This is a genomic window from Succinivibrio dextrinosolvens DSM 3072, assembly GCF_900167015.1.
GTDB lineage: Bacteria > Pseudomonadota > Gammaproteobacteria > Enterobacterales > Succinivibrionaceae > Succinivibrio > Succinivibrio dextrinosolvens.
This window is the reverse complement of record NZ_FUXX01000009.1, coordinates 1-57,671: the sequence shown is the minus strand read 5'-3', so window position 1 is coordinate 57,671 and position 57,671 is coordinate 1. Positions and strand designations below refer to the sequence as shown.

Below are 57,671 nucleotides of genomic sequence, written 5' to 3'. Positions count from 1 at the left end.
AAGACGGTTATCGATGCTTAAAACAAGACTTCCTCCCTGAGTTCCCTTTTTTACGGTACCCAGATTCTCAACAATATGGTTGAACTTATCCTTTTTTGCCAGTCTTGTTGAAGAAGTTGAGGTTAAGAATGTGTTAAAGCTCTGTTCCACACCATATACACCGGCACCTTCACCGTTTAGAATACCGATAAGAGTGGCATTCATTGCTCCTGTTGGATAATGACGACGATAGCTGTCACCTAAAATAATACCGTTCTTTCCAAGAGATTTAAGCTTCTTAGCCTTATCAACCTCAAGGTAACGTTTCAGATGAACAAAGCGTCTGGTCTGATCTGCTGTTCTCTTGTAAAGGGTGTTCAGATCGATTTCCAGAATCTTGGCAATCTCTGCCATTCTGGCCTTATCAGAATAAACACCTTCCTCATGAAGGAATTTTGGATCAGCATCGACTGTTTTGACAGGAACAGAAATAGCCAGAATTCGACCATTTCTGTCTGTAATTAGTCCGCGTGGAGGCTCATAGTTATAGTTTCTAACTACACGAGCATTACCTTCTGCGATAAGTTTTTCAGGATATAGGATCTGAATCCACAGTAGCCTTCCAATTAAGGCTGCCATAAATAAAAAAGCAACAGTCCACACAGAAAAAATGCGGAATTTGCTTATTTGTAGGCGACTGCTCCCTTGTTCGTGGATGAGGGCCATTTTATCTTAAATCAATTACAACTTCGTCTTCTGTTTTTGGCTGAACCATGGCTAGTTTGTTAATAGCAGACTTTCTGACTACAGAATACTCTGTCAGAACTTCTCTCTCAGAAAGCAGTGAAAGCCATTCCCTATGCATCAGTTCATTCTTCTGGGTGACTTCATTCAGCTCAATTGTTATATCACGAGTCTGCTGAACGATATGTACCTTATAAACTGATAAACATGTCGCTACTAAGATTAACACAAAAGATAAAGAATGTGCGAAAACGTCTTTCAGTATTGTAGGAACCAAAGCCGACTTTTTTGCGGATTCAAGCTCTGCTGTATATAAAGGTATAGCCAGAATCTCTGGAGATAATCCATCATTCTGGTTGTCTGCATTGGCTATACGAAGAATCCTCTGCTCTGTAACTTCAGTTACAACAGTTTTTTCTTCTTTCTTTTCCTCCTTAGGTGAAGAGATCTGAATCTTTGTAACCTCAGGAGTCTGTAAAGTGCTGTTTGCTTTATGTTTATGAGTCGATCTGTCACCAAATTGGGGTTCTTTTTCTTCCTCAACAGGTAAATTATCTTCTAGTTTTCGTAATGCTGATGACTCTTGCATTTAAGGTTGCCTCTTAAGTCGTCTGCAGACTCTCAGTGTTGCACTTCGAGATCTTACATTTGACTCTATTTCTTCTGCGGTTGCCTTTATGGCACCACCAACGGGCTCCACCTTTGCTGTAGCTAGTCTCATTTTTTCTGTTTCTTCGAAAGTCAGAGGTAATCCGTTAGGAACCTTCTGGCCCTGAGACTTATCTTTTATAAATGTTTTTACTATTCTGTCTTCTAATGAATGGAAGCTGATTACACACAGTCTTCCATTGTCTGCTAATACATCAAGGCTGCTATCTAAAGCTTTCTTAAGCTCATCCAGCTCTCCATTTACCGCGATTCTCAATGCTTGGAAACAGCGGGTTGCCTTGTGTTTAGGAGTTGGCTTGCCACCAATAACTCTCTTAATAAACTCTGAAAGTTCCAAAGTGGTTTCAAAAGGTTTCTTTTCTCGGTCTCTTACAATTGCAGCTGCAACTTTAGAGGCAAAGTTCTCCTCGCCGTAAACCTTGAATATATAAGCCAGATCCTGTTTTGAATAGGTATTAACAATTGTCTTTGCATCAAGCTTTGCACTCTGATCCATTCTCATATCCAAAGGACCATCCTTGTCAAAGGAGAATCCACGTGAAGGATCATCAATCTGAGGAGAAGACACACCAATGTCCATAAGAATGCCGTCAACTTTTCCGGCAATTCCCAGATTCTCACAGACTTCAAGAATATTTGAAAAAGCACTGTGAGTGATGCAGAAACGTTCGTCCTTAATTTCTTTTGCAGCTTCAACTGCAGTTAAATCTCTGTCAAGGCCGTAAAGTCTTCCTGAAGGTCCTAGTCTCTCCAGAATCTTTCTTGAATGCCCTCCCCTACCGAAAGTAGCATCCACATATATCCCGTCCTCTTTGATATCAAGACCATCTAAAACTTCGTTTAGTAAAACAGGAATATGAGAAAAAGCCATCTACAACCTTCAATTAGTTAAGTTAAAGCTTGAGATTTGCAAGCAGACTATGGGATTCCATTGACTTGCATGCATCCATAAGCAGATTATTATCAATCTCACGCTGAGCTTTAAAGTTCTCTTCGGACCAAAGCTCAAATTTATTGTTAAAGCCAATCAGAAATGCTTTTTTCTCTAGTGAAGCTTCAGTTCTTAATTCCTGTGGGATAAGAATTCTTCCCTGAGCATCAAGACTACAGAAAACGGCACTTCCAAGTACAATACGCTGAATTGTTCGACAAAGCGGGTCGGTGATAGTAGGAAGAGCGCCAAGAGATTCGACCACATTCTCCCACTCGGAGGTTGGATAAATCCATAGGCATTTATCAAAAAGAGATCTGGTGACTATCAGCTGACCATCAGATTCATCCTTGATAAGCTCCTTATAACGGGCAGGAATAGCCATTCTGCCTTTAAGATCAAGGCTGACATCATTGGTGCCGCTTAAGAGGAGACCAGTAAACATCACTATTCCCTTGGGTTAGAAACAATTCACCCACAAATTCCCACTTTCACCCATTAAGTTTATCAAAAGATTGCAGTTTTTCAAGGAAAAATAAATTAGGAGAGAATTAGATTTCAGATATAAAACAGCAAGTTAAATATATTTTACAGATAAGAATTATTCAAGATCTTTGTGTAAATGCAGGGTAAGTCACAAGATTGGCTTATTTATGCCATTTACTAGAAACATAAATAACAAAAAAAGAGTGGTATAAAAGTGGGGATTTTTTTCAGGCACCAGAGAATTCAGATGCCTGAACTAGATAATATTAAAGAACACCGATTTCTTTATAGTATTTCTCAGCACCGCTGTGTAAAGGAAGATTTGCAATATCCTTTACAGCATTCTTAGGCTCCAGACCTTTAAGGTTAGACTGAGCTGCACCTAACTCTTTAATATTGGTCCAGAAGGTCTTGGTCAGATCATAAACAGTCTGCTCATCAAGATCTCCTCGGCAGAACATAACCATCTTGATGGCGGTGGTCTTAACATCCTTATCCTGTCCAGGATAGGTTCCTGCAGGAATCGTGTATGAGGCATACCAAGGGAACTTCTCTTTTAAAGTATTAAGAATCTTATCCTCTATTGGGATCAGTTTACTGCCTGAGCTTAATGCCTGGGTTACAGCTGATGCAGGAACACCTGACATAATCCATGCGCCGTCAATGGTGTTATTCTGAAGCATATCAGCTGCATCGGTAAAGGTAATGTACTCTGCATTCAGGTCATCAGGGAAATTTAAACCTGCAGCAACAAAGTGATTCTCACACTCGCCATAAACACTTGAGCCAGCTGATGCTACAGCAAAATGTTTACCTTTAACTTCTTCTAAAGTATTGATACCTGATTTACCTGTTACTACAACCTGATTTGGGTTGAAGTAAAGACCAGCAATAACCTTCAGATCTGGATAAGCATATCCTTCAAAACTATCTGTACCGTTTAAAGCCTGATAGCAGTTGCTTGAGATTGCGATTGATACCTGAGCCTCGCCTTCAGCAACCTGATTAAGGTTATCAATACCGCCAGCTGAAGCCTGGCTTGAAGCACTTACGTAATCGATTTTGCTATCCCATAGATGAGTGATAGCTGCACCAACAGCATATAGGGCACCTGAAGCAGATGCGGTTGGGAAGTTAATGGAAACCTTTTCATGGTTTGCCAGAGCATTTGATGCAATCATTAAGCCTGCTACTGCAGAAACAAGCTTTAACATTTTTTTCATAGACGATACTCCTTAGTCAGTTTGTTTAATATTGTTACCAAAAAACGACAACAGCAAGAATAATCGAAGGAATTTCTTCAAAATTCTGAGGAAATTCCAAAAATTGAGAAGGTTACAGGAGAACTGCCCAAGAAAAGGACAGATATATTATCTTGAAACTGAAAGGAGTGAATTGGCAATCTCATCAATTCTTGATTAAGCGAGCTCCTACTGCTTCTATCGCTTTATTAGCCAGCACCTGTGAAGAATCAATAAAATTTCCTTCCAGATTATACATCTGCACTGCAATCGGAGTTTCAGTACATCCCAGTATAAATGCCTGTGCCCCTCTTTTTGTCATATTTGAAATTACGGTCTTAACATCAGAAGTATCATAATCAAAATTATTAGCCTTAACTCCAGAATAAATCATATCCTGAATTGCTTTAATCTCCTCATCATTAGGAACTATAAGTTTAAGATTAAACTTGTCACAGGCTTTCTGGTAAAGACCTGTATTTTTAGTACCTATAGTACACAGTAAACCGACTTCTGAATAACCTGAATCCACACAATATTTAACTGTCTCATCTACCATATTGATGATTGGAACATTGACCTTATCTTTAAATTCATCAAGAAAATAATGTGCAGTATTGCAGGCAATTACAATGACATCTGCTCCTTGTGATTCAAGGAGTTTTGCTGACTTTAACATCTCCTTAACAGGAGATTCTCCTCTTCCTTCAATTGCGGCTGTTCTGTCTGGAACCTCTGTATTGCAATCCACAAGCATATGAATATGCTCCTGATCTCTTTTTGCATCTGTAGACAGGATTATTTTACGCATTAAATCGACAGTTGCCATAGGGTCCATGCCGCCTATAATACCAAGAGTTTTCATACAGACACCTCTTTGTTTGCTTTATTTTAGCTAAACAGTTGTATTCAACATCTGAAGGAAGTCATAAAAGAACAGTCTCTACTTTGTTTATAGAACAAAAAGAAAAAAATACAAAAGTGAAGAATTAAGGAAAGGATTAGACAATTGTGAGAGGTTTAACATGACAAAATAGGATTAACGCTTTTCATTATTTCTAATATCGCTAAAATAACTATAGATAACTTGAAAGGTTGCAGAGAATGGAAAAAGATCCTTTTGAAGAATATATAAAAAACGCAGAAGCTACAAAACAGGAAAAAGGATATGCTTGGCAGACTGCTATAGGTCTACAAGCTGTTGACGGGTTAAAAACATCAGACTATCTGAAAAATACAGCCATTCGAAATATCGAAGGAGAGATTTCTTTTAAGGATGCAAATGATCTGATCCAGAGTTATTACGCAAAGAAACCTTCAACCTCAGATGAAGAACGCACAGAGGAAGCAGATAAGGTTTCTGCAAGAATAGCGGCATTAATATCAGAAAAAACCTTTAATTTCTCTGTAAACGAATATCTTTCTATCCACAGAAAATTATTCACAGGCATATTTAAACATGCTGGACAGATTAGAGATTACAACATCACAAAAAAAGAGTGGGTCTTGGATGGACAAACAGTCCTTTATGGTTCAGCAACAGAACTAAAGGCAACTCTAGAGTATGACATTGCTGAAGAGAAAAGATTCTCTTATCAGAACCTTTCCATAGATAAAATAATTCATCATTATGCTGTTTTTGTATCTAATTTATGGCAAAACCATGTATTTGGAGAGGGAAATACAAGAACAACAGCCGTTTTTTTTATAAAATATCTTAGAAAACATGGATTTAATGTAACAAACGATATTTTTGCAAAGAACGCCTGGTACTTCAGAAACGCTTTGGTTAGAGCAAATTACACAGATATTCAGAACGGAATTCATGAAACAACAGAATTTCTCGAATTGTTTCTAAGAAATCTGCTCCTTAATGAAAAAAATCCTTTAAATAATAGGATGTTACATATCAAATGGAAATTTAATCAAGAATTTGCAAAACCGGACATTGGAGACTCAAAACCGGACATTGGGGACTCGAAACCGGACATTGAGAACAACTTAAATATAAAAACTGAAAGGAATATACAGGCAATTAGAGAAGCATTTTCAGACAAAAAAATCTTTGGACGATCTGATCTTATGAATGTTATCGGTTTAAAGGCATCAAGGGCCTCCGAGCTTATAAAAATTATGTTGAACTTCAACATAATAGAACCAGTATCAGGTTTCGGAAAAGGAAAATACAAATTCAAAAAATAGTTACTACCTCACCGAATTTCGGTACTCTTTAGGACTCATGCCACGGGATTCCTTAAAAGCTCTTGCAAAATAGCTCATATCTGAAAAACCACAGGCAAGAGCGATATCGATAATCTTGTCGTCGGATGAACCTAAAAGCAGAGCCGCTTTCTGAATTCTCAGCTTCTTTAGATACTGAATCGGAGGCATTCCCACTGTTTTGTTAAAACAGCGAAGACATTCAGTAGTACTGATTTTGGCAACCTTTGCAATATCCTCTATCTCAATTTTCTCGGATAGATTCTGAGTAAGATAAGCCAGCATTTTTTTTACTCGAAGGATTGATTTATCAGGCACATTATAGTTGTTCTCAGAAGTATGGATAACCTGATAAGCAAGACACTGAACTGCCTTAGCCAATGAATTAGTAACATCTATCTCATAACCGAAATCACCTTTTATATAACTTTCAAAAGCAGATCTGGTATACGAAAGAAGCTCTCTGTGAAAAGGTATATCCTCGGTTAAATGAAGTCCAGCAAAGCTGTCACCGTTTATAAGAGGCTCAAGATATTTTCTGCAGATATCACTTTCTGGATTTGAAGAAATAACTGATGGGTGGAATACCACTGTATGAGAAATATAGTCTTTATCAGGAAAAACCGCATGAAGTCTTGCAGAATTTACAAAGAATCCTTCACCTTTTCTTACGGTAAAAACCATCGACTCAATAGTGATCTTGGCCTCCCCAGCCTCAACATACTCAAGCTCAAGATGATCATGCCAGTGCCATGGAACTTCAGATGAATTTGTAACCTTTGAGTAAAAGCCAACAGGAAAATTTTTCGTACCGTGTTTTACAAGCTCAAGACCGGATGCGTCAGTCGCACACATACAGTCAGTGATTTTTGATTGAGAATTTTCCATATATCACTATTCCGATATTTTTGTACTTTGGTGATTTTGTCATATATTTTTGGCTATTTTAGCATATCCATTATTTAAAACTGCTGATATAGTCATATTACATAAAGAGGTATATATGACTAAAAAAGAAAACAGAAGATTAAAAATTTCAAACCTGAGCTCATTTATTGTGCTAGGTTTTCTTGAGGCTGCATGGGCTCCTATGGTTCCATACATCAAGGCAAGATTCAGTCTTGACGAAGGAGCACTTGGACTACTGCTTTTATGTACTGGAATTGGAGCATTTATCGCCCTTCCTGTCGTTTCATCATTAACCAACCGTTTTGGCTGCAAGAAAGTAATGCAGATATGTGCAGTGTTCTTTGCCTTAACCCTGATTATGCTATCGGTATCCCCTACTCTGGCTCTGACAGCAATACTGCTTTTGATATTCGGTGCTCTGACAGTTGGTCTTGATGTGGCATCCAACATTAATGCCGTAATTGTAGAATCAGAACTTAAAAAGCCTTTAATGTCAGGCTTCCACGGGGGCTATTCTGTTGGAACCCTGGCTGGTTCTGCCTTTATGTCCGCCATGCTGTCAGTGGGTATTTCCCTGTTCTTTGGAACATCTGCAGTATTCGCTCTGATGATGTTCATAACCTTTACGTACTGTGGACACCTTATCAATGATGTTAAGGCTTATGAAAGCAAGAAAAAGGAAGCAGATGCAGAAGGCTCCAAGGAAGAGACATCAGAGAAGAAACAGCGCAGAATTCCTATGCTTGTAATTATCATAGGCTGCATGTGCTTTATCATGTATGCACTTGAAGGTGCTGTTATGAGCTGGTCTGGCGTGTTTGCAAATCAGGAGAGAGGAATTGATATCAGCAGTGCAGGCTTTATCTATTCATTCTTTGCAATCTCCATGACTATCATGAGACTAGTAGGTAACAGGATCGTAGTAAATCTTGGTCGAAAGATTACCGTTGTTACAGGCTCTCTTTTAGTTGCTGCAGGATGGATTATCACCGTAATCGTACCTAATATCTACGGAACCTGTATCGGATTCCTGCTGGTAGGTTTTGGCGCCGCCAACATCGTACCTCAGCTTGTATCCTTTGCAGGAACAATCAAAAACTTCCCTGTTCACGACACAATCGCCTTTATCAATGCCTTAGGTTACTCTGGAATTCTGTTAGGCCCTGTAGTCATCGGTTTTACATCAAAAATGTACTCACTACCAGCAACCTTCGTAGGTATCGGAGTATCTGCTCTGATAGTAGGACTGATAGCCTTTAAGGTAGTAACTGATGAAGGTCTTGAGACAAAAAAGAAGCTAAAGCTTTTGGAAAGAGAAAAACACAACCAGTAATATTTATAGCTTATCACCTTTATTAATCCTGTCATCTGGAGGCAAATATGAGAATAGAGCATGTAGCGGTATATGTATCTGATCTTGATAAGACCAGAGAGTTTTTTGAGTCCTTTTTTGAAGGCACTTCAGGAGAGAGATACCACAACAGAAATACTGGATTCATGTCCTATTTTTTAAGTTTCCAGAATGGCTCCCGCCTTGAGATTATGACAAGACCGGACAGATATACAGAAGACAGAAATGAGAACCGTTTAGGTTTTGTTCATCTTGCCTTCTCTGTCGGCTCAAAGGATAAAGTCGATGCTCTTACCTTAAAGCTTAAAGAAGCCGGCTTTGAGACTGTCAGTGGACCAAGAACCACTGGCGATGGATATTATGAAAGCTGTATTCAAGGACCAGATGCAATTCAGATTGAAATCACTGCTTAGGCAACTCCTCAAAAACCAAAAAACTACGATATAATCAGATGACGTAGAAAAAAGGAGTCACCTGATGAAACTTGCATTTATAGGAACAGGAAAGATAATTGAAGATGCGCTTTATGCTACTCAATTCAGTGAAAATACTCAGGCAAAAGCTATATTTGCAAGACCTCACAGTAAAGAAAAAGCAGAAATACTTGCTGGTAAATACAATATAGAGGAAGTATTTACAGACTACGCAAAACTCCTTGAAGAATCATCATCTGACACTGTATATATCGGACTTGTTAACAGTGCTCATTACCAGTATGCAAAAGAAGCTGTTCTTGCAGGAAAGAACGTAATACTGGAAAAACCTTTAACCGGATTCTACAGTCAGGCAAAAGAACTGTTTGAGCTTGCCCAGCAGAACGGAGTATTCGTATTTGAAGCAATCACCATTCTTCATACTCCAGCATTTTCCACTCTAAAAAATCAGCTTAAAAAAATCGGAAAAATAAAAATCTTCAATAGCAATTATTCCCAGTATTCAAGCCGCTATGACAGTTACAGAAACGGTATTGAGGAGCATGCTTTTGACAGAAAGTACTACGGAGGAGCGCTGTTTGACATCAACATTTACAATGTCCATTACTGCGTATCTTTATTTGGCCGACCTGATGATGTTGACTATTTTCCTAATATAGGATTTAACGGAATAGATACTTCAGGAATACTGATTCTTAAGTACAGGGATTTTAATGCAGTATGTATTGGAGCAAAAGACTCTGACAGTCGATGCTATCTCTCAATACAGGGTGAGGATGGAGACATTCTTGTCGAAAACAAACCAAACAATATAGAAAAAATAAAGGTAAAATTTGTCGACAAAACAAATACCGCTACTACACGAGATGCATCTGGAGCATCAGTCCGCGCAACGATAACAGAAGAATTCGAAACTCCCAAGTGTAATCATCGTATGAGTCAGGAATTCACTGATTTTGCCAATATTATCGATTCTGGTGATACGAAAAAAGCACAGGAGCTTTCAGAAGAGAGCTTAACAGTAATAGAAACATTGGAAAGAGCCAGACTCAAGGCAGATATCTCATTCGAGTAGCTTTTTTCCACCGACCTGACCTGGATAGTGAAAATCAGGAGCGTTTCAATAGAGAGCTACCAATATTGAAACGCTGAAGAATAATTACAGCTCCAAGTAAAGCAATTCCCATAAAATCTGAGCTCAATCCTGGATAAAGCATCAGAGGACAGGTCATAAGCAGAAGTATTCTTTCAATAAAATTACATTCCTTTAAAAGATAATTCTGAAGTCCGCCTGCAAGAGCTACGGTTCCAGCTGATGCGGTAAATGCAATCCACAGATACTCATAAATCTTCACATCAGGAACAACACCAATCAGAAGCTCAGGATTGGTTAAAAAGAAAAATGGAATCAGAAAGCCTACAAGTCCAAGTCTTACAGCAAGCAAACCAGTCTTAAGCTGATTACCTCCAGAGATACCTGCTGCAACATAGCAGCTCATGGCAACAGGAGGTGTTATGTTTGATAAACATGCATACACAAGACAGAACAGATGAGCGCAGATTGGTACAATTCCAACCTTTATCAGTACAGGAACAGCCACTGCCTGAACAATAACATAGGCTGCAACTCCTGGAACTCCCATGCCTAGAACAACAGACATCAGCATGGTTAGAAAACCGGTCAGAAGAATATTGGTATTATCTACTACAGAGAGGATTACATAGCCCATATTAAGACCAAGACTTGTCAGGGTTACTGTTCCAATGATAATACCGATAATCACGCAGCAGACACCAACTGATATTGCTCCTTTAGAGCCTTCAACCACTGCAAGAATAATCTTATCGAAGCTCATACGGGTATCTGCTCTAAGATAGCTTGATAACACAGTTGCCACAATTGAAATTACGGCTGAATACAAAGGTGTATAGCCACAGCACATCATAGTAATAAGAATAAACAGAGGTAAAGACAGGTGTCCCTGCTCTTTAATTACAGTCAGAGCATTAGGAATATTCTCCTTTGAAAAGCCTGAAAGACCTCTCTTTTTGGCCTCAAAGTGAACAGCAAAGAGTAATCCAAGATAATATAGAAAAGCAGGAATAACCGCTGCAATCATGACTGAAACATAGCTTACATTCAGAAACTCAGCCATGACAAAACCTACAGCTCCCATGATAGGAGGACAGAACTGACCACCTGTCGAGGCTACAGCTTCAACAGCTCCGGCAAAGTTTTTAGAATAGCCGGTCTGTTTCATCAGAGGGATGGTGATTGTTCCTGTGGTTGCAACATTGGCAATGGCTGAACCGTTAATCATACCCATGGCGGCGGAAGCCATAACCGCAACCTTGGCTGGACCACCAGGAGTCTGACCTACAAGAGCCAGAGAAAAGTCATTTATGAACTTTGAAAAGCCACTATACTTTAGAAAAGCTCCAAAAAGCACAAAGAGGAATATATAGGTGGCACTTACGCCAATACCGATGCCGAATATGCCCTGAGTTCCCCAGAACTGGGTTGAAAGAATTCTCTTTAATGTAAGACCGTTATGACCTAAAGCACCTGGAATATAGGCACCAAACCAGTTATAGGCAAGGAAGATAGCTGCCAGAATTCCAAGATTACCGCAGGCACGTCTTGAGGCTTCAAATACCAAAAGGATACCTATACCTGCTACATAGAGATCGGTTGTGTTAAGTCTTCCTCCACTGCGGGCCACTCTCGGGAAATAGATTACTAGGTAGAGAATACAGAAGATGCTAAGACCAATCAGGATCAGATTCAGAACAGAGGGGAAACGTCTGTCCTTTATAGTTTTTTGGGTTACAGGAAAAAGCAGAAATGTAAACAGCAGCAGGAACAGACAGTGGAAAGCTCTTAGATTTATCGCACTGATAGCACCAAAGGTTGTGAAATAAATCTGAAAGACTGCCCAGATAATCAGAAGAGATACTATGGCTTTAGAGGTTATACCGCCATAGTTCATGTACTTTGAATGAACCTTAACCTGATTATCCAGTGATGATTCCTGCAGTGAAACACTAGCCATACAATTAACCTTATATCTGTTTAATTGTATTTAGCTTACAAATTCACACCGACAAATAAAAGAGCAAGTAAATATATTTAGAAAAAAAATCAAAAATATTTACCTGCCCCGCACCAAAAAGGACCTACTGAATCAGCCAAATTCAATAAGATTCTTATTTTGCAATCTTATTGCCGCCATAAACCAGATTTAAATCGAACTGGGCATCTAAACGTTTCTGCATACGAGCTGCATGACGCATTTCTGAACGAGTGATAGCAGAGCCAAGCTTTCCCTGATTAATAGTAATATTGCCATTCTCGTCCTTGCGGTTCTTAATCTCATTTTTAATGTCACCAAATCTTCCTTCCAGACTGTTTCCGTTGTAATCGGCGAACTGGAACATGACAGGCTTATTCTGCTCTTGGAAAAATTCAAGTCCAAGTTTACTGGTCTGTCTGAATGTTGCGTATACAAACACGTTATTCAGCATTAAGAATCTTCTGGTTGTTCCTACATGGTTAGATGAGAGCGCAAACGAGATTATTTCCTCTTCAGGACTATCAGGATATTCTTCTTTAAGAGTTTTGACTTCCTGTTCATATTTTTCCTGTTCTTTTTTATTTCTCCAGCCATTGTTTACATCAAAGAACTCTTCTAGTTTTCTGTCACGTTCTGTCCGATCAGGAATGTTCATGATATCAAGGTAACGCTTTACATCCTTTACCAGAACAGAAAGCTCTTCTGGTGTTATATCCTTGAAATCATGGGAAAGATTCTTAATAACAAAGTTTTTCAGAGCCTTATCAGGATCAGCCTTAAATTCAGCCTTCCATCCAGTCTGCTTTTCAACAACCGAATCAGCAGGCTGATGCAGATATTCATTAAGTTTTGCAGGAATATTGATTTTCTTCATATTCTCTGGACGCTGGAGAAATTTAACCCAATCTTCAGTCTTTTCCTTAGGAATGCCCTGATATTTATCATAATTTTCAATAATAGAACTGTTCATGATGGCATTCATTGTATCTTCGTAGTTACCTTCCATGCCTGCTGCATCTGGTTTTGGAAGTATACACAGCGTAGCTGGTGTTATTTTGCAGGCAGAATTATATGAATCAATCTGATTAAAGGAAATTGTTACACCTTTATCTGCATATTCATTTCTAATCTTATCCAGAAGATTATTATTTTTGACAAGATTACGGTTTGGGGATAGACCATAATCCGCAATCTCAATGTTTTTATTGTTAGCAGAAAGATTTCGGTTAACAATCGCTCTGAACTGCAGCAGATTGTTGGTAAGCTGAGCATACTTGTTGTCACTGATAATTGAAGCTATTTTCTGGGTTATTGCATTGGCAACATTCATTCTTTGAGCCCGCTCCTCAGCGTTAACTCCACAGAAAAATCTTTTCAGCGCCGCAAAAAATCCCTTATCATCCAGAGCATTGGTTGTACCGTAGAGCTTTCCGTTGGTTTCATCCCGACGTACAGAAAACTCATATCTGTGGCCATTCACCTCAACCGTGGTACTGGTTTTCAGTGTTCCGTCAGTTTTCTGCATGTTGTTGATGACATCCATTGCAGAAATAGAGTTAATATCATTATTTTTGATATTGAAAATATCTGACATAGCTCGCTCCTATGGTTTAGGCAGTTACAATCCATGCAGGTTTATCAGAAGATTCTTTTGCTGCATTTTTTTCTAAATGCTGACTAATGGATAACTTGAATTTGAAAAAATCCATAAAAATATCAGGAAGGAAGCCATTATCAATAAAGGCCTCTGTACATACCTGATAAAGAACCAGCATTCCATTTTCTGGATCACGTCCAACTACAGGGCAGTTACCGCCGCGTGTCAGAACAGGACCTAAAGCCAGATCCAGAATATCAATGATTACTGAGTAACTTACCGGATCAGGCAGATCTGGAGCAATTACGGATGACAGGATCAGATTATGATCGTCAGGATTAGCCACAATATCTACTACGTCATTGCTGTTTACAAGAATTTCGCAGACATTATTCTCATCAAAAGATAAATCCAGTCCAAGATTTTTTCCTAGTAACTGTAGGTATTCCTGATATTTTAAGTTTTCCATAATTACTCCTTTTTTTTTATACATTAAGGAGTATAGTTTATTTTATAAAGTAGTGAAAAATATATATCGATTTATTTTAAATAGATCACAGAATCGCAATAATCCACAAAAGACATAGGAAAAAGAGAGAAAAAAGCGATAGATACAGAAAGAATACAGGATGGATGTTAGAAAACAGGATTACAGGATAAAGATGAGTGAGTCGACCTGTAAGCCGAGTTCTGTTCTGCATAGCAGCGACAATCATTCCTCTAGGCTAGAAATCGCTCTCTAGCTCAAGCAATCAACCCGCTCTCAATCCGGACCAGATTATAGAGAGCCTATTTGATCTTGCTCCAAGTGGAGTTTACCGTGCCTTTCATATTACTATGAAAGCGGTGAGCTCTTACCTCGCCGTTTCACCCTTACCATTAAAAATGGCGGTCTGTTCTCTGTTGCACTAGTCATGGGCTCACGCCCTCCAGGCGTTACCTGGCACTTCGTCCTTCGGAGCTCGGACTTTCCTCCCCCACGACCGTATGAATAAAGATCTTAAACACGCGTGCGTGGCAGCGATTGTCTGGTCGACTCAATATATATTATATATCTTTTAGTTCGACTTGTCTTTAAGTTCTAGAGCCAGATTGTACAAGTCGTTCTTTTTAATACCTGTTATTGAAGCTAAAACATTGGCTACGGTTTTTACCGGAGAGGTTTTAATAAGCTCTTCAATAGCAGATACAATCTTAGGATCAACCTCAGATGATTCCTGTTTTACTGCACCGATGGCAACAACAAATTCGCCCTTGGTTCTGTCGGGATCAGCCTTTAAAAACTCTGGAGCATCCTTAGCCTTTAGTCTGTAGAAAGACTCAAAGGTCTTGGTCATCTCACGGCACAGAGTTACATCGTGCTCGGGCAGGATTTTTGCCATCAGCTCCATGGTATCAACAATACGTCTTGGAGCCTCATAGAAAACCGCTGTATAGTCAGCGCTTTTTAAGGACTCTAAAACACCTGTCAGCTCCTTCTCCTTTACAGGGAAGAAACCACAGAACATGAACTTGTCAGTAGGAAGTGCTGATGCCTCTAAAGCAGTAATAAGAGCACAAGGTCCAGGCAGAGGAACAACCTTTACCCCCTGCTCTGCACAGATGGTAACTACTCTGTAACCAGGATCATTGATCAGAGGAGATCCTGCATCAGAGATTAAAGCAACTACGCCACCAGCTCTTACCTCTGAAATAATAAGTTCAGCTCTCTCTCCTTCATTATGATCGTGACAGCTGATCATCTTTTTTCCACTGATACCAAGCTTGTCTAAAAGAATTTTTGAGTGTCTGGTATCCTCAGCTGCAATCAGGGTAGCATTCTTTAAAACCTCAATTGCTCTTAGAGTAATATCATCAAGATTTCCTATAGGAGTAGGAACAATATATAAAGCACTTTCCATCTTTTATATCCAAAATAAAAAAGCTCCGGACTTTAGATCAGAGCTTTTTACGAATTTATTCTTTCCAATCTTGTGACTATTTTACCTTGATTGAGTCAGAACTTACAGGGAAAGTGAAATATGTATTTGGATAAGGCTCATCCTTCAGAGTAAAGTGCCACCACTCTTCAACAAGAGGCTTGAACCCATGCTTTAACATGGCATCTCTTAGAATCATGCGGTTATTAAACTGCTGTTTGGTGATCTTTGTATAGTCAGGATGACTGAGCTCTCCAAAATAATCAAAGGTTCCGCCCATATCCACTTTCTTTTCAAGATTCATATCAAACAGAGTCAGATCAACTGTACTTCCGCGACTGTGACCTGAATGCTCGGCTATGTAGCCTAAAGGGAAAAGAGTATTCTTCTCAAGCTTTGGATAGAAATACTTCTTCATGAGGACATCATTAGGATCAAGCGCCCAGGACATAAAGTGAGATACAGCCATCTGAGGACGGTAGGCATCAAAAATCTTTAGGCGATAGCCTTTTGTCTTAAGCTCATCACTTACATTTTTCAAAGCGGCAGCTGCCTCTTTGGTAAGGATTGCAACGGGCTGTTCATAGCCTTTGATTCTGTCGCCAACAAAGTTGTAGGTTGAATAATATCTGATTTCCAGAATTGCATCAGGAACAGCTTCAGCCAGGAGAACAAAATCAGAAGAATCATCAGAAAACAGCATTCCCTGATCTGTCATAGTTTTCTGCTGTAGTGCAGGAGCTGTAGTACAGCCAAGAACAAAACAGCAGGAAAAAAGAACACAGAGTAAAAGACTGGTTAACCTTCTTTGCTTAATCATAATCTCAACCTTCTTTTTGCAACTGAATCTAACCTTTATGGTGAAACACCTCAGAACAAGCATAGTTCGAAATACAAAATATATACAGAAAAACCTCAAAATCGCCATTAAAAACAAAATCAATATCAAATTCTAAGTCTGTGTAAGGTTCTGTATGATAAAATATAAGACATTGAGGCCAGTGCAAGGCTTACAAAACCGAGTCTGCGTTTCAGACTCTACAGGTCACAGGTTGCGTTTTTCCTTGAGACTAAGCGTTATCCCTTTCTGACCATGAATTTATATATAAAGTAGGAAGTCATCGTGAAAGCTAAAAGATCAGCTTTAAATGTATATTTATGCACTTTACTTACAGCAGCAACTTTAACTTTAAGCGCATGTACAAGTTCTTCTGTAAAAAAAATCGAATCAGTAAATGCATTTGGTCCACTAAATTTAACCGCTCAGGAATACAGACAGGCATTTGAAGATGCATCTTCAGATGAAAGCTTCAAGGCGCTTATCCTATATACAAGATCACAGATTGTTGAAAACAAGCTTGATCAGGCATCCGCAAGCATAAGCCAGTTATATGCAAGCGCAGCAACTCCAGTCCAGAAAGATGAAGCAGCCATGGTTGATGCAATGCTGCTGTCAAAGAAGAATCAGTTTGACGAGGCTCAGCAGAAACTTTCTGCAATCAACTACAAGGCTTTACCTAAGCAGGATATTTCATATTTCCTAGTTTTAAATTCAAATGTAAATTCAAATCTTTACAACAAGACTCATGATCCAAAGTATCAGATCACAGCATTCAAGAGCGAATCTGCTTTAGAAAGATACGTAACCCGTGATTCTGATAAGAGAAAGGTTTTATTAAAGTCTGTTGATTTACTAAAACAGCTTGACGATCAGACTCTATCAGCCGCATACACCAATGTTAAGAACGATACTGACAAAGGATTCTATGAGTATGCAATCATTGATAAGTCATCAAATACTCAGCTAAAAGATCAGATGATGGAAACTTTTGCTAAAAAGTATCCAAATCATCCTCTAATGCTGTTATCTGCTCCAGAAAAGGCAGAGCCTGTTGCACAGCAAGAGGTTAGCGATGTTACTCCTAAGGGAGGCAAAGCTGTTGCTGTAGATTCTCAGGCACTATTCAGTATTCAGGATGGCGACCAGATTGCGGTTTTACTTCCTCTTTCAGGAAGATTCGCCTCAGCAGTTGGTGAGCCAGCAAAACTTGGTATTCTTACCGCACTGAAGGATAGAGGTTCAAAGGCTAAGGTTACCTTCTACGATACCAACAAGACCAATATCTCTCAGATTGTTGCCACCGTATCTGCAAACGGAACCAAGCTTGTAATCGGACCAATTCTGAAGCCAGAAGTTAATGCAATGAATGCTGCTGGTATCAAGATCCCATCAATTACCCTGAACTCACCTGAGGGCAACCGTCCTGTAAATCAGTGGTACTTTGATTTAGGTCCTAACTATGAAGGCGCAATTGCAGCATCAAAGATTTACGCTGATGGCTACAAGAGTCCAGTTGTAATCGGTCTAAGCTCAGACAAGGCTTCACAGCGTTCAGTTAACAGCTTTATGAATACCTTCGGCAAGGTTAACAACAATGCTGTTGTATGTAACTACAGCAATCCAGCAAATGTAGGTTCTGAGATTGCCAAGTGCCCATTCGGTTCAGCTGATTCTGCATACGTAAGCGCATCTGTTATTGATGCAGTTCAGATCAAGGCTGCTATTCCATCAAATATAGCAGTTTACCTGACTGACAAGAGCTACATGGGTGTAAACAACTCATCTCAGGAGCTGGCTCTAAAGGGAGCAATCTTAGGTGATATGCCATGGGTTCTAACTGACAGCTCATTAAAGGAAAGCTTCATGAAGTCAATGCCAAAGGCAAATTCTCAGGTTCAGAGAATCTTTGCTGCATCTTATGATGCTGTTAACTTTGCATTCAACATCAAGCAGCTGGCCTCAAATCAGAATGACGTTCTACACGGTCTGTCAGGAGATATTTCTCTTGGTCGCGACGGTCTGATTGAGTCAACTCCAATGTGGGTTGAGCTGGGTTCAGTAAGATAAGCAAATAAGGGATATGAGGAAACTTTTTTTAAGTTTCCTCTAACGCGAAGGGATGCCAGATGGCATCCCTTCTTGTATTTTGGAGATTTGTATTTATTAGTTCTTTGCAAGGCCCTGCAGGATCTGATTTGCATTCTTGATCTGATCACTTGCACCGCTTACAAAGCTGTTGTACTGTCCCATGAAGTCCTGCAGTTTAACCATCTGAGTCTGGTTGTCAGAGTTGCAGTTCTCAGCCATGTGCTGAATAGTTGATGAAATGGCGCGAACCTGGTCAGATGATTTCGAACTTGTCCAATTGCTAACATCAATTCCTAAATTTTTAGCTTCCTGCATATGTGTTGTCAGAACAGCTAATCTTCCAGCCTTATCCTTATCCTCATCCTTTGTATACTTACCAAGCTCACCATTCAATTTGTCCAGAAAACTGTTTAAAGCCTTTGCTCTGTCGTTCTGGCCCTTCATCTCGGCAATCTTGTTTTCAGCTTCCTTCTTCTTGGTTGCGCCAACCTCAATCATAACCATAGCAGCCATCATCTGGATTGACATGCCCTCGAACTCAGTACCCTTGATTGCATTTACATTTGAAGTTGAAATTGCACCTACTGACATAATCGTATCCTCTCGAAGAAATTCTTTAACGGAAGCTGATTTAAATCAAATTCAGATTCCAATCTTTAACCTTTGACTTAAGTATAATACAAAAATTCTTAAAAAATGCATCTACTTTTATAAATAGCCTGTTTTTGTTAAAATTTGGAATAACCATCACATTTTTATAGTATTTTTCCACTACATTATATATAATGTAGCTCCATAAAAATCGATTTTCTGACTATTGTTAAGTGTAAATTAAGTTGTGAACAAGACTAATTCTTTTATTCTTATTTGAGGATCTGTTTCTCAAAAAAACTTTAATTAGAGAAGAATGGATTTTGAAAAAAATAAGAGAAACATACGGTTCACCACGAACCGTATCTTATTGTACTGTCTATTCGTCAACAAAGCTGAAGCCTGGTTCTTTTGATGGATCAGAATTACTCTTTGTCTCAGTTTTTTCAGAATTCTGTTCTTCAGATGAATCATCCTTTGACTCAGTTGAATCTTCACCTTCATCAAGCTCAAAATCAGGACCTTCTGAATCAATACCCTCATCAGGATAGATATCGCCATCTTCAGGTTCTGGTGAAAGATCCAGCTGCTCTAAAGCTTTTCCAATTGGAAGAGCGGATCCTGTCTCAAGAGCAATCAGCTGTTCCATTGCAATGTATGGAACAAAGATATCTTCAGCAACGCCCTTAAATCTTGCTTTAAAGGAAATACCACGAGGAAGAGTCTGAAAATCACCGATAGCGGTAGGAGATAAGGAAAGGATAATGTTTCCGTTCTTTACGTAATCCATTGGCACCTTAACCTTAGGAATAGTTGCATCAATAAGCAGATGTGGAGTAATGTCATTATCAAGAAGCCAACTGTAATAAGCATTAAATAAAAATGGTTTTAAGCTGGATAATCTCTGCATAATGAATCTCTCCTCTGATGTCTATTCATTTCCATTATATCTATATAGTTATTAGTGCTCAAATTATTATTATTAATTTGAAAAACTGTATATAAATTTTTTAGATTTTATGTATAATTATTATTAGTGTTATTTATTTCAGATATTTTTTTAGTTCGTGATTTTGCAATGAATGGTTTTGATATCGAACAGACTCTATTAAAGTATGGAGACATCATCAAACTTAAAAGACCTCCTTCAAAGTACGTTAAGGCTACGGCAGAACAGAGAGCCAGTCAGTTTATGCCCTTTGATGCGCTGACAGGATACTCTGATGCTATTGACGAGGTAGACAGAGTTACAGATGATGCCCCTGATTTTGATGAGAATTCACTTCAGTACCAGGAAATAAATGAAAAAATTGCAAAACTTAAAACAATAATAGATACAAAGCCAAAGGTTACTTTCAGAGTCTTTGTACCAGACCTTAATAAAGAAGGAGGAATCTACCAGAACATAACAGGACACCTGCGACGCATTGATGAGACTAATCGTATTTTCAGCTTTACTGACGCTAAAGATATAAGCTTCGAGTCTGTAGTCAAGATAACCATAGGATGACTGACTTTATATGGAAAAGAACACACCTGACACTCCTATATATATAGCTATAGATCTTAAGTCCTTCTATGCATCTGTTGAATGCGTTGATAAGGGACTTGATCCTATAGCAGTCAACCTGGTTGTTGCAGATGCGGCAAGATCGCAGAATACCATCTGTCTTGCTGTATCCCCTTCTCTTAAAGCATTAGGAGTTCCTGGCAGACCTCGTCTGTTTGAGGTTATTCAGAAGGTTGATGAGATAAACCGTAAAAGACTGAATGAAAATAACCTAAAAAGATTTGAAGGAAAATCATATTACCAGAAAGAGCTTGAAGACAATCCTTCACTTGCTGTCGACTATATAATCGCTCCACCAAGAATGCAGCGATATATGGATTACTCTACAAAAATCTATGATATCTACTGCAGTTTTATAGCTCCAGATGACATAGATGTATATTCAATCGATGAAGTATTCATGGAGGTTTCAACCTACCTTCATGCTTACCAGTGTTCTCCTGAAGAGCTTTGCATCAGGATTCTAAGAGAGGTATACAATCAGACCGGTCTTACCGCTACAGCAGGAATCGGAACAAATATGTTTCTTGCCAAGATTGCCATGGATGTTGTGGCAAAAAAGGCAACTCCAAATGAATTTGGTGTACGCATGGCTTCTCTGACCGAAGAAAGCTACAGATACACCATGTGGAATCATCAGCCACTATCTGATTTCTGGAGTATCGGTCCTGGAATTGAGAAAAGACTTAAGAGTATAGGAATCGATACCATGGGTGATCTTGCCAGATGCTCACTTGAAAATGAGGATCTGCTGTATAGAGTTTTCGGTGTAAGAGCAGAATTTCTTATTGACCATGCCTGGGGATTTGAGACAGCGAAAATATCCGATATCAAAAAGATCGTTCGCAGAAGAAAAAGCATGAGTCAGGGTCAGGTACTGCCTCGTTCATATACAAATGCTGAAGGTAAGATTGTTATTCAGGAAATGGCAGAACAGCTGTGTCTTGATCTTATGAAGGAAGGACTGGTCTGCTCAAAGATTGTTCTTGATATCGGTTACGATAAGAACAACCATCCAAACAAGTCAAACTCACAGCTTAATAACAACTTCTATACAGATCAGTACGGACGAATTATCCCAAAGCCAGCTCATGGTACGGTATCTCTTCCCTTCCCCACAGTTACCTTTTCTGTGGTTAATCATGCTGTTCTGGAACTTTACTCAAAGATTACTGTTCCCTACTACAACGTCAGAAGACTCAGAGTATGTGCAATCGAACTTTTAGACAGGGACCAGCTTGAAGGGCTCAGAAATAAGACTCCTGAACCTTATCAGACAGATCTTTTTGCCATGATCGATCCAAGACCACAGATTGAAGAGCCTAAAATCGACAAGAAAAAGGAAGAAAAAGAAATCAAGGCTCAGAAAGCCATGATTAAGATTAAGGAAAAATACGGCAAGAATGCCATCCTTAAAGGAAACAACTTTGAGAAATCGGCGACCGCCATTGAAAGAAACAGGCAGATTGGAGGTCACAAGGCCTGACAATCTGCTCTAGGAATTATTTCTTGCTATCAACTATACCCTTAGCAATTTTAAGGAACAGATCTGAAGGATCGTGTTTATATTCCTTTGGATCATATTCTGCATCAGGCTGCATCGAAATCATCGCTATTCTGCTGATAAGATGTCTCTCCAGCTTTTCAATTGCACTCATATTACTTTCGCTGTCAAAAAGCTTTAGCTGTTCATCAATAGTATAAACAGGATGAGCCTTCAGATCGTACAGACAGAAATCATCAGAGAAATCCTTACCAGAGTAAATCTTTAAGAAATTCTTGTATGGCTCTACAAGTGATTTTGGATCATTTTTCTGGATCTTAACAGCCTTGTCATACATTGCGAGGAATCTTGCCAGAGTCTGATGATTATTTTTAGCAAACTCTCCACTTGCAATAAATAACACAGGAACAATAGCATCAACCTGAGCTGCTGTAGCTACTGATTTATAACCATCTTTCTGGGCTTCATAGGTTGATGGAGACCATAGAATCATGGCATCACCGTTACCATCATTCATATATTTGACAAAGTCAGAAAGCTTACCATCTACAACCTTTACATCGTTATATGTTAAGTCAAAAATCTCAAGATAATTCGACAGAATATAAGATGCTGATGTCAGCTTACGAATGAAGAAGGTCTTATTATGAATTGTTTCCTTTGAACCATAAACCTCAGGATAATCAGGATTTGCCCCTTTAACCTTAAGAATATCACTATCAGGTCTTACCATTATCTCGGTAGAGGTTGCCTCATTGTTACCTACACCAATATAGGTAATATCAATATCTTTACTGCCGATTACTGCAGGTACACAGCCCACACCAGCCACATCCCAGGCGCCAGAGTTAACCTTCAAGTCATTCATGAGATCAATTCCGGCGACATCCTTAACACTCAAGTCAATTTCAAGACCAAATTCCTTGTCCCATCCCTGCTCAATTCCATACCAGACCAGAAATGCTTCATGCTCAAGTAGCAAAGAGACCTTTAATTTTCTGAGAGAATCAGATGCATTTACAGAAAAACAGCATAGAAGTGAAGCAATAAACAGATATCTTAAAAATCTGAAGAGTCTCATCGAAATTACCTTTTGCAAATAAACAGCGTCTAAGATAATTTTAGTACAGAAATTTTTTGAACAACTCAAAGAAACTTAAGAATAGGTCACAAACAAAGTTTTTAGATACATATTACAAACCTAAACCATGTATTAAATCTCATTTTTTATATGACTTTTGTAACAAAACACAAAAAATAACATGAAATTTAAGGCATTATTCAGATTATCACACATAATTATCTATGAAGTGGTATCGAATCTTATGGGATTTTTATTGCCATAAGAAAATAACAACATTAGGATAATCATTATGAGTATGCTGAGTAAATTAAGTGTAAAAGCAAAGTTATTACTGGCTTTTGCAATAATCATTGTATTTACAATCTTAATTTCTGTAATTTCACTAAGGCAGTTGTTTGCAACCAACGATGTCATCGTTGATGTTGATAATATTCTGGGCACCCGCCATGCCAGAACACATAACGTGTCTAAAGCCATGATCGCAGCAGATGCAATCAGCTTTGCTCTACAGAAGAATGTAGAATCCTATGATCCGGCAGTTCATGATGAACAGATTAAGGCTGCAGCACAAAGGCTGGTAGAGGTTACCTCTGTACTGAAGGGCCAGAGTGACCCTCAAGCTTCTGCTAATATGAAGGAAGGCTCAAAAGTGTATATTGAGCACTCAACCGGAGATTTTTTAGCTGCATTAAAGGCGAAAGACGCAGAAAAAGCTAGAGACATTTATGACCAATATCTGGCCCCTAACTTTGATAAAGTAACTCAGAATGCCGATAAGATTTCAACAAAACAGATTGAACTTGCAAAGAATGCTGTCGAATCCATTGCAAGTACAACTCCTATTATTATCATTCTGGTTACCGCCTGCGTTGCCATCGGTATTGCAATTATTATTGCCCTAACTCTATCAGGCTCGATTACAAAAGCACTTAAGGTTGCAATGGAAGGTGCGGATGTAATGGCATCTGGAGACTTGACACATGAATTCAGACCTACCACTTCAGATGAATTCGGTGTACTGCTACGCAGACTTGAATCAATGCGTTCAAAGTGGCAGGGTCTTGTTGGTACCATCAAGCAGGCTGCTGAAGATGTTGAGAACAACATGAATGTAATCAACACCATTACCGCAGATATCAACGACAGCGCTCAAAGTACACAGAACAGAGCATTAACAGTGGCAGCAGCATCAGATGAGATGGTATCAACCACAGGTGATATTGCAAAGAACTGTGAAAGCGCTGCAGCTTCCGCAAATACTTCTAATCAGACCACAACTCAGGGTGTATCTGAAGTTGAATCAACAATCCAAGCAATTCATGATCAGGTAGAAAGAAGCCGTACTGATGCTGAACACATTAAGGCTCTGGTAGATCAGTCACAGAAGATTGGAACCATCGTTCAGACTATTGAGGACATCGCCTCACAGACCAATCTGCTGGCTCTTAATGCAGCTATTGAGGCTGCACGTGCAGGTGAAGCTGGTAAGGGATTCGCAGTGGTAGCTGATGAAGTTCGTTCTCTGGCTTCACGTACCGGAAGTTCTACTCAGGAAATTATTAAGATGGTCGGTCAGATTCAGAATGACGCTAATACCGCAAATGAATCAATGATTGCATCATTGGAAAACATGAATACATTGGCAACAAGAACTGGTGCGGTATCAGATCTGCTTAACAATGTATCCGCTCAGGTATCAGACGTTAACAGTCAGATTACCCAGATTGCAACCGCTGCAGAACAGCAGACAACGGCTACAGCTGAAATCTCCACCAATATGCAGGATATTACAGCTTCAGCTCAGAGTCTGGCAGCCAAGGTTCAGGAAGCAAGAGATAACGTTACCAAGTCTGTTTCTGAACTGCATAACCTGGTAACTCAGGTTCGTGATCTGAAAGTATAAACAGAGTTCTCTTCTCCAAAAGGCTCATTTCTACGAAGTGAGCCTTTTTTTATGTTCGAAGAAAAAGTAATTAGGCCCAATCTGCATTGACGAGCTCAGCTTAACAGAATAGTGTTTTACTCAGAATATATAAGGATGATACGGATAGAAAAGAAGAAAGAGATTAGGAGAAATTGAAATCAGGTAGGATCAAAAAACCTCTGACGAAGCAGAGGTTTTGAAATTCGAAACGTATTAACGCTTTGAGTACTGTGGACGTTTACGAGCCTTGTGAAGACCAACCTTCTTACGCTCTACAGAACGTGCATCACGAGTTACGAAACCAGCCTTACGTAATGCAGGGCGGAATGACTCGTCGTACTGAATTAAAGCACGAGTAATACCGTGACGGATTGCACCAGCCTGACCAGTGATACCACCACCTGAAACAGTGATGTATAAATCAACCTTGTCAGTTAACTCTAATAGCTCTAGAGGCTGTGAAACAACCATACGAGAAGTTGGACGACCGAAGTACTGCTCTAAAGTCTTGCCGTTGATCTCTAATTTACCTGTACCCTGAGTTAAGAATACACGTGCAGTTGAGTCCTTACGACGACCGGTACCATAATACTGATTTGCTGCCATTTGCTAGTGCTCCTATAACTTGATAACCTGAGGCTGTTGAGCAGCATGATTATGTGACTCACCAGCATATACCTTTAGCTTACGGAACATAGCACGACCTAATGGTCCCTTTGGAAGCATACCGCGAACAGCATTCTCGATAACATCTTCTGGCTTACGTGCTAAAAGCTTCTCGAAAGACTCTGACTTGATTCCACCTGGGAAACCAGTGTGGTGATAGTACATCTTGTCAGTAGCCTTGTTGCCGGTAACCTTAACCTTAGAAGCGTTGATTACGATAACGTAATCACCAGTATCTAAGAATGGAGTGTACTCTGGCTTGTGCTTACCGCGTAGGCGAGTAGCAATCTCAGAAGCTAGGCGACCTAAAGTCTGACCCTCAGCATCAATAACTAACCAATCACGCTTAATAGTTGATGGTGTTGCAACGAAAGTTTTCATTAAAAAACCCTTTTTTTTAAGGAATATTTCCTTATAAAACCTTACAGATAAATACTTATCTGCTCTCTTTCCAAACAGGCTAATTTCTTAGTCTGCACCAAGTAACACGGGTGGGAAACCGGTTCCTCGGTTAGAGGGGCAATGGCATATTTTAAACCAAAAACAGATAATGATCAAATAAATTTTTGTCTTGTTTTTCTTATTTTTATTTATTTTTTAGCCATAAAAATCGTGATATAGAAACTTCTGTATTTTCAGCAGGTTATTTCATAGTTCAACTATGACACGACTGTTGTTGATAGACAGTTTTTCTTCTGTAACATCGCAGCCTAGAAACCAGATTCTGACACCGGCTTTTAAGGCATCATTCCAGGCAGTCCCGAATTCAGGCTGAATCTGAATGTTTGGTCTTACCTCGTTTACCTGCGGCATCTGAATAACAAAGGCCAGAGCGCACTCATCCCCTTTCTCTCTAGCGTCTATAAGCTCATATATATGTCTAACTCCGCGCTCAGTCGGAGCATCAGGGAAATAGCCTATCCCCTCTTTTTCAAGAGTACAGCCTTTAACTTCCACAAGATACCTTTTATTCCCCTTTTCAAGGTAGAAATCTATTCTTGATTTTCCATACCTGTATTCAGGACGAACAAAGTCAAAATACTTAGTGAGCCACTCCTTCATAACAGTATTAGGAGCCTGACTGTCTATATTTACAAGGCCAAGCCCTTTCTTATATACGGCAATCAGATCATACTGAGTTTTTCTCTCTTTACTGTCTGATTTAGAAAGAATTACCTGAGAATCCGGCAGCAGAAGCTCTCTGCATCTGCCGGTATTTTTGACATGAACTGTTTCAACTTTATCGCCAGCAAATACCCTGGCAATAAAACGGTTTGGACGTTCTAGAAAAGTGGCTTTATATATATTCGAGTACTGCATGACTTAATTTTAACATGCAGTTAGATGGTCTAATACTACTTAATTCTGTTGTACTGATACAGAAATATTCCAAGAACAGTAACAATAAATATAGGCAGGAAATAACCTTTATCTGCGGCAAATTTCCATAGGACAATTAAAAAAGCCAGCTCAAGAAGCCACATAATACGTAATGGGATCTTTCTGGTTACTGAAACATTGCCTGCAGTTTCACTGGCTCTATTCTTTTCTGAGGCTGGCATTACTCACTCCTTGTTTTGTTTTTATATGGACAGTTGTTATTTTTCTGATGTCCTTTTTTTTTGATTATGATCCTATTTTTTTCTAATAAATACCCTGTGTTTTCTCAAAAAACATAAAAAAAAACTGATAAAAAAGCTCGTTTTTTGAATAAGTTCAAAAAAGTGCAAAGCATAATCGAGGAAAAAGCTTCCCCCCAAAAAAATCGTAAAGAAAACGCTTACAAAACTGTGACTTTCATTCTCTGAATTAAACCAGATTTAACTTTAATAGAAATAGATGGTAGCTACTCCAGAATTTTAGAAGAATTTTGATGGCAGGCTAGAACAGACAGGAAAGTAAAAGAAAGACCTCGCGAACAAAAAAAAACTCTCTTCCCCTTATATTAAAGGAAGAGAGAGTAACCATGTTAGGATAACAAACATAAGGAGTTTTATGAAAATTTATTAGCCAAGGTATTTCTTTAAAGTATTACGAACTGCTCCAACAGAGGCAATTTCTTCACGGAAGAGATTCTCTATCTTCAGCCCTACTCCAGCCTCATACAGATCAACTCCGAAAATAACCTTATTAGAAAGAATTGGATGCACTTTTGAGCTGATGTCAGTGTCAGAACCCAGGGTTATACCTTCAAGATATTTCCTGAGTGTCTCAAGCTGTGGATCATCAGATAACACAAACTCTTTACCGTTATCATCAACCCCCAGAAGATAACGCAGCCATCCTGCTATTGCTAAAGGAAGTGCAATCATCTTTGAGGTATCAAGGCCGAGACGTCTGTAACTCTTTAAAGTCTCACCAAAACGAACAGGAACCTTCTGTGAGGTATCTGTTGCAATACGCTGTGGAGTATCAGGAAGAGCTCTGTTTACAAGACGCTGTTCAATTACCTCTGAGAGGAAAGATTCTGGATTTAGAATCTTTGGATCTTCTACAACCTTAAGCCCCTCATCATAGCCAAGCTTCTTAACTAGTGAAACCAGCTCTCGGTCATCCATTTCATCTGCAATCTTTTTATAGCCAAGTACACAGCCATATACAGCCAGTGCAGTATGCAGAGGGTTCAGACAGGTTGTAACCTTCATGCGTTCACACAGTTCAACTCCTTTTTTGGTTGTAAACAGGACACCGGCCTTCTCCAAAGGAGGTCTGCCATTTGGGAAACGGTCCTCTATTACCAGATACTGAGGCTTTTCTGCATTTACAAATGGAGCAATATAGGTACCCTTGGTGGTTTTAATGCTCTCCATATCCTCAACCCCCAAATCCTTTAACATTTTTTCGATATCAGGATCTGGTCTTGGAGTAATCTTATCAATCATTGAACAAGGGAATGCTACAATGTTTTCATCCTTGAGATAATCTAAAAATCCTTTCTCACAGAATCCGTTCTCAACCCATTTCTCAGCAACGGTTACTACGGAACGCTGCAGAATAGTTCCATTGTTGGAGCAGTTATCCATTGAAACCAGAGAGATAGGATACTTTCCTGCAAGATAACGCTCATATAAAAGAGCACAGGTTATGGACATACCATGTTTTGCTCTCTTTGGACCGTTTTTAAAATCTTCAAGGACTACTGGAGTAAAAGAGCCGTCAATACCCTTAAGAGAATAACCTTTTTCTGTAATGGTAAATGACATAAGCTGCAGAGACTTATCTTTAAACATCTCAACTGCACGGGATTCATCCGCCTTATCCTCACCATTTAAAAGAAGATCGCAGACTGTTGCTCCGATGATCTGCATCTTTGTTGAAGAATCTGGAAGAAGAGTTACTCCGAGTACCAGATTATCATGAGGCTTTTCGATTTTTTCTCTGGTCTCGCCGCTTCTTGTAGATAAAGTTACAATGCCTCTGTCAGACAATTTTCTGTTCAGAAGCTCCTGCTGAACAGAAGCGATAAATGCATGGTAAATATTTCCTGCCCCCATATGCACCCATACAGGATGCTCACAGGTTCTGCGGCGAACTTCTGAAACAGAATACATAGGAAGAGCAATCGAAGCTTTCTCAAATGCACTCTTGTCCAGCTCAATTCCTTTTTCAGTAACTTTCATATTAAAGCGTAATCCTTATTCGTTATATCACTGCCCTGTTGTTCAGGGCAGCAGTGAAAGACTTTGTTATTACCAGATTAAAGACTGTTCTGTTGAATAGATGTTGTCAGGGTAATTCATTCCCTTATCCTTACGGATTGCCTCTTCCAGTCCCTGCAGATAGGTTGCACCTAAAGCTCTGTCATATAGACCGTATCCAGGACGGGCTTTCTCTCCCCAGATCTCACGACCGTGATCAGGACGGACAACACCGTTGAATCCAACTTCAACCAGAGCCTTCATAATCTCATACATATCCAGTGAACCCTCACGTGAAACATGAGAACTCTCATGGAACTGATGATCACCGGTGTGTTTTACATTACGTACATGAGCAAAATGAATTCTGGAGCTGATTTCCTTGTTGCGGATAATCTTAGGAATATCATTGGCAGGATTGCTTCCTAAAGAACCGGTACATAGGGTAAAGCCGTTATAAGGTGAGCTGTTCATTCTTGCAATCTTTACCAGATCCTCTTCGCACTTGCAGATACGAGGAAGACCGAATAAATCATATGCAGGATCATCTGGATGAACACCCATCTTGATATTGTATTTCTCGCAGGTTGGCATAATGGCATCTAAGAAATACTTAAAGTTTGCACGCAGATCATCTGCGGTCATTCCTGCGAATTTCTTGATTTCAGCAGTAATTTCGCTTCTACGGTTAAGCTCCCAACCAGGCATTTCAAAGCCGTTTGAATTCTTGATGATGTAATCAAACATCTCTTCGGCGCTTAATCCTTCACAGATTTTACCGTTATAACCCAGAGCTGTTGAACCATCTTCCAGAGGCTGAGCCAGATCAGTTCTAGTCCAGTCAAAAACAGGCATAAAGTTATAACAAACAAGATGTATACCGCATTTACCAACAGCCTCAAGTGATTTGATATAGTTTTCAATATATTTGTCACGGGTGTTAGCTCCATATTTAATATCCTCATGAACATTGATACTCTCAATGCCCATAAGCTTTAAGCCTGCCTTCTCTACAAAATGTTTACGCTCTAAAACCTTTTCCTCAGGCCAAACCTCACCTGCAGGAATTTCATGAAGTGCGGTGATAACACCTTCCATACCACCAATCTGACGGATCTTATCTAAAGTAATAGGATCCTGCTCTGGACCATACCAGCGAAAAGACATATGCATCATAACTGACAGACTCCAAATAACTATTCTCTAATGCTGTTCTATTACCATTCCTCCCTGTTCAAGGGGGAATGGCCTATTATGTATCTGATTTAGAATCAGACGTTAAAACCGAAATAACGGTTGGTGTTGTTAAAGGAAATATCCTCAACCATCTGACCTAGGAAAGTCATATCCTCTGGATACATGCCCTTCTCAACATAAGTACCGATAAAGTTACACATAATGCGGCGGAAGTACTCATGTCTGGTGTATGAAAGGAATGAACGTGAATCGGTCAGCATACCAAGGAAGTTACCGAATACAGACAGATTTGCAAAGGAAGTCATCTGATCAACCATTCCCTGGTATGAATCATTGAACCACCATGCTGCACCCTGCTGAATCTTACCCTTAGCCTCTGGGCCCTGGAAGGCACCGATTGCAGTAGCAATAGGACCGTTATCAGCTGGATTCAGTGAATACCAGATAGTCTTTGGAAGAGCATTTCTCTTGGTAAGCTCATTCATTAAAATACCGATTGCCTCGGCACATGGACGGTTGCCCATATAGTCAAAGCCAGTATCTGAACCTAGAAGTTTGAACATCTTGCTGTTTGGATCACGGATTGCGCCATAGTGAATCTGCATTACCCATCCATACTTTGTGTAGCCTTCAGCCAGATGAAGAAGAATCATTGACTTGTAGGCTTCGATCTCCTCTGAAGTTAAGGTTTCATTAGCCAAACCTTTTTCATAGATTCTTTCAAGTTCACTGTCAGATACAACTTTGCAGTATGCGTAATCAATACCGTGGTCAGCAGCACGACAGCCCATATCGTTGAAGAACTTCATTCTTTCATCGATAGCTTCAAAGAATGCCTTGCAGGAATCAATCTTCTTGCCTGTGAGCTTTGAAATATGTTCTACATATGAAGCAAACTCAGGCTTTTCAATCTTCATTGCCTTATCAGGACGCCATGCAGGTAGAACCTTGCAAGGAGCTGAACTGTCAGCGGCTATTTTCTTGTGCCACTCAAGAGAATCACCAGGATCATCGGTGGTACAGATTAACTTAACATTTGACTTACGGATAATGTCACGAACTCTGAAATTGTCAGAAGCCAGCTTCTCGTTACACTTCTCCCAGATTTCCTTGCATGAACGTTCATTAAGTGGAGTAGAAATATCAAAATATCTCTGAAGCTCTAAATGAGTCCAGTGGTACATAGGATTTGCAAAAGCTAAAGGCAGAGATTTTGCAAAAGCCTCAAACTTCTCATAATCTGAGCTCTCTGAACCGGTAATCTGACTCTCAGGATAACCATTTGATCTCATCACACGCCATTTGTAGTGGTCTCCTGACAGCCATGCATCGGTAATATTTCTGAACTTATAGTTCTCAGCAATCTGCTGTGGATTGATATGACAGTGATAATCAATGATAGGCATTTTTGCAGCATGTTCATGATAAAGTCTGCAGGCAGTGTCATTTTCAAGCATAAAATCCTTATCTAAAAACTTTTTCATTTTTAAATCTCGCTAATTAAATATGAATTAAACTGGGTCAAGATCCGCATTTAAATGCGGATCACTTTTAAGAAAAATCAGAAAGTTACGGCGTCAATCCGAGCATGTCTTTTGAAACAGGACCTAAAGCTTCTGGGTAACCTGCCAGGTATGCAAGATAGCTGGATAGGAATGGCAGATAAGTGATCAACATTAACACCATGAAGATCAGAGCGTAGTAAGGTAATAAAGGCTTAATTACCTTCTCGATTGTGGTCTTTCCAACCTTAACACCTACGAACAGAATATTACCTACAGGTGGAGTAATCAGACCGATGCATAGGTTGAAGGTGATAATAATACCGAACTCAACTGGTGAAATACCGCATGACTGTGCAATTGGCAGGAAGATTGGGGTAAAGATCAGAACTGCAGGAGTGGTATCCAGGAAGGTACCAACAAACAGCAGCACAATATTGATGATCAGCATGATCACAATCTTGCTTTCTGAAACACCTCTTAAAAGCTCACCTACAGCATCAGGGATATTAACAAATGAAATTACCCATGACATGATTGAGGATACGCCAATAAGAAGAATAATAATGCCTGTCATCTGTACTGAATTTGCATAAATCTTAAGCAGTTTCTTAAGATTGATGGTACGGTAGCATAAAGACAGAATCAGAGAATAAACTACTGCAACAATAGCGCCTTCGGTTGCAGTGAAAGCACCAGCTACGATACCGCCGATAACAAGCACAATCAGTAACAGTGATGGAAGAGCATCAAAGGTGATCTTCATTGCGATTGGTAAAGTGATCTTTTGGGAATCCTTCTTGTAACCTCTGCTGTGAGCAAGGAAACCAGCAAGAACCATGCAGACTAAGCCCCATAGAATACCAGGGATATAACCTGCGATAAATAAAGCTGCAACAGAGGTACCGCCTGATACCAGTGCGTAGGTAATTAAAACATTGCTTGGTGGAATTAAAAGTCCGGTAGGTGCTGTGGCAATATTTACGGTTGCCATATAATCACGCTCATAACCTTCCTTCTCAGCAATAGGGCCAACAATTGAACCCATGGCAGAAGCGGCTGCAACACCAGAGCCGGAAATTGCACCGAACATCATGTTAGCCATAGCATTGGTATGAGCATAACAGCCTGGTAATCTGCCTACCAGAAGACGGGCAAAGTTCATCAGACGCAGAGCAATACCGCCCTGATTCATGATATCGCCAGCCAGAATAAAGAATGGAATAGCAATCAGAGTAAATACAGAGATACCGGTGAAGGTACGCTGTGCGCCTGTCTGCAACATCATGTCAAAGTCCAGAGCTACACCACCTGCAACAACTGACGAAATAGCAATTGCAATACAGATTGGAGTTCCCAGGATCAGTAGACCGACGAGGCAAACAGCCAGGAGAATACTTACAATAACAGTCATATCTGTCTTCCTTAAATGAGGGGAGAGCATCTCCCCTCTGTTTATAAGAATCGTGGTTGAATCAGGAAATTATGACTCTGCACTGACACCGTAGCGGTCAACGTCAGGAGAGGATAAAACCTTGAATATGTCTAATAGATTTAGGAGACCATACAGGCAGATAATTACCCCCGAAATTGGGAGAACTGCATACATGAATCCCATACTGATACCCAGAGAAGCGGTTTCCTGGGAGAAATTCTCAGTAGACATGATGTAACCACCATAGATCAGAAGCGAAACTGCGGTAAGCATTACACAAAGTTCAGAAAAAATGTCCAGATAGGCCTTTTTTCTGCCTGTAAATTTGGCAGAGAAGAAGGTCATGCAAAGATGACCTCTCTTGCCGAAGACACTAGCTGCACCAAGGATTGAAAGCCAGGTGAAGCTATAGGTTACTATTTCCTCAGAGATTGTGCTTGGGGAATTAAAGAAGTAACGGGTTACAATCTGGTAAGTACCTACAATGGTCATCTCAATGAAGAGAACAACACATATGGTAATCAGTACCTTGTCCAGAATTTGTCTTAGGCTTTGCATTTATCGCTCCGTTTTATGAATTATTTATTGTTTGATGCGTCAAAGGCTGAAGCTTTATCGTACATAGCCTTCATAGCTGGGTTTTCATTTAGAAGCTGCTGGTGTAAAGGTAGAACCTTCTCACGGAATGCATTGGCATCAACATCAATGAAGGTTACGCCCATCTTCTTAGCCTGCTCTTTAGCCTCAGCAATTCTCTTGTGCCATGCCTCGAACTCAGCCTTCTGAGCTTCCTTGGCTGCATCCTCAAATAACTTACGATCCTCGTCGCTTAACTTTGAAAGAAACTTCTCTGAAGCAACAATCAGATCAGGACACATCTGGTGACCATCATATGAGAAGTACTTGCAAACCTCACCGTGCTTCTGATCGGTAAGAGCTAACTCATTGTTCTCTGCACCGTCAATAACACCCTGCTGAAGAGCTGAATAAACTTCACCGAAGCTCATTGGGGTTGCAGCTGCACCGAAGGCTTCCATCATCTTAACGTTGGTAGGACCAGCCTGAACACGGAACTTCTTGCCCTTCAGATCGTCAACTGTGTTGATTGGTGTCTTTGAGTAGAAATTACGAGTGCCGGCAGTAAAAGCACCTAATGGTCTGAAACCATCCTTCTGAGCATCTGAGCCTAACTCAGCAAGAACTTCTGGATCAGTAATAAACTTTTCAAAGTTTGATTCTGAGGTAAACAGGAAAGGAACTGAGAATACTGCATACTTCTTGTTGAATGATTCAATGTTTGCTGTTGATACTGACAGGAACTGAACAGAATTCATCTTAACCAGCTCCAGAACCTTCTCATTAGCACCTAATGAACTGTTTGGGAAAATTCTAACGTCGTACTTGTCACCAGCCTTGCTCTCTACAAAGTTCTTGAAAGCAACAAAACCGATATGGTCTGGGTGAGTCTCAATCTGAGTGTGAGAAATACGAACAGTGGTCTTTGCCTCAGCTGAAGCTGCAAAGCCTAAAATAGAAGCAACAGCTAATGCGGTTCCAAGAATTTTCTTAATACTCATAGTAATCTCCTTATGATTAGGTAGTTTTTAGTTAAATATAAATAAACAAAGTTGCTTGAATAGGGATTCGAAATATATTCTGCTCCCGGAAATCTTAGGATCTGATATTCTTAACTTTCTTGAGAATATCTCTGCAGGCAGAGCTGATACCCTCATAATCCTCGGCCTTAACCATCTTAGGGTCTGGTACAAAGCTTCCTCCAACTGCGGCGACGTTCTTGAGGCTCAGATACTCTGAGAGATTGTCTAGATTTACTCCGCCTGTAGGAACAAACTTGATTGAAGCATATGGACCTGCAAGAGCCTTTAAGGTCTTGGTTCCGCCATAGGCGGCTGCAGGGAAGAACTTGACTACCTCAAGACCGAAGTCTAATGCCTGCTCCAGATCTGATGGGGTTACTGTACCAGGGCAGATTGCAAGATTATGCTTTAGGCACCAGTCAACAACCTTTGGATTAAAGCCAGGGGTAATTACAAACTTACCGCCGTTATCCAGGGTTGCCCATGCCTGGTCAACATTGTGAACAGTACCTGAGCCTACCAGCATGTCAGGACACTCTTCAGCCATAATCTTAATTGCTTTGGCTGCAGCCTCGGTACGGAAGGTAACCTCTGCAATAGGAATTCCGCCGTCACACAGAGCATGAGCCAGAGGAGCAGCCTTACCGGCATCCTCAAGAACAACCAGAGGAACAATGCCAACTGATTCAATATCGTTTAAAACTTTAAATTTCATCTTTATCTCCTAAAAATCTCTGCGCTTGTGAGATGACATAAAATCCTGCAGCTGCTTAGGTGTTGGCAGACCTTCATTGTCGCCAGTGAAAGTACACTGTATTGCACCGATGGCACAGCCGCGCTCAACAGCCTTATCAAAATCAATTCCTTCCATAAGACCAGACAGAACTCCGGCAGCAAAACCATCTCCTGCACCTACGGTATCTACAACCTTGTCAATAATAAAGCCGGCAACCTTACCGGTCTTTTCAGGAGTTGCGTAATAGGCACCCTGAGGGCCACACTTTACAATTACGCTCTTTGCGCCAAGCTTCTGGTAGAATGCTGCAATTTTTTCTGGTTCAGATGAACCGCATAAAATGTCTCCCTCACCGTCACCTGGCATTACCAGATCGGCCTTTGAGGCCAGATCATTCAGGGTCTTGACCATCAGTTCACGGCTTGCCCACAACTGAGGTCTCAGGTTAGGATCAAAGGAAATATAAAGACCTGCTTTACGTCCAAGCTCAATCATTTTGTACACAGCCTTCAGGGTTGTCTCTGAAAGAGCTGGTGCAATGCCTGTAAGGTGAATGTGAGAGAATTTGGTAAAATCAATCTTTTCAACATCACTCTCGGATAGAGTTGATGCTGCTGAACCAGATCGGAAATAGAAAATCTGAGGGTCGCCTTTTGAAACCTTTCCCTTTAGCATGAAACCTGTACGCTCTTTTGATGAATAGCTTACAAGTGAAGAATCAATTCCATTTCCTCTTAAAGTTGATTCAATCAGTTTTCCAAAAGGATCATCTCCAAGCTTGGTTAAATATGAAACTTTGAGACCAAGTCTTGAAATTCCGGTTGCAACGTTGAATTCTGCACCTGCAACTGCCAATGAATAATCTCTGACAGTTTCCAGAGCTCCTTCCTGCTTTGCAATCAGGAGGCCCATTGGCTCTCCTACAAGCAGCAACCCTTTTGACATAAAATTCTCCTATACCCTTTTTTTGAAACTTATATTGATTTTTCTTATTTAAATAACCAGTTAATTAAGACTGGCTAAAAACTATTATTCAGATTAAAGCAGAACTGCTTCTTTATTAACCTATGTGAAGCACAATCATGAAAAACGCAAAAAGCTTTCGTCACATAGTCTAAATTTGGACGGAGGAGCATCAAAACATAATTTATCTGATGTTATGATGGATATTTGTTCCATTGTTGCTCTTTTGTCATGTGTTTCTAAATAAATAATTTTTATATTTCCATAATAGCAACGATTATGCCAATTATTTATTTAATTGAAAATTAAGGAAGTTTTTATTTGATGTTTATAGATGAAACGTTTTGGATATTATATTATGTTCCAAAACGTTTCAGTTTGAAACCTTTAGACTTGATATGCATCACACAAAACAAATCTGCTATTTTTGTATAGTAGCTAATCGCTTAAACCTAGAGTCTTAAGTTTTCTCCACAAGGAAGTTCTTGATATTCCGGCAAGTTTTGCAACCTCAGCATTTGAATGACGTTCCAGCATATAACGGTAATATTCCTTCTCAATCTCTGCCAGAGGCATATCATCTTTAAAATTCAAAACCTGCTGACCACCATCTGATCCAGCCGAAACCACTTCCTTGTCATGATTTAGTATATTTAAAACATTAGATAATTTGATCTCATCTCCATAAAATGACAGAGCCTCGGCAAAATTACGAAGCTCACGTACATTACCCGGCCATGAATAGGTTAAAAGTACAGATCTAATGCTATCCTCAAATTCAATATACTCTTCATTCTTATGAAGAAATTCAGCCATAAAGGCCTTAAACAGCACCAGCACATCCCTACTACGCTCACGCAGAGGAGGAATGGTCAGTTGCAGAACATTAAGTCTGTAGTAAAGATCATATCTGAACTTCCCCTGCTCACATAAAGGCAGGATCTTTTTGTTAGAAGCACAGATAATACGGATATCCAGAGGAATAATGCGATCATCTCCGATACGCATAACCTCACGTTCCTGGATCACACGAAGGAACTGACTCTGAACCTCAAGAGGTATTTCTGTAATCTCATCGAGGAATATGGTTCCTCCCTGAGCCAGCTCAAACAGACCTTTCTTACCGGAGCTGCGGGCTCCAGTGAAGGCACCTTCTGCATAACCGAACAGTTCAGAGGCCACAAGCCCCTGAGGTAAAGAGGCACAGTTGACTGAAACAAACGGCTTTTTGGCACGAGGAGAATTATTATGAATACTCTGAGCAAAGCCTTCCTTTCCCACACCAGTTTCTCCAAAAAGCATAACCGTTGAATCTGAGTTGGAAAAACGTTTAGCCAGAGCTACAGCATCTTCCATGACCAGAGACTCAAATCTAATATCCTTGAAGCTGCGGCGGGCAAAAAGGCCTTTCTCATAAGAGGAAATCTTAATATTCTTCGCATTTTCCTCAATTGCAGTACTATCCTGCATGATTACTACATTACTGCTGGTTTTGTTTCCTGAAATAAATTTATTTCCAGATAAGGGAATACTGCGGAACAGAACCTTGTTCTGATTAAGGTTAACAACTCTTGGAACGTTGTTTGCCCTATTCATATAATCTTCAAGTATGTGAAACCACTGTTCCTTGGATTCGGGCTGCATCAGCTTAAGGGCAGATTCGTTGTAAATTGCAGGCTTGTTGTCTGAATCAAAAAAAATCACACCTTCATCAATGTTATCAAGAACACTTTCCATACACTCAAAATTCTTCTGACTGACATTAAGATATTCGAGCATTTCCAGAGCCTGCAGAATAACTTTTTTTATAGAGAAGAAATCTGACTCCAAAGGCTCAACAATCAGATTATGGGATTTTGCTGTCTCGATAGCCAGAACACAGCCTAAAACACCATCTGTTCCGCAGTCAACTCGCCGTTCAACTGTAGAAATAATATCTTCTGTATTTTTGCAAGGATTGAGTGTGACCTTTACGTCTCCAACATTGAACTCCGCATGGGTTAGACCTATAAAGTTATGCTGACTTATCACACTGATGTTCTTGCACCTCTTTTCTATCAGATTACTGATTCCTCGCTGTATTTCATAATAAGAGGCTGTTATATCAACAACCGACAGCCCCTTTACTCCGCGAAGCAGATCAGCAGTACCACTTCGGCTGATAGCGACCTTACATGAAGGGTATTTGTGCAGCAATTCAACCGCCTCATAGTCAATCGCCTCTTCCACTGGAATTGAGAGATTCATTTGAGAAATGGCATTTGTTGCTAATGCTGCAATTCTGGAATTGGGAGCAAAAAATACGATTGAATCCTTCATACTAAACGCCTTTTTATTACTTTTAACTGTCTGATGAAAATACTATTAATATGTTCAGAGGTTATTTATGTCGCATCGTAAAAAAGATATTACGATAAAAACAACAGCCTCAGAAAAAAATAGCTACCAGATTTTTGTGAACCTATTCATAAAATAATGTTTATTTTTTTAACACTTTGAAACATTATTTTTTCATACTTTGTTTAATTTTGAAACATCAATCTTTAAATTTCCTTTATTTTCAGCATATTTTCATCTTGGCATAAACGTTGCTTTTTAGTGTTTAGGTTCGTAACAACATAACGACCATTTTTAATAACAATCTAAATTTAAACATAAGGAATACATAAATGTATTCGCCTCCAGAAATAAGCTTAGAAAGCAGGTCCTCAATCTTATCAATTCGATCTGGTTTGGGAAGGCTGTTCTTAAAAAGACTATTAACAGTACCCATAAGCTTGACGAGCTCTCTCAGGCCCTTGTGTTTTTTACTGACCATGGTGCATACAAGCTTAAAGTTGAAATCAGATTTTAAGTAAAAAAGCACAAACCTATATACAGTGAAAACTGCAGAAATCTATAAGTTACAAAATTAAAGTTAATTCAAAACGGACAATAAAATGACAAAACTAAACCTTGCATTAAAACCAGAGTGCAAATCTGATCTTCCAGTAAAGGCAATTCAGTTCGGAGAAGGTAATTTTATCCGCTGCTTTATAGACTGGATGGTCTACCGCATGAACAAACAGAACCTGTTCAACGGCAGAATAATTGCGGTTCAGCCAACCCCAAGGGGAAGAACCCTTCCTGTATTAAAGGAGCAGGACTGCCTGTTCACTGCAATTCTTCATGGTTTAGAAAACGGAAAACTGAAAGAAACCTTTGAAATCATAAACTCCATAGCAGCAGCACGTAATCCTTACGACCTGGCCGACTTTGAAAAACTCAAGGAAGATTTCAAACTCCCAACCCTTGAGTTTATTTTCTCCAACACTACCGAAGCCGGTCTTGTCTATACAAAAGAAGAATTACCTAAAGAGGGATGCGTGCTGTCATTCCCAGGAAAACTTACTCAGTTACTTTATGAAAGATTTAAAGCCTTCAAAGGCGCAGAAAATGCCTGCTCAGTTGCTGGATTAAATATCCTTCCATGTGAGCTTATTGAAAATAACGGCACAAAATTAAAAGAAATAATTCTAAAACATGCCGATGACTGGAACCTAGGCGATGAGTTTAAATCTTATGTATGTGAAGACTGCGTATTCTACAATACTCTTGTAGATCGTGTTGTATCTGGCTATCCAAAAGCAGACGCAGAGCGCTATGCCAAGGAACTTGGATATGAAGATGCCCTTATGGCAACCGGAGAGGAATTCAACTTCCTGGCAATTGAAGGCTCAGATGAAATCAGCCGCAAGCTTCCTTTAAAGCAGGCAGGGCTGAATGTTGTTGTAGCTCCTGATATCACTCCTTACCGTCTGCGTAAAGTAAGAATTCTGAATGGAGCTCATACCTCAAATGTACCAGCAGCATTTCTAGCAGGTCTTGATACAGTTGATCAGATGATGACTGATTCTGTTACCGGTCCATTTGCACGTTCTGTAATTTATGATGAAATCATTCCCGCAGTAAAACTTGATAAGGGAATGTTGACTGAATTTGCAGATGCAGTTGTAGACAGATTCATGGATCCATCTCTTCACCATCAGTTAGCATCAATTCTTATGAACTGTGCCTCAAAGGTAAAGGCTCGTGTGCTGCCTTCTATCCTTGATGCAAGATCAAATAACATTCATCCAAAGAAACTGTATTTTGCACTTGCCGCCTTCTTTGCTCTGTATAAGAATTCAGACGGTACCTCTCCAGTTCAGGTAACAAGAGCTGACGGCAAAACAGGTCAGTTCCAGGATGATGAGTATGCAGTAAAGACCATGTCCAAGGCCTGGGGACTTTATAAGAATTCAGAAGAGAGTGCCGTAGACACAGTAAAAGCAATTCTTTCAGACGAAAAGCTCTGGGGAGAAGATCTTTGTGGCAAAGTTGATGTAGCTCTGATTGCCCACCTGACCCACAGTGTCGTTACCAACGGCGTTAAATCCACAATGGCAGAATGTTAGGAGATAAATAATGCAGTGCATAGTGATCAACCCTAAAGAGGATGTTGTCGCTGTCGCCCTTGAGGATCTGAAAAAGGGTCAGACTGTAAAAACCACCTTAGGTGATGTATCTTTAGTAGATGACATTCCACGTGGACACAAGTTTGCGCTTCAAGATCTGAATGAAGGCGACCAGATTATTAAATACGGATATTCAATCGGACATGCTACCTGCAGAATCAGTAAAGGACAGCATGTGCATTCACATAATGTAAAAACCAATCTATCCGGTACCAAATCATATACCTATAACAAGACTCCTCTATCAACTCTAAAAAAGGTTGACAGATCCTTTGAGGGCTATGTTAGAGCTGACGGTCAGGTAGGAATCAGAAACGAAGTATGGATTATCCCTACCGTATTCTGTGTAAACCACATTGCTAAAGAGCTTGAAGCATACGCCAGAGAGCAGCTGTCCGGCTATGAACATATCGACGGGTGCTATGCTCTGACACACCCATATGGATGTTCTCAGATGGGTGAAGATCAGACTACTACCCAGAAGCTGCTAGCCTCGCTAACGCGCCACCCTAATGCAGGTGCAGTTCTGGTTTTAGGACTTGGCTGTGAAAATAACAATCTTTCTGAATTCAAGAAATTTTTAGATGTGTCTGATGAGAGACTGATGTTTTTAAACACCCAGGAAGTAAAGGACGAACTTGAGGCTGGTTACGGCATTATTGATACTCTTCTTAATCTAGCTAATCAGGCAAGAAGGGAAAGTGTACCTTTATCAAGGCTTAGAATCGGACTTAAGTGTGGCGGATCTGACGGTCTGTCAGGAATAACCGCAAATCCACTGATAGGCAGGGTAAGCGATCTGATTGTAGGTTCCGGTGGTACTTCAGTTATGACTGAGGTTCCAGAAATGTTTGGAGCAGAACAGATTCTGATGAACCGAGCAAAGGATGAGAAGACCTTTAATCAGACTGTAAATCTCATAAATGACTTTAAAGGTTATTTCAAATCTCATGGAGAAACTGTTTCAGAGAATCCATCCCCTGGCAATAAGGCCGGAGGCATCACAACTTTAGAAGACAAGTCTCTAGGCTGTGTACAGAAGGGAGGTAAGGCTCAGGTTGAAGGAACCATAAAATACGCTGAGACTATCAAGGGAACTGGACTTAATCTCCTGAATGCTCCTGGAAATGACGGTGTGTCATGTTCAGCTCTGGCTGCCTGTGGTGTAAATATGATCCTGTTCTCCACAGGAAGAGGAACTCCATTCAGCACCGTAGTCCCAACCATCAAAATCTCTACCAATAATGCCCTTTACGAGAGAAAGGGAGGTAACTGGATCGACTTTAATGCCGGTGTGATTGTAGACGGAAAGGATTTTGATGCTCTTGCTGATGAGCTTTTAGATTACATTATCGACATAGCCTCTGGAAAGAAATCTGTCTCTGAGAAGAGAGATTTCCATGAGCTTTTAATCTGGAAGGATGGTGTAACACTTTAACAGCAAAGAATGTTTATCGATAAAATAAGAGCATAGAGTTTTTTAATGTTGTTCTTTCTTATAACGGATACACTTTAGTATCCGTTTTTTTTTAGCGCTAGAAAAAAAAATAAGACAAAAGAAGGCTTCTGCTGAACAAAATCTATTCAAGTATTTCATCCTTGAACAGAATTGTTCTTCCAGCGATAATCTTTTGGTTAGTCAATTGGCTAGTAACAGATCATCAAATCTCATGATTTTCATTATTCATTCAGCATTAAATTTGAACAAAAATGACAAATAAGTTATCTATGCTATTCCATTCAAGATAATGCTGTTAGAATTGAACTAGAATAATAAGTACAAAAAAAATTTCTGATTAAACGAAAAGATTTAGGTATGAAAATTAAAAAAATAGCGGTAGCTGGTGTGGCTATTTGTTACTCGATTTTCTTATCGACTGCAATGGCAGAAATCATCGGCATATCCTTTCCGAATTACTCCAGTAATTCCTGGCCTGTACAGGGGCAGTACCTGCAGGACTATCTTGAAGAAGATGGTTACGGGGTTTCATATATGCTTGCTGACAACGTTAAGAATCAGATTAAAGATATCAGGAGCATGATAGACAATGGCTGCGAGATTCTGGTGGTAGCCTCTATCGAAGATAAAGCTCTCTCAAAGGTTCTGGATGAGGCAAAACAGAAAAACATCACGGTGATTGCCTACGATAAACCAATCATGAACTCCGACGCTGTGGATTATTACGTTACCTTCGATCATTACTCGGAAGGTGTAAAAAAAGCACAGTATCTTGTGGACAAATTTAAGCTTGATGAAAGAAAACGCAGACTGAATGTTGAGTTTTTCAGTGGAGCAGCATCAGATAATGTTGCCAGAGATATTTATAATGGCGAAATGTCTGTTCTGGAGCCTTATTTTGATTCAGGTATTCTAGGATGTCTCTCGTTTGAAACTGATTTTGAACAGACCTCCAGCAGATACTGGAACGGAACTGCAGCTCAAAAGCGTTTAAGACACATCATCAGCCTCAGTCAGTACAGAAGGCATAGCAAAAACAAAAATCTCGATATAATCATAAGTGAAGGCAACGATATTCCTGAGGCGCTTAAGAGAACCTTAACCAGAGAATATGGCTATAAGAAGAATGAACTTCCATTTATAACCGGTCAGGACTGCTCTGAAGAGAGTTTTAATCAGATAAAGAACGGTCAGCTGCCAATGTGTGTTTTTAAAGACACGCAAACTCTTGCCTATATGGCTAAAGTCGTTGTTGATCGAGTCTCAAGTCAGGGATTTGTTACTTTTCCAGAGAATTCATCTTATTTTAACGGTATTGACGATATCCCAACCTACAGCCTTCCTGTGTCGGTTGTAGATCGTAATAATGTAGACTCTTATCTGGCTGCCAAAGAAAGAGAAAAGAATCTTTCAGGAACAATGAACTTATAAAAAATGTATGCAATTTGCTCTTATCAACTCAGAATCAGACTGATATGACAAGAGCCAATTTGTTTAAAAGTTACTCCTTGAACTTTAAAAGAGAGTCCAAATCATCAACAATCTTTTCATATAAATCATGATTACTGAAAAAATCTGTCCAGAGCTCAACTCTTTTTGATGAGTTTGTATTCTGAACAGTCCAGTGTCCTAGTTTGTTTCCGTATTTCAGCTCAGGATCATCGAATAGTCTGCGACCAATTTCACCTCCACCGAATCTTCCGATAAGCGGCTCTTCAAGGATTGAGCCTTTATCATCCTGAGGAAGAAAGAATCCGTCTTTAAATAAGCTAAACAGCTTTAATGTAATATCAATGGCAACATCTATAGGAAACGAACTCTTTGTTACACTCTTATGTAAAGAGTAAGACAGCTTTGCAAATCTCTGAGATGGACCATCCTCCGTATTATTTATTTCTGAAAAGTCCTTCTCATCAATTGCTCCATAATACTCATTCTTGTTTGGCAATAAATAAGACAGGTAGAATCTTTCCATTTTTAAGGATGGATACGAAGTTGAGGTTTTATGTTCAAATGCCGTATTTATACCATCAAAAAGCTCTCGTAATAACTTTTCGCAGGCAAACTGAATTTCAGCACTCTCCTTCTGCAACTGATCCACGTAAGGATCTATTACATAATAAGCTAAGGCCTTTATACAGTTGTCATAACCGTTTTTATAAAAGAATCTTTCTGTTTTCGATGTATAGGCTCCAAGCACATAATCTAATATTTTCATAATCCAATCCCATTAGAGCAGTTAGATAACCTTTATATTACAAATACTCCTGAAGATACAAAAGCAGCTTTATGTTTTTCAAATCCAATGTGAGAGTAGTATTCCTCAGCCTGTGGAGCAGCCAGAAGAATAATCTTAGCATTGTTATGTATATTATCTTTAGTTATCTGCAGCAGTTTTTTGCCAATACCTTTTTTCTGATAAGCACCACGTACTGCCAGATCACTTACATAACAGCAGTACGCAAAATCAGTGACAGAACGTGCAATACCAACCAATTCCTTTCCATCCCATGCGGTAACAGTAAGCGAGGCATTTTTTAGCATCTGCTCGATTCTTTCATAATCATTTAAAGGGCGACGATCTTTGAGCGATGTCGAGCTTATAAGATCTACATAGTTTTCAACACTAATTTGCTTTTTGGTGGTATAGGTCAGCTCCATAAAAAATCCCTTTTTATCAATAGATTATTGTATGCGCTAGTTTCCTAAATAAAGACTTTAAATAAAACCTTGAGTAAAGCTGGTTTTGTTTTACATATCCATGAGGAAACACAACTAATGAAATTATAAAAATAAATTCTTTTTCGATATGGATCAGTTGTTTTAATTATGTGATTGTTCGTTTGATTAAATAACTAAAATGAGACTTTATGCAGATTACTGATTACTTTAAAAACAAAGAGATAAAAAGCATTTTCAGAGTTATTTCATAGCAAAGAATATTTAGAAAAACCAAATAAATAAAATTCACTTTAAAGGTGAATCACATTGATTAATCATCAAATCGAAAATTAAACAAAAAAAAGATAGAATGAAGCTATAACCAGAAAACAACAGACAAACATGAACAAACAATGAAAGATTCAATAGTATTTATCGCCCCAAACTCTCATATAAATGCTCTGGCACAAAGTGCCGTATCACAGCTGAACCTGAACATTCCTGTTATTGAAGCCTATGATCACAATGCTATTGAAGCTTTAAGAAGATACCCTTCCTGTCATATTGTAATAAGCCGTGGCGGAACCGCAAATTACATCAAGGGAATAAAAGGTATTACTGTAGTAGATTTAACAGCCTCTTTCTTTGATATTCAGAAATCTCTCAATGAGCTTATAGCCAAGGGATGTAAAAAAATCGCTGTTGTCAGTCAGGACAATGTTATAGGACCAACTCCAGCAGATTTTTCCATAAACGACATAGAAGTTGAGCTGCATCCATGTTCAAATGCCGAAGAAATTATGAATACAGTCAACACCTGTATCAGAAACGGTACTGATGGTATTGTCGGCTGTGTGGTGGCAGTGGAAACAGCTCGGCAACACGCAGTTGAGGTTGCCCCTGTAGAGGTTGACTTCTATTCTGTAAAAAAAGGTATTCTGCAGGCACTTGAGCTTGAGCGCAATCTTGATAATCAGGAGAGAACCATCGACAGGCTGGAGTCTCTTTTAAACAACATCGAAGAAGGCATCATCATCTTTGATGCGGGGAATAAACCTATTCTATATAACGGATATGCCAGCAGAATCATGAGACCAGAGCCTCTGGATAAGTGGTATGAGGTTTTAGAGGATGAGATACAGTCTACCACTGAAGCTGCTCGGGTAATCTCCCTAAATCAGAACAAGGTTCTTATAAGAGTTATTCCCCTGGTCCATGACTCACTTGAGGATAAGGTGGTGATCCTGCAGGATAGCTCAGCAATTGAGGAATCTGTTAAAACCATTAAACTCTCCTCCTATGAAAAAGGTCTTTATGCCCGCCACAACTTCAAGGACATTATCTACTCCTGTCCATCAATGGAGGACACTGTATCCTTAGCCAAACGCTTTGCAAATTCAGATTCCACCATCATGATCTTCGGTGAAACCGGTGCAGGAAAGGAAGGCTTTGCCCAGAGTATCCATAACTACTCTCCGCGAGCTAAAAAGCCATTTGTGTCTGTAAACTGCGCATCCCTGCCTCAGGGACTGGTAGCCTCGGAGCTCTTTGGCTACGTTGAAGGTGCTTTTACAGGAGCAAGACGAAATGGAAAGAAAGGTCTGTTTGAAATGGCTCAGGGAGGAACTATCTTCCTCGATGAGATTACTGAAATTCCTCTTGAGGTACAGAGTCAGTTCCTCCGTGTGATTCAGGAGCGTGAGATCATGCGTATCGGAGATGACAAGATTATTCCTCTGGATATCCGCATCATCTGCGCCACCAACAAGGAAATACTTAGCTTATGTGAAGAAGGCAGATTCAGATACGATCTCTACTATCGTCTTAACGTTTTAAGTCTCATCATACCGCCTCTAAGAGAGAGAGGAGATGACATCATTCTGATGTTTAAATCCTTTGTAGCAGGCTTCTGCAAAAAGAAGATTGACGACATATATCTTGATGATGAGGTTAAAGATATTCTTTTAGGCTACTCCTGGCCGGGTAATGTTCGAGAACTTAGAAATGTAGCAGAAGCTCTGTCATTCTATGGAAGCGATATCAAAAAACAGAATGTTGAAAGAATTCTGTACAGAAAAACAGGCACAATCTCTACCGTTCATCACTCATCAGACAGTATCTTCAGGGATGATCTGACCTTAAAAGAGCTTGAAAGATACTATTACAAGTACATGATTGCCCGCCATTCAAATTCTGAGGTTGCAAAGCTTGCCGGTGTCGCTCGCTCTACACTTTGGAGAAAAATCAAAGAGCTGGAAATCGAAGACTAGCATTTGTGATCTTTTTCAAAATCAGATGTTTTATTTTAAAACATCATAAAACATCTGATTCGTTATTTTTTGTTCGATTTTGAAACACAATCTCTAAAAAATCCCATTCCTACGTCATTTTTTTCAGTTGGCACAAACGTTGCTACTACTGTTATGTTCGTTACCAAAAACCGAATGTTTGTTAAAAAATAAAGTTGAATTGTGAACATAAGGAACAAAGATATGAAAAACATACTAACTAAAGCTACCCTGGCAGCATGTCTTGCTGCTGTTATGACCATCGGTGCAGCATCAGCTCAGGCAGACGATACTGTAGTTCTGCGTGTCGGCTATGCAAATAACCCTGGCGAGCCTTTTGATTTAGGCTGTCAGAAGTGGAAAGAGATTATCGAAGAGCGCTCAGGCGGTAAGTTCAAGATTGAGCTTTACCCATCATCTCAGCTAGGCTCAAAGGATGACGTAATGGATCAGATGGTTGCAGGCGAGCCTGTATGTACCCTGACCGACGGTGCATTCTTCTATGACCGTGGCGTTAAGGATCTGGGTATCGTTTTCGGACCATTCCTGTTCAACACCTGGGATGAGGCATTCAAGCTCAACAACAGTCAGTGGTATCAGGATCAGGCAAAGCTTGTGGAAGAGAAAGCACATCTTAAGATTATCGGTACCGACTGGAAGTACGGTGCACGCCATACTCTGACCACCAAGCCAGTTAACAAGGTTGAAGATTTCAAGGGCATGAAGATTCGTGTTCCTACAAACAACATTCAGGTTAAGGGCTTTGAGGTTCTTGGCGCAACTCCTACCCCAATGGCTTTAGGCGAAGTATATACCTCTCTTCAGCAGGGCACCATCGACGGTGTAGAGAACCCACTTGCAGTTCTATACAACGGCAAATTCCATGAGGTTGCAAAGTATCTGTTATTAGACGGTCACGTATTCAACATCACCAATATCGTTGTTGGTACTGATTTCTACAATTCTCTGACTCCTGAACAGCAGAAGCTTCTGGTTGAAACCTGCCACGAGGCTGCAATGTATCAGAACAAGATTGTTGAAGATTCTGAGGCAGACATTCTTGCAAAATTCAAGGCAGAAGGCGTAACTATTGTTGATCCAAGCCCTGAGTTCAAGAAATCTTTAGTTGAAACCTCAAAGAAGTTCTACTCACTTCCAGACTTCAAAGACTGGACTCCAGGTCTATACGACACTGTAAAGAAAGCTATGCAGTAGCTTAAAACAGGACCGTCTTACGGCGGTCCTGCCTCATAGTAAAAATCATTATATTTCAGATAATTATGAAGAAATCAAATTTTATCGTTAATATAGATCTGTTCCTAGCAGCCATAGCTCTGACCGTTCTTGTGTGTGTAACCTTCGGCGGAGTAATCATGCGCTACTTTGTGGGCAAACCTATTATCTGGGCGGAAGAAGTTCAGCTGTGGTGCTTTTTATGGATGACATTCCTGGGAGCAGGTGCTGCCTTCAGACATGGGAGCCACGTTGCTGTTGAAATGGTGGTCAGTCTATTTCCTCAAAATATCCAGAAGTTCATTGAGAAAATGGATTACGTCATCTGCATGGTGGTACTTGGATATCTTGGCTTTTTGGGATGTGACATCATCAAGCTGATGATGAAGATTGGCAAATCAACCTCAATTCTTCATGTTCCATTCTATTTCATCAACGGCATTATTCCTGTCTGCTGTGTACTGATGATGGTATCTCTAACCTATGCAACCTTCTTTATGAAAAAAGATGATGCAAAAGATACAGACAAGAATACAGAAAATAAGGCTAAGGAGGAGTAATCATGGATTTTTCTATTGCACTTTCCTCAGTTCTGCTTTTAGTATTCCTGTTTTTAAAGGTTCCTGTATTTATTTCAATTCTGGGAGCAGCTGCAACCTATTTTGCCCTTCACACTGAGATCAATTCTGTAATTCTGGCCCAGCGTGTACTGGCCGGCTCTCAGTCAATTCCTCTTTTAGCCATACCTTTCTTCGTATGTGCAGGCGTCTTCATGAACTACACCGGCGTTACCAAGAGAATTGTTGATTTCTGCGAGGCAGTTGTAGGCAATATCATCGGCGGTATCGGTCATGTTACTGTTCTGGTGGCAACTCTTATGGGTGGACTTTCAGGTTCAAATCTTGCTGATGCTGCTATGGAAGCAAAAATGCTGGTTCCTGAAATGGAGAAGAGAGGGTTTTCAAAGGCATTCGGCTCAGTGCTGGTTGCAACTTCAGCGATTATTACCCCACTGATTCCACCTGGAATTGCAATGATTATCTACGGCTCAATTGCAAACGTCTCAATCGGTAAGCTGTTCGTTGCAGGTATCGGTCCTGGTGTAATTCTCTGCGTCACCCTGATGATTCTGGTAGCTCTGGTTTCCTACAAGAGAGGCTACAGAAGCACCATCAAGGTCGACACTTCTGCTGCAAGAGTATGGAAAACCTTCCGAGGAGCATTCCTGCCACTGTGTCTTCCTGTAATCATCATCGGCGGTATCCGCATCGGTGCCTTCACTCCAACTGAAGCAGGTTCCGTAGCCATCGTCTATTCTCTGTTCCTTGGCTTTATCTATCGTGAGATGACTTTAAAGGATGTTATCCGCGGTATGAAGGAAACAGTACTGACCTCATCAGCAATCATGCTGATTATTGCAGCAGCTTCTGCCTTTGCATGGGCTCTGACAAAAGAGAAGGTTCCACAGTACTTTACCGGCCTTTTCATCGAGCATCTGAATAATCCTGTTATCTTCCTTTTATGTGTAAACATGTTCCTGTTAATCATCGGCATGTTTATCGAAGGAAACGCAGCCATGATTATTCTTGTTCCCCTACTGGCTCCACTTGCTAAACACTTCGGCATTGATGAGATCCACTTTGCAATGGTTGTAATCTTCAACTTTGCCTTAGGAGCAATCTCACCTCCAATGGGAACGCTGATGTTCGTGACCTGTTCAATTACAAAATGTCCAATGGGCCGTTTCATTAAAGAGGCAATACCATTCTACATTCTGCTATTAGCCTGTCTGCTGCTTCTGACCTTTGTTCCAAGCTTCAGCACAGCTCTTGTTAACCTGATTTACTAAATATGTTTAAGGATTATATATTATGAAAACCATTATTATTCCAAAGCCTGGTGAAGTAAAAATCATTGAAACTCCTATGCCAGAACCAAAGGAAGGAGAAGCTCTGTTAAAAGTATTGCGCGGCGGTATCTGCGGAAGTGATCTTGGAACCTACAGAGGAACCTTCGCTTACGCATCCTACCCAAGAATTCCTGGTCATGAATTCTCCGCCAGAATTGAAAAGCTCAACGGTGATGCCAGCAAGTACGGTCTTAAGGAAGGCATGGTTGTAACCTGCAATCCTTACTTTAACTGCACCAAGTGCTATTCCTGTGAGAGAGGACATCTAAACTGCTGCGAGCACAATGAGACCCTGGGAGCACAGAGAGACGGAGCCTTCTCAGAGTACATCACCATGCCTTTTGAAAGAATATATGACGGAAAGGGACTTGATCCTGCAGAGCTTGCAGCCATCGAGCCATTCTGCATCAGCTACCACGGAGCCATTACCCGCGGTCAGGTAAAGAAAGGCGACAAGGTTATCGTCATCGGTGCAGGAACCATCGGAGCTCTTGCAGCTGTTGCAGCTAAATCTCAGGGAGCTACCGTTTACATTGCAGATGTAGCTCAGAAGAAGATTGACTATGCAGTAAAGAGCTTCAATCTTGACGGAGGAATCCTCAATAACGGAGACGATTTCGTTGAGAAATGCATGAAGATCACTGACAACAAGGGCTTTGATGTGGCTATCGAAGCTGTAGGTCTGCCATCAACCTTCCAGAATGCAATTGATGTTGCAGCCTATGCGGCAAATGTTGTTCTAATCGGTGTGGGCAAGAAGAATCTTGATTTCAACTTTACCCTTCTGCAGAAGAAAGAGCTTAACGTCTATGGCTCAAGAAATGCTCTCAAGCAGGATTTCCTCAACCTTATCGACCTGGTTAAGTCAGGCAGGGTTGATCTTAAGAAAGCCATTACCAATACCTACAAATTCAATGATGCGCCTCAGGCCTTTGCTGACTTTGCAGCACATGGAGCTGACATGCTGAAGGTCGAAATTGATTTCACAGCCTAAACTCCTGAAACTTCAGTCTGCAGTGAATACTGCAGACTTTATTTTAAATAAACATAACTACCCATAACATCAATTACGGACGCAAACAAAATGAGTACATTAAACCTGAACATAAAACCTGAATGCAGATCAGATCTTCCTGTAAAGGCTATTCAGTTTGGCGAGGGAAATTTCATTCGCTGCTTTATTGACTGGATGCTTTACCGTATGAATCAGAAGAATCTTTTCAATGGCAGGGTAATTGCTGTTCAGCCAACTCCAAGAGGACGTACTGTTCCTGTTTTAAAAAATCAGGACTGTTTATTTACAGCTATTCTTCACGCTATGGAAAACGGCAGAGTAAAAGAGTCATTTGAAATCATCAACACCATAGCAGATGCTCGCAATCCTTATGACAATGCAGACTTTGAAAAGCTCAAGGAAGACTTTAAACTCCCTACCCTTGAGTTTATTTTCTCAAATACCACAGAAGCAGGTCTTGTCTATACAAAAGAAGACCTTCCAGAGGAAGGCTGTGTACTGTCCTTCCCAGGTAAGCTGACTCAGCTTTTATATGAAAGATTCAAAGCCTTTAAAGGCGTAGAGAATGCCTGCTCAATTTCAGGCTTAAGCATCCTTCCTTGTGAGCTTATTGAAGATAACGGAACAAAACTAAAAGAAATCATCCTAAAACATGCCGATGACTGGAAACTAGGCGATGAGTTTAAATCTTATGTATGTGAAGACTGCGTATTCTACAACACTCTTGTAGATCGTGTGGTATCTGGATATCCAAAGGCAGATGCAGAGCGCTATGCAAAGGAACTTGGCTATGAGGATGCTCTGATGTCCACAGGTGAGGAATTCAGCTTTATGGCAATTGAAGGCTCTGATGAAATAAGCCATAAGCTTCCATTTGCAAAGGCTGGACTTAACGTGGTGGTAGCACCTGATATTACACCTTACCGCCTGCGTAAAGTCAGAATTCTTAACGGAGCTCATACCTCAAATGTTCCTGCAGCCTTCCTGGCTGGCCTTGATACTGTTGATGAAATGATGACCGACAGTGTAACAGGACCATTTGCGCGCTCTATTATCTATGATGAAATCATCCCTGCCGTAAAACTTGATAAGGGAATGCTGACCGAATTTGCCGACGCAGTTGTAGACAGATTCATGGATCCATCTCTTCATCACCAGCTCTCATCTATTCTGATGAACTGTACCTCAAAGGTAAAAGCCCGAGTTATCCCTTCAATTCTTGATGCTAGAGCTGCAGGGACTCATCCATCTAAACTCTATTTTTCACTGGCAGCTTTCTTTGCTCTTTATAAAAACTCTGACGGCACCTCACCTGTTACCGTTTCAAGAGCAGATGGCAAGAGCGGTCAGTTCCAGGATGATGAGTATGCAGTAAAGGTAATGGCAAAAGCATGGAGTCTTTATAAGAATTCACAAAGCTCAGCTGAGGATACTGTTTCCTGTATTCTTTCAGATTCAAAGCTATGGGGTGAGGATCTTAGCGTAAAACTTGATGTAAAAAAGATTGCCGAACTTACCCATATGGTTGTAACCCAGGGTATCAAAAAAACAATGTCTGAGTGCTAGGAGATAGATAATGCAGTGCGTTGTAATCAATCCCGGGGAGGATGTTGTTGCTGTCGCCCTTGATGATCTTAAAGCAGGACAGACTGTCAAAACCGCACAGGGAGATGTAACTCTAAAAGACGACATTACCCGCGGACATAAGTTTGCTCTTTATGATCTCAATGAGGGAGATCAGATCATAAAATACGGCTATTCCATCGGACATGCCACCTGCCCTATTCAGAAAGGTCAGCATGTTCATTCACAGAATGTTAAAACAAATCTTTCTGGCACAAAGGATTACACCTATAACAGAGTTGAGAAAACAGAGCTTAAGAAAGTCGAGAAAAGCTTTGAGGGCTATGTAAGAGCAGATGGACAGGTGGGTATCCGCAATGAAGTCTGGATTATTCCGACTGTTTTCTGCGTAAATCATATCGCAAAAGAGCTTGAAGCCTATGCAAGAGAAAAGCTTGAAACCTACGCTAATGTCGACGGCTGCTATGCCTTAACTCATCCCTATGGATGCTCTCAGATGGGAGAGGATCAGAGAACTACACAGAAACTCCTTGCATCTCTTACCCGTCATCCAAATGCAGGAGCCATACTGGTTTTAGGTCTTGGCTGTGAGAACAATAATCTTTCAGTTTTCAAAGAGTTTTTAGATCTCAATGATGACAGACTGATGTTTTTAAATACTCAGGATGTTGAGGATGAGCTTGAGGCTGGATATGAAATAATCGACTCTCTTCTACAGAAGGCTAATGAGTCAAAAAGAGAGACTGTACCACTCTCAAAACTCAGAATCGGTCTTAAATGCGGAGGCTCAGATGGTCTTTCAGGCATCACCGCAAATCCTCTTATAGGACGTGTAAGCGATCTGATTGTAGGCGCAGGCGGAACCTCTGTTATGACAGAAGTCCCTGAAATGTTCGGCGCAGAGCAGATCCTTATGAACAGAGCTAAGAATGAGGATGTATTTAAAAAGACAGTTTCACTTATCAATGATTTTAAAGGCTACTTCAAATCTCACGGTGAAACCGTCTCAGAGAATCCATCTCCAGGCAACAAGGCTGGCGGTATCACCACATTGGAGGACAAGTCATTAGGCTGTGTGCAGAAAGGCGGTAAGGCTCAGGTTGAGGATACCATCAGATATGCCGAAACCATAAAGTCTTCAGGACTGAATCTTCTGAATGCTCCTGGTAATGACGGTGTTTCCTGTTCAGCTCTGGCAGCCTGCGGTGTGAATATGATTCTATTCTCAACCGGAAGAGGAACACCTTTCAGTACCGTGGTTCCTACTATAAAAATCTCAACGAACAATGCTCTTTTTGAGAAAAAAGGTGGAAACTGGATTGATTTCAATGCTGGAGCTATTGTTGACGGAAAGGATTTTGATGAACTGGCAATGGAGCTTTTAGACTATATTATCGCTATTGCTTCAGGACAGAAATCAGTTTCAGAAAAAAGAGATTTCCATGAGCTTCTAATCTGGAAGGACGGAGTAACGCTCTAGAAACAGCTAACTACATATAATCTTTATGAAAGTTGTTCATCTTCAAGATCACGATCATACGCCCGGACAGCTTCGAAGCGTATAATTCAGTACATTGGACATGATAAGAATATTAAAAAATAGTCAGGAGAACATACATAATGGAAAAAGGTTTACTCCTAACCGGTGAACCAATGGGCCTTCTGATCGCAAAACAGGAAGGCGCTCTTGAAACAGTGAAGGATTATTCACTGGATATTGCAGGAGCAGAATTCAACGTCGCAACAGGCATTGCAAGATTAGGACATAAAGCAACCTATCTTACAAAGCTTGGCAACGATCCCTTTGGCAAACTGATTGAGAATTCAATAAAGGCTAACGGTATTGATAATTCGCAGGTTAAATATTCAGACACCTATCGTACCGGCTTTATGCTCAAAGGCAGAGTCTCAAACGGTGATCCTCAGATTTTCTATTTCCGTTCAGGATCTGCAGCCTCTACCTTAAACGAGAACGATGTTGCAGAGGTGGATTTTTCAAAATACTCAAATCTGCATATCACAGGAATCATGGCGGCAGTATCAGAATCAACTCTCAAGGCAGTCTACAAGCTGATTGAACTTGGTCGCAAGGCTGGTCTTTATATTTCCTTTGATCCTAATCTAAGACCTCAGCTGTGGAAGTCACAGGAGATAATGGTAAAAACCTTAAATGATATCGCCACAAAGGTTGATATGGTTCTCCCTGGTGTTGGCGAAGGCGACATTCTCTGTGGCAGCAGTGATCCTAAGAAAATCAATGAATTCTATCTTAAAGGCGGCGCTTCCTGCGTAATCACCAAGTGTGGACCAAAGGGAGCTTTATGCAGTACAAAGGATAAGGATATCAGGGTTCCTGGCTTCATCATTGACAAGGTTGTGGATACAGTCGGAGCTGGCGATGGTTTTGCGGCAGGCGTACTTTCTGCCCATATGGAAGGACTTTCTCTTGAAAAAGCTGTAGAGAGAGGATGTGCCATCGGCGCTATTCAGTGCACCTTCAGAGGAGATAATGAAGGACTCCCTACCCCTGAACAGCTCTCAGAATTTATTGCATCACACAGACGCTGTGATTTTTAGGAGACACCAATGAAATTTAAAGTTTTAAGTGAAATTGAATCAATCGGCATTGTACCTCTGGTTGTACTTGAGGATGCTGCAAAGGCTGCACCTCTTGCTCATGCCTTATGTGACGGAGGAATTCCTATCGCTGAGGTTACCTTCAGAACAGCTGCAGCTGCAGATGCAATCAGAATCATGGCTAAAGAGTGCCCTGACATGCTGGTAGGCTCAGGTACTGTTCATAATGTTGATCAGGCTATGGCAACGCTGGATAACGGTGGTATGTTTGTAATTACCCCAGGCTTTAATCCAAAGGTTGTTGACTGGTGTTTAAAGCATAATCTTGCTGTCTGCCCTGGAACCGTAACCCCATCTGATCTTGAAATGGCTTTAGACTTTGGTCTTGAGGTAGTTAAATTCTTCCCTGCTGCAGCCTACGGCGGAACCAAGACACTTAAGGCACTTGCTGGACCTTATGCTTCAATCAAGTTTGTTCCAACTGGCGGTGTAAATCTTGAGAATCTCTCAGAGTATCTGAGCCTCAAGAATGTAGCTGCGGTAGGAGGAAGCTTCGTTCCTGATCCTAAGCTGGTTAAGGCAGAGGATTACAAAGGCATCAGTGCCTCATGTCAGGAAATACTGGCAAAGGTAAAAGCTATACGCGGTTAATCAGTGATTTTTATGCACGTGAAACGGAGACTTGTTCTCCGTTTTTTTTTGCGTGAATTTATCAAAAGATGTGATATGCAACAAAAGTTTGCCTAATATTTTCACAAAATTTTCACTCAAATAATAACAAATTGTAAATAAGTGTAAAATAACTTTACCTGCGTATAATAAATTACCATAAATTATAACTACAGGAGTATTCATGAAATTATCTTCGGCAAGCCTTCTTCTCACTGCAGTTGTTTTAAACAGTTTATTATTAACCGGCTGTTTTAACAGAACAGCTAAAGTCGAGCCTAATAACTGGAACTGCAGACACGATACAACTTCCGCACTGGCTCATAGAATCGAGAAACTGGAGCAGGAAGGAAAAATTGATAATGCCTCAGAATTTATTGAAAAGTGTCAGGCAGACAAACTTGGAATTTTCAGTGAGGATTACGAAAAGCTAAGCAGCAGCGCTGATTTTAAGGCAGCTGAAGACAAACTTTATGCAAAATGGGAAAAAGAGGCAAAGGAATCAACATACTGATACTGACTGGCACCATGCCATCAGAGCCTTACAGAAAAAATGGAGTCAAACTGTAGTGACCCCAGTAAATTGAACAAAAACAATTTACGATAATTTTAAGGTTGAATTCCTAACTTCACAAGGAGTTCGACCTTTTAATTTGACCTGAATTCTCTTAGTGTTGTAATACTCAATATATTCTTCCATTGCTTTTCTTAATTCATCCAGAGATTTAAAGTCATATTCATGGCCATAAAACATCTCATTTTTCATCTTGCCAAAGAAATTCTCCATTACACAGTTATCTAAGCAGTTACCTTTACGGGACATGGATTGAATGATACCTTTATCTTTTAGCATCTTGTGATATTGAGACATCTGATACTGCCATCCCTG

General features: G+C 40.1%; 52 protein-coding genes and 1 other RNA gene (1 of these 53 running past the window's edge). 21 read left to right on the top strand and 32 right to left on the bottom strand.

Annotation, left to right across the window (positions count from 1 at the left end; genetic code table 11):
- From B5D46_RS04060 to cuyB, 6 genes are all read right to left on the bottom strand, one after another.
- Positions 1-618, bottom strand: the 5' portion of a protein-coding gene (locus tag B5D46_RS04060; RefSeq protein ID WP_159443016.1) for a peptidoglycan D,D-transpeptidase FtsI family protein. The gene continues 999 nt to the left of window position 1, outside the view; the window shows 618 of its 1,617 coding nt (coding positions 1-618); the start codon lies at positions 616-618; the stop codon falls past the left edge of the window.
- An 88-nt stretch (positions 619-706) separates the two neighbouring features.
- Complete coding sequence (locus tag B5D46_RS04055) at positions 707-1,312, bottom strand: cell division protein FtsL (RefSeq protein WP_078928349.1); 606 nt, start codon at positions 1,310-1,312, stop codon at positions 707-709.
- The gene (gene rsmH / locus B5D46_RS04050) at positions 1,313-2,263 is read right to left on the bottom strand and encodes a 16S rRNA (cytosine(1402)-N(4))-methyltransferase RsmH (RefSeq protein WP_078928348.1); all 951 of its coding nucleotides are present in this window, start codon (positions 2,261-2,263) and stop codon (positions 1,313-1,315) included.
- A gap of 22 nt (positions 2,264-2,285) precedes the next feature.
- On the bottom strand, positions 2,286-2,768 hold the full coding sequence (gene mraZ, locus B5D46_RS04045) for a division/cell wall cluster transcriptional repressor MraZ (protein WP_031491291.1): 483 nt from the start codon (positions 2,766-2,768) through the stop codon (positions 2,286-2,288).
- 307 nt (positions 2,769-3,075) lie between these two features.
- Positions 3,076-4,032: a TAXI family TRAP transporter solute-binding subunit gene (locus B5D46_RS04040; protein WP_078928347.1), complete on the bottom strand. Its 957-nt coding sequence runs from the start codon at positions 4,030-4,032 to the stop codon at positions 3,076-3,078.
- 184 nt (positions 4,033-4,216) lie between these two features.
- Positions 4,217-4,915 (bottom strand): cysteate racemase, encoded by a 699-nt coding sequence (gene cuyB, locus B5D46_RS04035; RefSeq protein WP_078928346.1) that lies wholly within the window; start codon positions 4,913-4,915, stop codon positions 4,217-4,219.
- 239 nt (positions 4,916-5,154) lie between these two features.
- Here cuyB and B5D46_RS04030 point away from each other — a divergent pair, with 239 nt between their 5' ends.
- On the top strand, positions 5,155-6,252 hold the full coding sequence (locus tag B5D46_RS04030; protein WP_078928345.1) for a Fic family protein: 1,098 nt from the start codon (positions 5,155-5,157) through the stop codon (positions 6,250-6,252).
- A 3-nt stretch (positions 6,253-6,255) separates the two neighbouring features.
- Here the strand turns inward: B5D46_RS04030 and B5D46_RS04025 are convergent, their stop codons facing one another.
- Entirely contained in the window at positions 6,256-7,158 is a 903-nt protein-coding gene (locus B5D46_RS04025; protein WP_078928344.1) for a helix-turn-helix domain-containing protein, read from the bottom strand.
- A gap of 115 nt (positions 7,159-7,273) precedes the next feature.
- Here B5D46_RS04025 and B5D46_RS04020 point away from each other — a divergent pair, with 115 nt between their 5' ends.
- The 3 genes from B5D46_RS04020 (at position 7,274) to B5D46_RS04010 (ending at position 10,039) form a co-directional block, all read left to right on the top strand.
- Positions 7,274-8,512 (top strand): MFS transporter, encoded by a 1,239-nt coding sequence (locus B5D46_RS04020; RefSeq protein WP_078928343.1) that lies wholly within the window; start codon positions 7,274-7,276, stop codon positions 8,510-8,512.
- Between the two features lie 47 nt (positions 8,513-8,559).
- Positions 8,560-8,943, top strand: a complete 384-nt coding sequence (locus tag B5D46_RS04015) for a VOC family protein (protein ID WP_078928342.1) — start codon at positions 8,560-8,562, stop codon at positions 8,941-8,943.
- Positions 8,944-9,007: 64 nt separating this feature from the next.
- Positions 9,008-10,039: a Gfo/Idh/MocA family protein gene (locus B5D46_RS04010; protein WP_078928341.1), complete on the top strand. Its 1,032-nt coding sequence runs from the start codon at positions 9,008-9,010 to the stop codon at positions 10,037-10,039.
- 34 nt (positions 10,040-10,073) lie between these two features.
- On the opposite strand, the gene B5D46_RS04005 is transcribed toward B5D46_RS04010, so the two are convergent.
- From B5D46_RS04005 to B5D46_RS03980, 6 genes are all read right to left on the bottom strand, one after another.
- On the bottom strand, positions 10,074-12,017 hold the full coding sequence (locus B5D46_RS04005) for a TRAP transporter permease (protein WP_078928340.1): 1,944 nt from the start codon (positions 12,015-12,017) through the stop codon (positions 10,074-10,076).
- A gap of 154 nt (positions 12,018-12,171) precedes the next feature.
- A complete protein-coding gene (locus tag B5D46_RS04000; protein ID WP_078928339.1) occupies positions 12,172-13,632 on the bottom strand; it encodes a hypothetical protein in 1,461 nt (486 codons plus the stop codon).
- Between the two features lie 16 nt (positions 13,633-13,648).
- Positions 13,649-14,104, bottom strand: coding sequence for a CesT family type III secretion system chaperone (locus B5D46_RS03995; protein ID WP_074838139.1), 456 nt, complete (start codon positions 14,102-14,104; stop codon positions 13,649-13,651).
- 194 nt (positions 14,105-14,298) lie between these two features.
- Positions 14,299-14,675, bottom strand: an RNA gene (gene rnpB, locus B5D46_RS03990) — RNase P RNA component class A.
- An 18-nt stretch (positions 14,676-14,693) separates the two neighbouring features.
- Positions 14,694-15,536, bottom strand: a complete 843-nt coding sequence (gene rsmI, locus B5D46_RS03985) for a 16S rRNA (cytidine(1402)-2'-O)-methyltransferase (RefSeq protein ID WP_078928337.1) — start codon at positions 15,534-15,536, stop codon at positions 14,694-14,696.
- 76 nt (positions 15,537-15,612) lie between these two features.
- Positions 15,613-16,374: a M15 family metallopeptidase gene (locus B5D46_RS03980; RefSeq protein ID WP_200805012.1), complete on the bottom strand. Its 762-nt coding sequence runs from the start codon at positions 16,372-16,374 to the stop codon at positions 15,613-15,615.
- Between the two features lie 303 nt (positions 16,375-16,677).
- Here B5D46_RS03980 and B5D46_RS03975 point away from each other — a divergent pair, with 303 nt between their 5' ends.
- The gene (locus tag B5D46_RS03975; RefSeq protein ID WP_159443015.1) at positions 16,678-18,462 is read left to right on the top strand and encodes a penicillin-binding protein activator; all 1,785 of its coding nucleotides are present in this window, start codon (positions 16,678-16,680) and stop codon (positions 18,460-18,462) included.
- 96 nt (positions 18,463-18,558) lie between these two features.
- Here B5D46_RS03975 and B5D46_RS03970 read toward each other — a convergent pair whose 3' ends face one another.
- Together B5D46_RS03970 and B5D46_RS03965 are read right to left on the bottom strand one after the other, a co-directional pair.
- The gene (locus tag B5D46_RS03970; protein WP_078928335.1) at positions 18,559-19,074 is read right to left on the bottom strand and encodes a hypothetical protein; all 516 of its coding nucleotides are present in this window, start codon (positions 19,072-19,074) and stop codon (positions 18,559-18,561) included.
- A 379-nt stretch (positions 19,075-19,453) separates the two neighbouring features.
- Positions 19,454-19,984 carry a stringent starvation protein B gene (locus B5D46_RS03965; protein ID WP_078928334.1) on the bottom strand — a complete coding sequence of 177 codons (531 nt, stop codon included), beginning with the start codon at positions 19,982-19,984 and terminating at the stop codon, positions 19,454-19,456.
- A 168-nt stretch (positions 19,985-20,152) separates the two neighbouring features.
- Between B5D46_RS03965 and B5D46_RS03960 the strand changes: the two genes are divergently transcribed.
- Both B5D46_RS03960 and B5D46_RS03955 read left to right on the top strand, forming a co-directional pair.
- Positions 20,153-20,584, top strand: coding sequence for a YolD-like family protein (locus tag B5D46_RS03960; RefSeq protein WP_143675599.1), 432 nt, complete (start codon positions 20,153-20,155; stop codon positions 20,582-20,584).
- A gap of 10 nt (positions 20,585-20,594) precedes the next feature.
- Positions 20,595-22,130, top strand: a complete 1,536-nt coding sequence (locus B5D46_RS03955) for a Y-family DNA polymerase (RefSeq protein ID WP_078928332.1) — start codon at positions 20,595-20,597, stop codon at positions 22,128-22,130.
- 16 nt (positions 22,131-22,146) lie between these two features.
- Here B5D46_RS03955 and B5D46_RS03950 read toward each other — a convergent pair whose 3' ends face one another.
- On the bottom strand, positions 22,147-23,229 hold the full coding sequence (locus tag B5D46_RS03950) for an ABC transporter substrate-binding protein (protein ID WP_078928331.1): 1,083 nt from the start codon (positions 23,227-23,229) through the stop codon (positions 22,147-22,149).
- Positions 23,230-23,521: 292 nt separating this feature from the next.
- On the opposite strand from B5D46_RS03950, the gene B5D46_RS03945 reads away from it, so the two are divergent.
- Complete coding sequence (locus tag B5D46_RS03945) at positions 23,522-25,135, top strand: methyl-accepting chemotaxis protein (protein ID WP_078928330.1); 1,614 nt, start codon at positions 23,522-23,524, stop codon at positions 25,133-25,135.
- A gap of 234 nt (positions 25,136-25,369) precedes the next feature.
- Here the strand turns inward: B5D46_RS03945 and rpsI are convergent, their stop codons facing one another.
- The 13 genes from rpsI to B5D46_RS03880 form a co-directional block, all read right to left on the bottom strand.
- Positions 25,370-25,762: a 30S ribosomal protein S9 gene (gene rpsI, locus B5D46_RS03940; RefSeq protein WP_031491310.1), complete on the bottom strand. Its 393-nt coding sequence runs from the start codon at positions 25,760-25,762 to the stop codon at positions 25,370-25,372.
- Between the two features lie 12 nt (positions 25,763-25,774).
- Entirely contained in the window at positions 25,775-26,203 is a 429-nt protein-coding gene (rplM, locus tag B5D46_RS03935; RefSeq protein WP_031491311.1) for a 50S ribosomal protein L13, read from the bottom strand.
- 267 nt (positions 26,204-26,470) lie between these two features.
- Positions 26,471-27,142: a DNA/RNA nuclease SfsA gene (gene sfsA, locus B5D46_RS03930; protein WP_078928329.1), complete on the bottom strand. Its 672-nt coding sequence runs from the start codon at positions 27,140-27,142 to the stop codon at positions 26,471-26,473.
- A 35-nt stretch (positions 27,143-27,177) separates the two neighbouring features.
- Positions 27,178-27,384, bottom strand: a complete 207-nt coding sequence (locus tag B5D46_RS03925; RefSeq protein ID WP_078928328.1) for a hypothetical protein — start codon at positions 27,382-27,384, stop codon at positions 27,178-27,180.
- 444 nt (positions 27,385-27,828) lie between these two features.
- Complete coding sequence (locus B5D46_RS03920; RefSeq protein ID WP_078928327.1) at positions 27,829-29,442, bottom strand: mannitol dehydrogenase family protein; 1,614 nt, start codon at positions 29,440-29,442, stop codon at positions 27,829-27,831.
- Positions 29,443-29,511: 69 nt separating this feature from the next.
- The gene (locus B5D46_RS03915) at positions 29,512-30,627 is read right to left on the bottom strand and encodes a mannonate dehydratase (protein ID WP_234973818.1); all 1,116 of its coding nucleotides are present in this window, start codon (positions 30,625-30,627) and stop codon (positions 29,512-29,514) included.
- A gap of 104 nt (positions 30,628-30,731) precedes the next feature.
- Positions 30,732-32,141, bottom strand: coding sequence for a glucuronate isomerase (gene uxaC / locus B5D46_RS03910; RefSeq protein ID WP_078928326.1), 1,410 nt, complete (start codon positions 32,139-32,141; stop codon positions 30,732-30,734).
- Between the two features lie 85 nt (positions 32,142-32,226).
- Positions 32,227-33,573 carry a TRAP transporter large permease gene (locus B5D46_RS03905; RefSeq protein WP_078928325.1) on the bottom strand — a complete coding sequence of 449 codons (1,347 nt, stop codon included), beginning with the start codon at positions 33,571-33,573 and terminating at the stop codon, positions 32,227-32,229.
- 69 nt (positions 33,574-33,642) lie between these two features.
- A complete protein-coding gene (locus B5D46_RS03900) occupies positions 33,643-34,152 on the bottom strand; it encodes a TRAP transporter small permease (protein ID WP_074841469.1) in 510 nt (169 codons plus the stop codon).
- A gap of 20 nt (positions 34,153-34,172) precedes the next feature.
- Entirely contained in the window at positions 34,173-35,171 is a 999-nt protein-coding gene (locus B5D46_RS03895) for a TRAP transporter substrate-binding protein (RefSeq protein ID WP_078928324.1), read from the bottom strand.
- Positions 35,172-35,265: 94 nt separating this feature from the next.
- A complete protein-coding gene (locus tag B5D46_RS03890; RefSeq protein WP_078928323.1) occupies positions 35,266-35,907 on the bottom strand; it encodes a bifunctional 4-hydroxy-2-oxoglutarate aldolase/2-dehydro-3-deoxy-phosphogluconate aldolase in 642 nt (213 codons plus the stop codon).
- Positions 35,908-35,916: 9 nt separating this feature from the next.
- Entirely contained in the window at positions 35,917-36,873 is a 957-nt protein-coding gene (locus B5D46_RS03885) for a sugar kinase (RefSeq protein WP_078928322.1), read from the bottom strand.
- 456 nt (positions 36,874-37,329) lie between these two features.
- Positions 37,330-39,210 (bottom strand): sigma 54-interacting transcriptional regulator, encoded by a 1,881-nt coding sequence (locus tag B5D46_RS03880; RefSeq protein WP_078928321.1) that lies wholly within the window; start codon positions 39,208-39,210, stop codon positions 37,330-37,332.
- 620 nt (positions 39,211-39,830) lie between these two features.
- Between B5D46_RS03880 and B5D46_RS03870 the strand changes: the two genes are divergently transcribed.
- From B5D46_RS03870 to B5D46_RS03860, 3 genes are all read left to right on the top strand, one after another.
- A complete protein-coding gene (locus tag B5D46_RS03870) occupies positions 39,831-41,327 on the top strand; it encodes a tagaturonate reductase (protein ID WP_078928319.1) in 1,497 nt (498 codons plus the stop codon).
- Between the two features lie 10 nt (positions 41,328-41,337).
- Positions 41,338-42,825, top strand: coding sequence for a UxaA family hydrolase (locus B5D46_RS03865; protein ID WP_078928318.1), 1,488 nt, complete (start codon positions 41,338-41,340; stop codon positions 42,823-42,825).
- A 378-nt stretch (positions 42,826-43,203) separates the two neighbouring features.
- Positions 43,204-44,277 carry a substrate-binding domain-containing protein gene (locus tag B5D46_RS03860; RefSeq protein ID WP_078928317.1) on the top strand — a complete coding sequence of 358 codons (1,074 nt, stop codon included), beginning with the start codon at positions 43,204-43,206 and terminating at the stop codon, positions 44,275-44,277.
- 70 nt (positions 44,278-44,347) lie between these two features.
- On the opposite strand, the gene B5D46_RS03855 is transcribed toward B5D46_RS03860, so the two are convergent.
- Together B5D46_RS03855 and B5D46_RS03850 are read right to left on the bottom strand one after the other, a co-directional pair.
- Positions 44,348-45,064 carry a hypothetical protein gene (locus B5D46_RS03855; protein ID WP_078928316.1) on the bottom strand — a complete coding sequence of 239 codons (717 nt, stop codon included), beginning with the start codon at positions 45,062-45,064 and terminating at the stop codon, positions 44,348-44,350.
- Positions 45,065-45,096: 32 nt separating this feature from the next.
- Entirely contained in the window at positions 45,097-45,507 is a 411-nt protein-coding gene (locus B5D46_RS03850) for a GNAT family N-acetyltransferase (protein ID WP_078928315.1), read from the bottom strand.
- A gap of 413 nt (positions 45,508-45,920) precedes the next feature.
- On the opposite strand from B5D46_RS03850, the gene B5D46_RS03845 reads away from it, so the two are divergent.
- The 10 genes from B5D46_RS03845 (at position 45,921) to B5D46_RS03795 (ending at position 57,296) form a co-directional block, all read left to right on the top strand.
- A complete protein-coding gene (locus B5D46_RS03845) occupies positions 45,921-47,777 on the top strand; it encodes a sigma 54-interacting transcriptional regulator (RefSeq protein ID WP_078928314.1) in 1,857 nt (618 codons plus the stop codon).
- A 222-nt stretch (positions 47,778-47,999) separates the two neighbouring features.
- The gene (locus B5D46_RS03840; RefSeq protein ID WP_078928313.1) at positions 48,000-49,010 is read left to right on the top strand and encodes a C4-dicarboxylate TRAP transporter substrate-binding protein; all 1,011 of its coding nucleotides are present in this window, start codon (positions 48,000-48,002) and stop codon (positions 49,008-49,010) included.
- A 65-nt stretch (positions 49,011-49,075) separates the two neighbouring features.
- On the top strand, positions 49,076-49,588 hold the full coding sequence (locus tag B5D46_RS03835; protein WP_051639619.1) for a TRAP transporter small permease: 513 nt from the start codon (positions 49,076-49,078) through the stop codon (positions 49,586-49,588).
- Positions 49,589-49,590: 2 nt separating this feature from the next.
- Entirely contained in the window at positions 49,591-50,877 is a 1,287-nt protein-coding gene (locus tag B5D46_RS03830) for a TRAP transporter large permease (RefSeq protein WP_078928312.1), read from the top strand.
- Between the two features lie 22 nt (positions 50,878-50,899).
- Complete coding sequence (locus B5D46_RS03825; protein ID WP_078928311.1) at positions 50,900-51,931, top strand: zinc-binding alcohol dehydrogenase family protein; 1,032 nt, start codon at positions 50,900-50,902, stop codon at positions 51,929-51,931.
- 90 nt (positions 51,932-52,021) lie between these two features.
- On the top strand, positions 52,022-53,518 hold the full coding sequence (locus tag B5D46_RS03820) for a tagaturonate reductase (protein ID WP_078928310.1): 1,497 nt from the start codon (positions 52,022-52,024) through the stop codon (positions 53,516-53,518).
- A 10-nt stretch (positions 53,519-53,528) separates the two neighbouring features.
- Positions 53,529-55,016 carry a UxaA family hydrolase gene (locus tag B5D46_RS03815; RefSeq protein WP_078928309.1) on the top strand — a complete coding sequence of 496 codons (1,488 nt, stop codon included), beginning with the start codon at positions 53,529-53,531 and terminating at the stop codon, positions 55,014-55,016.
- Positions 55,017-55,156: 140 nt separating this feature from the next.
- On the top strand, positions 55,157-56,113 hold the full coding sequence (locus B5D46_RS03810) for a sugar kinase (RefSeq protein WP_078928308.1): 957 nt from the start codon (positions 55,157-55,159) through the stop codon (positions 56,111-56,113).
- A gap of 9 nt (positions 56,114-56,122) precedes the next feature.
- Positions 56,123-56,764 (top strand): bifunctional 4-hydroxy-2-oxoglutarate aldolase/2-dehydro-3-deoxy-phosphogluconate aldolase, encoded by a 642-nt coding sequence (gene eda / locus B5D46_RS03805; RefSeq protein WP_078928307.1) that lies wholly within the window; start codon positions 56,123-56,125, stop codon positions 56,762-56,764.
- 202 nt (positions 56,765-56,966) lie between these two features.
- Complete coding sequence (locus B5D46_RS03795; RefSeq protein ID WP_078928305.1) at positions 56,967-57,296, top strand: hypothetical protein; 330 nt, start codon at positions 56,967-56,969, stop codon at positions 57,294-57,296.
- Positions 57,297-57,380: 84 nt separating this feature from the next.
- Here B5D46_RS03795 and B5D46_RS03790 read toward each other — a convergent pair.
- A partial coding sequence (locus B5D46_RS03790; RefSeq protein ID WP_143675598.1) for an IS3 family transposase occupies positions 57,381-57,671 on the bottom strand: 291 nt, incomplete at its 5' end.

Excerpts from the sequence above, each read along its gene's own strand:
- uxaC (WP_078928326.1), bottom strand. The coding sequence starts at position 32,141 with ATGAAAAAGTTTTTAGATAAGGATTTTATGCTTGAAAATGACACTGCC.
- B5D46_RS03945 (WP_078928330.1), top strand. The coding sequence starts at position 23,522 with ATGAGTATGCTGAGTAAATTAAGTGTAAAAGCAAAGTTATTACTGGCT.
- B5D46_RS03905 (WP_078928325.1), bottom strand. The coding sequence starts at position 33,573 with ATGACTGTTATTGTAAGTATTCTCCTGGCTGTTTGCCTCGTCGGTCTA.
- B5D46_RS03855 (WP_078928316.1), bottom strand. The coding sequence starts at position 45,064 with ATGAAAATATTAGATTATGTGCTTGGAGCCTATACATCGAAAACAGAA.
- rpsI (WP_031491310.1), bottom strand. The coding sequence starts at position 25,762 with ATGGCAGCAAATCAGTATTATGGTACCGGTCGTCGTAAGGACTCAACT.
- B5D46_RS04000 (WP_078928339.1), bottom strand. The coding sequence starts at position 13,632 with ATGTCAGATATTTTCAATATCAAAAATAATGATATTAACTCTATTTCT.
- B5D46_RS03870 (WP_078928319.1), top strand. The coding sequence starts at position 39,831 with ATGACAAAACTAAACCTTGCATTAAAACCAGAGTGCAAATCTGATCTT.
- B5D46_RS04015 (WP_078928342.1), top strand. The coding sequence starts at position 8,560 with ATGAGAATAGAGCATGTAGCGGTATATGTATCTGATCTTGATAAGACC.
- B5D46_RS03980 (WP_200805012.1), bottom strand. The coding sequence starts at position 16,374 with ATGATTAAGCAAAGAAGGTTAACCAGTCTTTTACTCTGTGTTCTTTTT.
- B5D46_RS03885 (WP_078928322.1), bottom strand. The coding sequence starts at position 36,873 with ATGTCAAAAGGGTTGCTGCTTGTAGGAGAGCCAATGGGCCTCCTGATT.
- B5D46_RS04005 (WP_078928340.1), bottom strand. The coding sequence starts at position 12,017 with ATGGCTAGTGTTTCACTGCAGGAATCATCACTGGATAATCAGGTTAAG.
- rsmI (WP_078928337.1), bottom strand. The coding sequence starts at position 15,536 with ATGGAAAGTGCTTTATATATTGTTCCTACTCCTATAGGAAATCTTGAT.
- B5D46_RS04020 (WP_078928343.1), top strand. The coding sequence starts at position 7,274 with ATGACTAAAAAAGAAAACAGAAGATTAAAAATTTCAAACCTGAGCTCA.
- B5D46_RS03960 (WP_143675599.1), top strand. The coding sequence starts at position 20,153 with ATGAATGGTTTTGATATCGAACAGACTCTATTAAAGTATGGAGACATC.
- B5D46_RS03825 (WP_078928311.1), top strand. The coding sequence starts at position 50,900 with ATGAAAACCATTATTATTCCAAAGCCTGGTGAAGTAAAAATCATTGAA.
- sfsA (WP_078928329.1), bottom strand. The coding sequence starts at position 27,142 with ATGCAGTACTCGAATATATATAAAGCCACTTTTCTAGAACGTCCAAAC.
- B5D46_RS03955 (WP_078928332.1), top strand. The coding sequence starts at position 20,595 with ATGGAAAAGAACACACCTGACACTCCTATATATATAGCTATAGATCTT.
- B5D46_RS03915 (WP_234973818.1), bottom strand. The coding sequence starts at position 30,627 with ATGTCTTTTCGCTGGTATGGTCCAGAGCAGGATCCTATTACTTTAGAT.
- B5D46_RS03890 (WP_078928323.1), bottom strand. The coding sequence starts at position 35,907 with ATGAAATTTAAAGTTTTAAACGATATTGAATCAGTTGGCATTGTTCCT.
- B5D46_RS03965 (WP_078928334.1), bottom strand. The coding sequence starts at position 19,984 with ATGCAGAGATTATCCAGCTTAAAACCATTTTTATTTAATGCTTATTAC.
- B5D46_RS03830 (WP_078928312.1), top strand. The coding sequence starts at position 49,591 with ATGGATTTTTCTATTGCACTTTCCTCAGTTCTGCTTTTAGTATTCCTG.
- B5D46_RS04010 (WP_078928341.1), top strand. The coding sequence starts at position 9,008 with ATGAAACTTGCATTTATAGGAACAGGAAAGATAATTGAAGATGCGCTT.
- B5D46_RS04030 (WP_078928345.1), top strand. The coding sequence starts at position 5,155 with ATGGAAAAAGATCCTTTTGAAGAATATATAAAAAACGCAGAAGCTACA.
- B5D46_RS03820 (WP_078928310.1), top strand. The coding sequence starts at position 52,022 with ATGAGTACATTAAACCTGAACATAAAACCTGAATGCAGATCAGATCTT.
- B5D46_RS04055 (WP_078928349.1), bottom strand. The coding sequence starts at position 1,312 with ATGCAAGAGTCATCAGCATTACGAAAACTAGAAGATAATTTACCTGTT.
- B5D46_RS04025 (WP_078928344.1), bottom strand. The coding sequence starts at position 7,158 with ATGGAAAATTCTCAATCAAAAATCACTGACTGTATGTGTGCGACTGAC.
- B5D46_RS03925 (WP_078928328.1), bottom strand. The coding sequence starts at position 27,384 with ATGCCAGCCTCAGAAAAGAATAGAGCCAGTGAAACTGCAGGCAATGTT.
- B5D46_RS03795 (WP_078928305.1), top strand. The coding sequence starts at position 56,967 with ATGAAATTATCTTCGGCAAGCCTTCTTCTCACTGCAGTTGTTTTAAAC.
- rsmH (WP_078928348.1), bottom strand. The coding sequence starts at position 2,263 with ATGGCTTTTTCTCATATTCCTGTTTTACTAAACGAAGTTTTAGATGGT.
- mraZ (WP_031491291.1), bottom strand. The coding sequence starts at position 2,768 with ATGTTTACTGGTCTCCTCTTAAGCGGCACCAATGATGTCAGCCTTGAT.
- B5D46_RS03895 (WP_078928324.1), bottom strand. The coding sequence starts at position 35,171 with ATGAGTATTAAGAAAATTCTTGGAACCGCATTAGCTGTTGCTTCTATT.
- B5D46_RS03850 (WP_078928315.1), bottom strand. The coding sequence starts at position 45,507 with ATGGAGCTGACCTATACCACCAAAAAGCAAATTAGTGTTGAAAACTAT.
- B5D46_RS03860 (WP_078928317.1), top strand. The coding sequence starts at position 43,204 with ATGAAAATTAAAAAAATAGCGGTAGCTGGTGTGGCTATTTGTTACTCG.
- B5D46_RS03845 (WP_078928314.1), top strand. The coding sequence starts at position 45,921 with ATGAAAGATTCAATAGTATTTATCGCCCCAAACTCTCATATAAATGCT.
- B5D46_RS03920 (WP_078928327.1), bottom strand. The coding sequence starts at position 29,442 with ATGAAAGTTACTGAAAAAGGAATTGAGCTGGACAAGAGTGCATTTGAG.
- cuyB (WP_078928346.1), bottom strand. The coding sequence starts at position 4,915 with ATGAAAACTCTTGGTATTATAGGCGGCATGGACCCTATGGCAACTGTC.
- B5D46_RS03840 (WP_078928313.1), top strand. The coding sequence starts at position 48,000 with ATGAAAAACATACTAACTAAAGCTACCCTGGCAGCATGTCTTGCTGCT.
- B5D46_RS03865 (WP_078928318.1), top strand. The coding sequence starts at position 41,338 with ATGCAGTGCATAGTGATCAACCCTAAAGAGGATGTTGTCGCTGTCGCC.
- B5D46_RS03880 (WP_078928321.1), bottom strand. The coding sequence starts at position 39,210 with ATGAAGGATTCAATCGTATTTTTTGCTCCCAATTCCAGAATTGCAGCA.
- B5D46_RS03900 (WP_074841469.1), bottom strand. The coding sequence starts at position 34,152 with ATGCAAAGCCTAAGACAAATTCTGGACAAGGTACTGATTACCATATGT.
- B5D46_RS03835 (WP_051639619.1), top strand. The coding sequence starts at position 49,076 with ATGAAGAAATCAAATTTTATCGTTAATATAGATCTGTTCCTAGCAGCC.
- B5D46_RS03995 (WP_074838139.1), bottom strand. The coding sequence starts at position 14,104 with ATGGAAAACTTAAAATATCAGGAATACCTACAGTTACTAGGAAAAAAT.
- B5D46_RS03950 (WP_078928331.1), bottom strand. The coding sequence starts at position 23,229 with ATGAGACTCTTCAGATTTTTAAGATATCTGTTTATTGCTTCACTTCTA.
- B5D46_RS03810 (WP_078928308.1), top strand. The coding sequence starts at position 55,157 with ATGGAAAAAGGTTTACTCCTAACCGGTGAACCAATGGGCCTTCTGATC.
- eda (WP_078928307.1), top strand. The coding sequence starts at position 56,123 with ATGAAATTTAAAGTTTTAAGTGAAATTGAATCAATCGGCATTGTACCT.
- B5D46_RS03815 (WP_078928309.1), top strand. The coding sequence starts at position 53,529 with ATGCAGTGCGTTGTAATCAATCCCGGGGAGGATGTTGTTGCTGTCGCC.
- B5D46_RS04040 (WP_078928347.1), bottom strand. The coding sequence starts at position 4,032 with ATGAAAAAAATGTTAAAGCTTGTTTCTGCAGTAGCAGGCTTAATGATT.
- B5D46_RS03970 (WP_078928335.1), bottom strand. The coding sequence starts at position 19,074 with ATGTCAGTAGGTGCAATTTCAACTTCAAATGTAAATGCAATCAAGGGT.
- rplM (WP_031491311.1), bottom strand. The coding sequence starts at position 26,203 with ATGAAAACTTTCGTTGCAACACCATCAACTATTAAGCGTGATTGGTTA.